Consider the following 55,840-nt stretch of genomic DNA (forward strand, 5'->3'; position numbering starts at 1 on the left):
CTGCGAGTTTCCCGCCAAGAGAGCGGATGTTTGGCCCTTGAATTACTTTCCTAAGGAAAGGTAATGTCGTCCCATGACCCTCGCCGACCAGCCGCCCGCGGCCGCACTCGTCTTCCAGACCCTGCTCCAGCACGGTCCGCTGAGCCGCGCCGAGCTCGGACGGCGGACCGGACTGACGCCGGGCGCCGTCACCAAGGCGGCCGCCTCGCTGATGGCCGACGCCTGGATCACCGAAGGCGGCCGGCCCACCACGGAACGCACGAACGGCCGTCCGGCGACGCTGGTCGAGGTGCGGGCCGGACGCGCGCTGTTCGCCGGCGTGAAGGTCACCGGGGAGGAACTCATCGGTGTCCTGGCCGACCTGACCGCGAGGCCGCTGGCCTCCCACCGGGTGGCGCTGGACTCGCGGGACGTGGGGACGGTGGTGCTGGCCGTCGCCCGCCTTGTGGACCGGCTGCGGGTGGCGGCGGACCTGGCGGGCGAGGACGCCCTGCACGGGATCGGGGTCACCATCTCGGGCGATGTGGACAGCCGGCTGGGGACCGTCCAGTACTCACCCTTCCTGAACTGGCGCCGGGTGCCGCTGGCCCAGCTCGTCGAGGAGGCCACCGGCACCCCCACGGTCATCGAGAACGACGTGCGCGCCCTGACCGTGGCCGAGCAGTGGTACGGCGCCGGTGTCGGCGTGTCGGTCTTCGCGCTGGTCACGGTCGGCGCGGGCATCGGCGCCGGACTCTCCATCGGCGGCCGGGTGGTCTCCGGCGCCCACGGCGTGGCGGGCGAGATCGGCCATCTGCCGGTGACCGGCGTCGAACGGATCTGCACCTGCGGCAACACCGGTTGCGTCGAGGCGGTCGCCTCCACCCACGCCATCGCCGAGCAGGCCCGGCAGGCCACCGGGGACCCGAAGCTGACCATGGACGACGCGGTGCGCCTCGCACACGCCGGGGACCCCACCGTCCGCGCGGTCTTCGCCCGCGCCGGCCACGCCGTGGGTCTGGCCCTTGCCTGCGTCGCCAACCTCATCGGACCGGAACGCATCATCATCTCCGGCGAGGGCGTGGCCTCCTACGACCTGTTCGCGGACCACATCCGGCAGGCGTTCGTGGACCACGCCTTCGGCGCCGCGGTGGACTGCGATCTCCTGGTCCGCCCCCTGCCGTTCGAGGAGTGGGCGCGCGGCGGCGCGGCGGTCGCGGCGCAGCGCGTGTTCGCTCCCACCAGGTAGCCGCGGGTCCGGGCGGACGCGGGTCCGGGTGCCCAGCCCCCCCGGCAGGGCACCCGGACCCGACGGCGTGTCGCGCTCGTCAGTGACGGGCGCCCGGCGTGTCGGCCTCGGTTACGTCGACCGCGGCCCAGGCCTGGTCGACGGTGCGGTACTCGACGCTGCTCTCCCCGTAGAGGTCACCGGCCGCCTTCAGCGTCGCGATGCGCGCGTCGTGGAAGTCGGTCGAGGAGACCATGTACCGGGTCAGGGCCCGGTAGAAGATCGCCGTGGCCCTGGCGCGGCCGATGCCGGTGACCGTGGACCCGTCGTAGGTCGGCGAGTCGTAGGTGGTGGCGCCGATCTTCTTGCGGCCACTGCCCTCGGCGAGCAGGTAGAAGGCGTGCGAGGAGACGCCGGAGCCGGCGTGCACCTCGGCGTTCGCCACCTCGGGCGACCAGTAGTCGACGGTGCCTTCGAGGCGGTCGAGCGAGGGGTGGTCGAGGCGGCGCAGGAACTTCTGGCGCAGGCCCAGCTTCTCGCCCAGCAGGTAGTTCGGCGGGTTCTTCGGGTTGTCGGCGAAGAACTCCACGCCGGAGCCGAAGATGTCGGCCAGCGACTCGTTCAGCGCGCCCGGCTCGCCGAACTGGTTGCCGTCGTTGTCGACGTGGGTCGGTTCGAGCTTGGCGGTGGCGTCTACCACGCCGTGGGTCAGCTCGTGGCCGGTCACGTCGAGGACGACCAGCGGCTTGTTGATCTCGTGGCCGTCCCCGTCGCCGTACAGCATGCAGCCGCAGGTCGAGTCCCAGAAGGCGTTGCCGACCTTCTTGCCCCAGTGGACCATGGCGCGGGCGGGCCTGGAGTTGTTCGCTATGCCCTTGCGGCCGAAGGTCTTGCGGTAGAAGTCCAGGGTCTCGGTGATGCCGTACTGGGCGTCGGCGGCGGCGCTGCCCCTGCTTCTGGTGGTGCCGTCGCCCCAGCTGTCGGTGGTGCTGGTGAACTTGGCGCCCTGGCCGAAGCTCTCGGTCTCCTTGCCCTTGGCGTCCCGGGTCTCGGTGCCGTAGCGGGTGGGGTCCTTGAGCAGGAAGCTCTTGCGGGCGGTCTGCGTGGTGGTGAGCGGGACCTTGCCGACGAAGAGGGACCGGCCGGAGCCGTGGGCGGTCGCCGGATAGCGGGCGGCGGCGGAGACGGACGCGCCGGCCAGGGCCTGGGCCTGCAGGCCGGTGCCGGAGGCCGGGTCGAGGGTCTCGCCGTGGCGGCGGAGGGTGTCCAGCAGCCGGGGCGAGAGGAACTCGTCGCTGTCCGGCGTGTTGCTGCGCACCCTGCCGGTGAGGGCGTCGACGACGACCGTGCTGGAGCCGCTCGCGCCGTCGACGGAGACCTGGTAGGCGAGGGCGGCGGCGCCGTCGCGGGCGTCCACCACGAGCCGGGCGGTGCCGGCGTCGCCGTCGGCGGCCGCGGCGGCCTTCTCCTCGGCCTGGCGGGCGGTCAGCTTCGCCTCGGTGGCGGCGGCCCGGACAGTGTGGTCGGCCGCCCGGGTGACGCCGGTGTAGGCCAACCGGCGGGAAAGATGGACGACGAGGTCGCCGCCGAGCACCGGCATCCCCCGGTGGGTGCGGACGAAGCGGACATGGCGTGCCCCTTCGGGGTCGATCATCACGTCCTGCGGCTGGAGCTCGTCGCCCGCGCCGACACCGGTCGCCGCGGCATGGGCGAAAGCCGCGGTCCGGGCGGCCGCCACCACCTGCGCGGCCGTCGTGGCGGAGGCCGCCGCGGCCGGCTGCCGTTCCCCCGTCGTGGGACCGGCGAAGGCCGTACCGGCCAGGCCCGTGGCGGCCGTCGTCACGGCGACGGCGACCGCCACGCTGCGTATGTGCGTGCTACGCACTGATCAGGGTTCCTTCGTTCGAAGGCGGCCGTGGTCACCAACCGCCTTGCGGCAGGGCGCCGTTGGGCGCCGAGGGGGCTGGTCGGGCCCCGGGCCGCAACCCTTCCGGACGAATCATGTCCATGTAAAGCGCAATTCGTCGCTTTTCTTGCTTTTCGTGGCAATACTTGGCGAACCCGCACCGCACGGTGATCAGTGAGTGACCAACTGTGCGTCGGCTGTGGAGATGTGACGGGATGCGAGAGGGTTCCCCGAGCTGGCTGTGACTCATCTCGCATCGAAGACAGCTCAGAGAGGAACAGGTCCGAATGGTCTCGGCAATGGTGTGCAGAAGTGCGGTGCTGGGGGCGGTGACGCTGTCGCTGCTCGCGGTCCCCGCCCAGGCGGCGCCCCTGAAGACGGCGGCGAAGGCCAGGACGGCCGCCACCCTCCCGGCGCCCGACACCGCGGGGCTTTCCGCGGTGCTCCGCTCGGTGGTCACGAAGGGCGCGCCCGGCGCGATGGCCCGCATCGACGACGGCACCCATGTCTACCGGTCCTCGCAGGGCGTCGCCGACCGCGGGACCCGGCGGGCCCTCACCACCTCCGACCGCTTCCGGGTGGGCAGCGTCACCAAGACGTTCTCGGCGGTGGTCCTGCTGCAGCTGGTGGACGAGGGCAGGCTCGCCCTGGACGCGCCGGTCAACCGCTACCTGCCGGGGCTGCTGCCGGACGACCGCATCACGGTGCGGCACGTGCTGAGCCACCGCAGCGGCCTGTACGACTACACCAACGACATGTTCGCCGACAGCGTGTCCGGCTTCGAGGCCGTGCGCAACAAGGTCTTCACCTACCGCCAGCTGGTGGACCTGTCCCTGAAGAAGGCACGCACCAACGCGCCCGGCGCCGCCTACTCGTACTCCAACACCAACTTCGTGGTCGCCGGCATGCTGATCGAGAAGCTCACCGGGCACAGCGTGCGCACGGAGTACCAGAACCGCATCTTCAAGCCCCTGAAGCTGAACGACACCTTCTACGTCCACCCCGACACGAAGATCCCGGGGCAGCACGCCAGCGGCTACCTCACCGCGGACCGGGCGGGCGCCGCGCCCGTCGACGCCACGGACCAGACGGTCTCCTGGGCGCAGAGCGCGGGCGCCATCATCTCCAGCGCACGCGACCTCGACACCTTCTACTCGGCGCTGGTGCGCGGCAAGCTGACGTCGGCCGCCCGCCTCGCGGAGATGGAGCGCTTCACCCGCGTCAACTCCAACACCTCCTACGGCCTCGGGCTGCGCCGCCGCGACCTGTCCTGCGGGGTCTCGGTGTACGGCCACACGGGTGCCGTGCAGGGCTACTACACGTACGCCTTCACCAGCAAGGACGGCAGGCGCAGCGTCACCGCGCTGGCCAACGCCTCCAACAGCTCCGACGTGCTCAACGCCCTGGCGGCCGCCCTGGAGCCGGCGTTCTGCGGCAAGCAGAGGTCCCCGCGGAGCGCGGCGGTGCCGCTGGAGCACGAGGACGTGGCACCGGCCGTGCCGCGGGAGCAGTAGCGCCACGGCTCCCGGAGGGAACCTCGCGCCCGGGCCGGACGTTCAACCGGCGACTCCCCCACCGGGCGCGACGTTCGGCCCCTGACCGCGTAGAGGCGGCGCGATGAGCGAGCTGGTCCCCGGGGGCAATCTGCCCCTTCCGGGCGGCGCGCTGACGCTGCGGGTGCCCGGCCCCTTCGACGTGTCGGCGCTGATCACCGACGAGAGCGGCAAGGTCGGCGGCGACGCCGACTTCGTCTTCTACAACCAGCCGGACGCGCCCGGCGTCCGGCTGCGCGGTGACACGCTGACCGTCGAGCCGGGCCTGCTGCGGGCCGGCGCGCAGCGCGTCACCCTCACGGTCACCGCCGCCGAGCCCGGCACCCCGCTCGGCCGGCTGCCCGCCGCCACCCTGCACGTGACCGACCGCCTCGGCCGCACGGTGGCCCGCTTCGCGCCGCCACGCCCGCAGACGGAGACCCTGCTGCTGCTCTCCGAGATATACCGCCGGGGCACCGGCTGGAAGCTCCGCGCGATCGGCCAGGGGTACGCGAACGGACTGGCCGGGCTCGCCCGGGACTTCGGGGTCGACGTGGTCGAGGACCGGCAGCCGTCCGCCGGGTTCCGTGCCACGATCCCGGCCCAGCGCACGGCGGCCTCGCCCGCCCGCCCCTCGACGGCCGCGCTCCCCGATCCGGACGGCCTGCTGGGGCTGGTCAACTCCGCGCGCGCCCGGGCCGGCCGCCCGCCGGTGGCCCCCGACGTCCGGCTCACCTCCGCCGCCCTCGCCCACGCCACGGCGATGGCCGACGCGGGACGGCTGGCCGGCGAGAGCAGCGACGGGGTCTCCGTCCACCAGCGGATCGGCGCCACCGGATTCGCCTATGTCACCGTCGGCGAACACCTCGTCTCCGGCCCCCGCACCCCGGCCGAGTTCGTCGACTACTGCCTGCGTACCGAGGACGCCCGGCGCACCCTGCTCGACCCGGCGTTCACCCACGCGGGCCTCGCCCACGCCCGCGGCCCGCGGGACGGGGACACCTACTGGACCGCGCTGTGGGCCAGACCCCTCACCCAGGCCGAACTGACCCGCACCCGCGCCGAGGTCGCCGACCTCACCAACCGGGAGCGCACCCGGGCCGGGCTGCGGCCGCTCGCGGCGGATCCGCAGCTCGCGGCGGCCGCGCAGGCGTACAGCACGGACATGGCGACCCGCGACTTCTACTCGCACACCTCCCCGGAGGGCACCCAGCCCTGGGACCGGGCCGCCGCCGCGGGCTCGCGGCGGCGCACCATCGGGGAGAACATCGCCTGCGGCCAGCGTTCCGCGGCCGAGGTGGTGGAGGGCTGGATGAACAGCCCGGGCCACCGGGCGAACATCCTCAGACCGGACTTCACCCACATAGGCATCGGCTTCGCCGGGGGCGGCCGGGCCGGCACCTACTGGACCCAGCTGTTCGGTGCCTGAACCGGTACCGTCCGTGATCTTGGCGGAACGGGTCCGTCCGGGACACCATGCCCGGCATGAAGGGTGATCTCTTTTCAACTCAGCACATGGTGGCACCGGCGACCGAGCCGGGCATGACGGTCGAGAACGCGAAGTGCCTGCGCTACGCGGTCAACGGCGAGATGTACGCCCGCCAGGGCGCGATGATCGCGCACCGCGGCGGCCTGAAGTTCGAGCGCAAGGGCCAGGGCGTGGGCGGAATGCTCAAGCGCGCGGTCACCGGCGAGGGGCTGCCGTTGATGTCCGTGCAGGGCCAGGGCGAGGCCTGGTTCGCGCACGAGGCGCAGAACTGTTTCATCGTGGAGATGGAGCCGGGCGACCAGTTCACCGTGAACGGCCGCAACGTGCTGTGCTTCGACGCCACGCTGTCGTACGAGATCAGGACGGTGAAGGGGTCCGGCATCGCCGGCGGCGGCCTGTTCAACAGCGTGTTCTCCGGGCACGGCAGGCTCGGCCTGATCTGCGACGGCAACCCGCTGGTGATCCCGGTCTCGCCGCAGGCCCCGGTCTACGTCGACACGGACGCGGTGGTGGGCTGGACCGCGCACCTGCAGACCTCGCTGCACCGCTCGCAGTCCATCGGTTCGATGCTGCGCGGCGGTTCCGGCGAAACGGTGCAGCTGATGCTCCAGGGCGAGGGCCATGTCGTGGTCCGGCCGAGCGAGGCGACCCCGCAGAAGGCGCAGCAGCACTGACGCCCGGGTGCCCTGGTCCGATGGCCCGGCCGTGGCGGCCGGTCAGGGTTGACCGGGGCGGTCCGGCCGGGTGAGGGTGCGAACGGCGCGGACCCTCGCCCCGCGCCGGAAAGGTGAACCGCCTTGAACGGCATCATCGGCATCGCGGACATCGAAGCCGCGGCCCGGCTCGTCGAAGGACACGTCGTACGCACCCCCACCGTGCCGAGCCCGGGCCTGTCGGAGCTGCTCGGCGTCCCGGTCACCGCCAAGCTCGAACTCCTCCAGCGCACCGGCTCCTTCAAGGCGCGCGGTGCCGCGGCGAAGCTGCTCTCCCTGAGCGAGGCCGAGCGGGCGGCCGGCGTGGTGGCGGTCAGCGGCGGCAACCACGGCATCGCCCTCGCGGTGATGGCCGCGGCCCTCGACGTGAAGGCGACCGTGGTGATGCCGCGGACGGCGCCCGCGCGGTCGATCCGGCTGGCCGAGGCCGCCGGGGCGTCGGTGCGGCTCACCGACGGCATGGACTCGGCGTTCGAGCTGGTGCCGCGGCTGCGGGACGAGGGGCTCACCCTGGTCCATCCCTTCGACGACCCGGTGGTGATCGCCGGGCAGGGCACGGTGGGCCTGGAACTCGCCGAGGACGCGGACGACCTGACGGACGTGATCGTCAGCATCGGCGGCGGGGGCCTGATCGCGGGCGTCGCGGCGGCCCTGCGGGCCCGTCGGCCCGGGGTGCGGGTGTGGGGCGTCGAGACGGCGGGCGCGCAGGCGATGTCCGAGGCGCTCGCGGCGGGCGGTCCGCTGCCGGTCGCGGTGTCGTCGATCGTGACGACGCTCAGCGCGCCGTCCGTGTCCCGGCTGACGTACGACCATGCGGCGGCGCTGGTGGAGGAGGTGCTGGTGGTGCCGGACCGGGAGGCGGTGCGGGGCAGCCTGGAGTTCGCGGAGCACGCCAAGGTGTGGACCGAACCGGCCGCCGGCTGTCTGCTGCCCGCCGCCCGGCAGGTGCTCGACCGGGTCGGCGGCGGGGCGCGGATCGGGCTCGTGGTGTGCGGGGGCAATGTGACACACCAGGAGATCGCGGGATGGACGGAGCGCTTCGGGCTGGACTGACCCGCGGATCGCAGCCGGGCTTTTACCGTCGGTTACCCGCAGGTCGAAGCCCGGTCATTCACTGTTTTCCTCAAGTGTCCGGCCGGTGTGGCCACTTGAATAAAAGGCAAGAACGGTGCCCGAGTTGCAGATTCTTTGAACAAACCCGGGCCGGTCGCTCGTACCTCTGGTCAATGACGAGGCAGGGGTTTCAGCGAGGGATGACGATGGTCAAGGCGCATGTCTCCGCACAAGAGTTGGTCGCCGGAAGGTACCGGCTCCTCGAAGTCGCCGACCGCGAGCCGAACCGCGTCAGCTGGTACGCGGAGGACGTGCAGGCCGAGCGACCGCGTCTGGTGACCGAGATCGCGTTTCCCGAAGTGCCCACCGAGGACACCGTCCGCCGGGCCACCGCCCGCATCCTGCGCTCCTCCGAGGTGATGAGCGCGCTGCGGCCGGGCCGGGTCGCCATGGTGATCGACGCCTTCGAGGAGGCGGGCGCGCTGTGGACGGTGACGGAGGTGATCGACGGCACGCCGCTGAGTGAACTGCTCGCCCAGCAGTCGACGTTCAACTACGTGCGGGCCGCGCGCATCGGTCTGGAAGTGCTCGACGTGCTGGAGGCCGCGCACGCCGACGGCTACACCCACGGCGAGCTCAGCCCGGGGCAGATCTTCGTCCGCGACCGGGGCCCGGTGGTCGTCACCGGGTTCGGCCTGGCCGGCGCGACGCTGTCGCCCCGGGTCACCGCGCCGTCGTACGCCTCGCCGGAGCAGGCCCGCGACGAGCGCATCGGCCCCGCCGCCGACCTGTGGGCGCTCGGCGCGATCCTCTACACGATGGTCGAGGGGCGGCCGCCGTTCCGGGACCGGGGCAAGGCGGAGGCCACCCTCAAGGGCGTGGACCGGCTGCCGTTGCGCACCCCGCTGCGGGCCGGCCCGCTGACCCAGGTGGTGCAGGGGCTGCTGCGGAAGAACTCCCGGGAGCGGCTCGGCCGGGCAGTGGTGCGTCAGGCACTGACACGTGTCCTGGAGGAGGACCCCGACACGGTCGCGCAGCCCGCGCCCGTCTCCCGGTTGCGCGGCGCCTATGTGGCGGCCCGGTCCTCCGGGTGGAGCAGGACCACCATGATCGGCGGAACCGCACTGGCCGTGGTCACCGTGTCGGTCGCGGTGCTGGCCGCGACCCAGGGCCTGCCCGGCGCCTCCTCGGCGGGCTCGGCCCCGAGCGCCTCCGCGACGGCCGGCGACCCGGCCAACCGCACGGACGGGAACGCCCCCAGGCCATCCCCCTCGCGGACGGCGTCCGCCTCCGCCACCCCGTCCGCCTCCGCGTCGGCCTCCCCATCCGCCTCGGCCTCGGCCTCGGCGGGTGCTCTGCCGGCCGGTTTCCGGCGCTACACCGCTCCGGAGGGGTTCTCCGTGGCGCTCCCGCAGGGCTGGAAGCGTCTCGACACCGCCCGGGACGACGTCGCCTACCGCGTCACCTTCGGTCCGGGCGGCGACGACCCGCGCACCCTGGCGGTCACCTACAGCACCCAGGCGGGCCCGGACCCGGTCGCGATCTGGCGGGACGACGTGGAGCCGGGACTGGAGAAGCTGACCGGCTACCAGCGGGTCGGCGAGATCGAGGCGACCACCTACCAGGGCCACAGGGCCGCGGACATGGAGTGGCTGTCCGGCACGGGTGCCGGCCGGGTGCACACCTTCGGCCGCGGCTTCCTGCTCGGCGGCGGCCGCAGCTTCTCGCTGCGCTTCACGGCCCCGGCCGCCGCCTGGGACGACGCCCCGGACCGGCTCGCCCTGAAGACCTTCCTGGCGACGTTCCGCATCTCCGCGACCTGAGCCGTTTTCCGGCCGCCCCGCCGGGGACTCGGAAAATATGGTGCAAATCGGATACACGATGATGACCGAGCAGGCCGGTCCACGTGATCTCGTGGACCATCTGGTGGGGGCCGAGGAGGCGGGCTTCGACTTCTCGGTGGCCTCGGACCACTACTTTCCGTGGTTGCGCTCGCAAGGCCACTCGCCGTACGTGTGGAGCGTGCTCGGTGCCGCCGCCCAGGCCACCGAGCGGATCCCGCTGATGACGTACGTGACCTGCCCGACGTTCCGCTACCACCCGGCGGTCGTGGCGCAGAAGGCGGCGACCGTGCAGCTGTTGTCCGGGGGCCGGTTCCGGCTCGGCCTCGGCGCGGGCGAGAACCTCAACGAGCACGTGGTGGGCGGCGGCTGGCCGTCGGTGGACGTACGGCACGAGATGCTGGAAGAGGCGGTGCAGATCATCAGGGCGCTGTTCGCCGGCGGCCATGTCAACCACCGGGGCGCCCACTTCGACGTGGAGTCGGCCCGGCTGTGGGACCTGCCCGACGAGCCGCCGCCGATCGGCATCGCGGTCTCCGGCGAACAGTCCTGCACGCTCGCCGGGCACCTCGCCGACCTGGTCATCGCCACCGAGCCGAAGTCCTCCCTCCTCGACGCCTTCGACCGGCACGGCGGCGCGGGCAAGCCCCGGGTCGGCCAGCTGCCGGTGTGCTGGGACGCCGACCGGGACACGGCGGTCAAGCGCGCGCACGCCCAGTTCCGCTGGTTCGGCAACGGCTGGAAGGTCAACTCCGAACTGCCGCACCCCGATTCCTTCGAGTCCGCGACCCAGTTCGTCACCCAGGACGACGTGGCCGCGTCCATCCCGTGCGGGGACGACCCGGACGACTTCGTCGAGGCCGTACGGCCGTACGCCGAGGCCGGGTTCGGGGAGGTCGCCCTGGTGCAGATCGGCGGCGAGTCGCAGCCGGAGTACCTGGACTGGTCCCGCAGGACGCTGCTGCCGGCGCTGCGCGACGCCCTCGGCTGATCTTCGACGGTCCGGCAAACCCCGGCCAATGGGTCGATATAGGCTGCCTGTCGGTATCCATGCAGTTCGGCAGCCTTCAGGAGTGTCCTCCGTGACCCTAGCGATCGACCCGTCCGAGACGTCCGGTGCGTCCCCGGCCCCCCTCTCCGACCTGGTGGCGCGGGACGCCCGCGAGTTCGGCGCGTACGTGCGCGCCGGCGGCTGGGCGTTCGGGCTGATGGTGGCCCGGAGCGTGCGGCCGGGAGGACAGGGCGCGGACGGGACGCCGAAGGTGTCGGCGAAGGAGTTCGCCGAGCTGGCGGGCTGCTCCGCGGAGCGCGTCATGCGCTACTACAAGGCCTGGGACAAGGCCGCCGACGACGGCCTGGTCCCGCACTTCGAGGCCCTCGCACCGGGTCAGGAGGTGCAACTCCCCGACTCGGACGTCTGGCTGGACTACTACGTCTCCCGCAACAGTGCCGCCTCCGAGCGCGGCACGGCGATCGCGGAGGCCGCCGAGGCCGAGGGCATCCGGCCCACCAAGGCCCTGGAGGTCGCCGAGAACCCCACCGCGCTGCGCGCCGCGATCCTCGCCGACCCGTCCACCGCCCGCGCCGCCCGCTCGGCCCTCCTCGACCGCATCAAGGAGGACCCTGACCTGCAGAGCGTGCTCGCCCGGGACGTGGTCCGCACCGCCGACCTGAAGAAGGCCGTCGCCACCGAGAGCCGCTCGGCCGACCGGATCGGCTACGTCCGGCAGATCGCCGAGTCCGGCCAGATCAAGACCCCGGCCGGCCAGACCGTCGACGCGCCGACGGAGCTGCGCCAGGAGGCCGAGCGCCATCTCTCGCTCCTCGACGAACTCGACGAGGACGAGGACACCGGCGAGTGGGCGACCGAGGCCTACGACACCATGAAGAACCTCGTCGTGGAGGCGGTGGAGGCCGACCCGGAGCTGCGGGTCCAGGAGAAGCGCACCAAGTTCTACAACAGCCTCCAGAAGGCGACCAAGGCGTTCGAGGAGCTGACCTTCGACGACGCCCAGGACTTCTACGAGGACGACATGGTCCAGCGCCTGGAGGACCTCCAGCAGGCCATCGGCTCCTGCCTGGCGGCACTGCGCGGCACGAAGGGCACGCAGGACGTGGAGGGCACAGGGGCCCCGTAGGACCCGGAGGGCAATTCCGCTCCGGATTGAGCGTTTTTCCCGTGAGAGGGGTACTAGAGGGCACCAAGCCGATCGTTCTCGGAGGCCACTCGCGTGAACCCCATCGTGCACAGGACCCTGGTCGTACAGCTCCGGACGGACGGGACGGGCCGCTGTCCCGTCCTCGCCCATCTGTCGTACGACCCCGGTGACCCGTTCGCCGTCACCGCGCTGTTCACCCTGGACGGCCGCGTTCTCGCCCGGTGGCGGCTGGACCGCGAGATGCTGAACGACGGGCTGAGAGAGCCGGTCGGGGTGGGGGACGTCCGGCTGCGTCCCGTACGGCAGGGGCGCTGGAGGGAAGTGCGCATGGATTTCCTCGGCGACCCGCTGTCCGGCGGCAGCCGCCACCACGCGGTGGTGTTCGCGTGGGCGCCCGCGCTGGCCTCCTTCCTGAGCGACACCTACATGGCCGTGCCGCCCGGCCGCGAAGAGGTCCCGGTGGACGACCTCCTGGCGGAGATCCTCGCCACCGGCTGAGCAGGCGTGCGCGGCGCAGGTGCCCGGCTCAGCGCGTCGTGTGGCGGTGCCGGGCCCACAGCGGCAGTCCGTACCAGCACACCAGGTACCAGACGACGACGGCCGCCACCGCCCAGGTCACATGGCTGCCGCCGGTGGCCACCCGGAGGATCAGCACCAGGGAGGCGGTCATGGTGGCCAGCAGCAGGAAGAGGCCGATCGAGGTGAGCCGGGACGCCATCCGCACCGCCTGCGGCTTCACCTTGCGGCCGGCGACCAGCCGGTGCAGCGACACCGGGCCGATGAGGGCGCCCGTGGCGGACGCGCCCAGGACGACGGTCACGATGTAGATCGTCTTGTCCACGTCGGAGAGCTGGGCGTACTTCTGCTGGAAGACCACGGTGAGCAGGAACCCGAAGAGGATCTGCACCCCGGTCTGCGCGACGCGCACCTCCTGGATGAGCTCGCCCCACATCCGGTCGGCCCGCTCCTCCTCCGTCTCGTCGCGCCCGGTCCGCCGCTCCTGGTCAGTCATGGACTACGGTTAACCGCCGGGCCGGTCCCCCAAACGGCACGGACCGGAGGCGACAGGGCGGCCCCTCCCGGCCCGTACCGGGACTACCAGCGGCTCTCCACCTGCTCCTTGATCCGGCGGTCGTACAGCTCGCGGATCGCGGCGGCCGTCTGCGCGGACAGCTGCGGCAGTTCGGCGGCGGCCGCGTTGGCGCGGGCCTGCTCCGGGTTGCGGGCGCCCGGGATCACCGTGGTCACGCCGGGCTGGTCGATGATCCAGCGCAGGGCGAGCTGGGCCGGGGTGTACCCCTCGGGGGCGAGGGCGGCGAACTCGGCGGCGGCCTCGACGCCCGTCGCGTAGTCCACGCCGGAGAAGGTCTCGCCCTGGTCGAAGGCCTCGCCGTGCCGGTTGTAGGTGCGGTGGTCGTCGGCCGCGAAGACGGTGTCCTTGGTGTACTTGCCGGACAGCAGCCCGGAGGCGAGCGGTACCCGCGCGATGATGCCGACGCCGGCCTCCCGGGCGGCCGGGAGCACCTCGTACAGCGGCTTCATGCGGAACGGGTTGAGGATGATCTGCACGCTGGCCACGCCCGGGCGGGCGATCGCGGTGAGGGCCTCCGCGCTGGTCTCGACGCTGACGCCGTAGGCGGCGATGCGCTCCTCCTCGACCAGGGTGTCGAGGGCGTCGTAGACCGCGTCCGAGGAGTAGACCGGGGTCGGCGGGCAGTGCAGCTGCACCAGGTCCAGGCGGTCCACGCCGAGGTTGCGGCGCGACCGGTCGTTCCACACGCGGAAGTTGTCCAGGACGTAGTTCTCCGGGACCTGCTCGGCCCGGCGGCCCATCTTCGTGGCCACCAGCACGTCCAGGTCCGGCCTGCCGCGCAGGAAGGCGGCGATGGTCTGCTCGCTGCGCCCGTCGCCGTACACGTCGGCGGTGTCGAAGAAGGTCACCCCCGACTGGGCCGCCGTCTCCAGAACGGCGAGGGCCTCCTTGTCGTCCACCTCGCCCCAGTCGGCGCCGAGCTGCCATGTGCCGAGGCCGACGACCGATGCCCGCTGCCCCGACCTGCCGATTACGCGTTCGTCCATGGCGCCAGTGTGTCATCCGCCGCCGACAACGGTGTCACGGGCCGGTGCACCCGCGACCACCTGTGAATCCTTCACTCACATGGGTGATTGTCGTGGACGGAAAACGGAGGTGTGTCAACCAGCGCCTAGCGTGACGACATGGTTGACCATTCACCGAACAACTCGCCGTCCACGGACGGCTGGAGCCGTCGGGGCTTCCTGCGGTCCGCCGCCGCGCTCGCCGCCGTTCCGGTACTGCTCGCCGCCGATCCGGCCGTGGCCGCCGCCGAGCTGCCCGGCTTCCCGGCGGAGGTGGTGCCGTACCACTCCGCGTACCGCAACTGGGTCGGCGAGATCACCGCCGACGGGCTGTGGGCCTGCGCCCCGGCCGACGCCGGTCAGGTGCTCGCGGTCGTCGACTGGGCCTGGCGCAACGGGTGGCGGGTACGCGCGCGTGGCTCCTCGCACGGCTGGTCGCCCCTGACGATCACGGAGGGGACCGGTGCCGGCGACCGGGTTCTGCTCGTGGACACCGCGAGCCGTCTCACCGGGCTCTCCCTGGACTCCGACGCGGCGGTCCGGGCGGGTACCGGAGTCACCTTGGAGGCGCTGCTCACCTTCCTGGAAGGCCATGGCCTCGGGCTCACCGCCGCGCCCGCGCCGGGTGATCTGACGCTCGGCGGCGCGCTCGCGATCGACGCGCACGGCACCGCCGTACCGGCCGACGGCGAGGAACCGGTGCCCGGGCACACCTACGGCTCGCTGAGCAACCTGGTGCTGTCGCTGACGGCGGTGGTGTGGGACGGGAGCGCCGGAGCGTACGTCCTGCGGACGTTCCGGCGCGACGAGGCGGACTGCGCGGCGCTGCTGACGCATCTGGGTCGCGCGCTGGTCACGGAGGTCGTGCTGCGGGTGGGCGCGAACAGCAGTCTGCGGTGCGTCAGCCGTACCGACATCCCGGCCGCCGAGCTGTTCGCCGCACCCGGTTCCGGCGGCCGGACCCTGGACGGCTTCCTCCGGCGGTCCGGGCGGGTGGAGGCCATCTGGTTCGCCTTCACCGAGTATCCGTGGCTGAAGGAGTGGAGCGTCGCCCCGGTCAGGCCGCTCACCTCGCGGCACGTCACCTCGCCGTACAACTACCCCTTCTCCGACAACGTGCCGACCGTGGTCGCCGACCTGGTGGGGCGGATGGTGTCCGACGCCGCCTGGTATCTGGCGCCGGTGCTCGGGAACGCGCAACTGGACGTGGCGGCGCTGGGGTTGGCGGCGACGCTGTCCTCGGACATCTGGGGAGCGTCGAAGAACACGCTGCTGTACATCAGGCCGACCACACTGCGGGTCGCCGCGAACGGGTACGCGGTGCTGACGCGGCGGGCCGAGGTGCAGCGGGTGGTGCACGAGTTCACCTCGTTCTACCGGGAACGCCTCACCGCGTACGCCGCGTCGGGGCGCTTCCCGGTCAACGGGTCGGTGGAGATCCGGGTGACGGGGCTGGACGAGGCGTCCGACGCCGGGGTGGCCGGGGCGCAGGTGCCGTCGCTGTCGGCGGTGCGGCCCCGGGAGGGGGCCGACACCGCGGTGTGGCTGGATGTGCTGACCTTGCCGGGGACGCCTCATGCGGAGGCGTTCCTGCGGGAGTTGGAGGGGTTCCTCTTCGAGAGGTTCGAGGGGACGCGGGTCGAGTGGTCGAAGGGGTGGGGTTATACGGAGTCCGGTGTGTGGAGTGACGAAGAGGTACTCGGGACGAGGATTCCGGAGTCGTTCGGGGGTGCGGTGTGGGATGCGGCGGTGGACACGCTTGACCGGCTTGATCCGCACCGGGTTTTCGGTAACGGGTTCTTGGACGGGCTGCTTGTGCGCCGTTGATGTCTGCGGGGCCGTGGGGGCTGGTCGCGCAGTCCCCCGCGCCCCCTACGGGGCGCTGAAGTAGTGCCCCTCCGCCAAGTCCGCGATCAGGCCCGGCTGTTCCGGCTTCCAGCCCAGGAGGTTCCTGGTCCGCTCGCTCGACGTCGCGTTGTCGACGGCCGCCACCGCGCCCAGCCAGCCGAAGTGGGCCTGGGCCTCGTCCGCCGGGATGCTCCGCACCGGGACGTCGAGGCCGCTGCCGATCGCCGCCGCGATGTCCTTGAACGGGATGCCCTCGTCGGCGGCGCCGTGCAGGCCGGTGCCGGCCGGAGCGGACTCCAGGGCCAGGCGGAACAGGCGGGCCGCGTCCAGGCGGTGGACGGCCGGCCAGCGGTTGGTGCCGTCGCCGACGTACGCGGCGACGCCCTTCTCCCGGGCGACGTCGATCAGCCGGGGCACGAAGCCCTGGTCGCCGCGGCCGTGCACCGACGGGGCCAGCCGCACCACCGCGCTGCGCACGCCGCGCCGGGCCAGGGCGAGCGCGGCGAGGTCGGGATCGGCCCGGTAGGTGCCCGCTACCGGGGTGTCCTCCTCCGTCGCCACCCCCTCGGCCGAGGCGAGCATCATGGTTCCGGAGGTGACCACGAAGGGCCGCTCCGAGCCCTCCAGTGCGGTGCCGACCGCCTCGATCACCCGCAGGTCGGCCTCGGCCGCGCGGGTGAGGTCCGGGAAGGCGTCGTGGTTGAAGGCCAGGTGGATCACTCCGTCGGTACCGGCCGCCGCGCGGGCCAGGTCCCCGGGTTCGTCGAGGCTGCCGCGGTGCACTTCGGCGCCCGCCGCCCGCAAGGCCCCGGCCGACTTCTCCGAGCGGGCGAGGGCGAGGACCCGGTGGCCCGCGCCGAGGAGTTCGGGGATGACGGCGGAGCCGATGAAGCCGCTGCCGCCGGTGACGAATACCCGCATGGTGGGTGCTCCTTCGAGAGAGGGGATCGGGTCTCCATGGTTCGGGCGGCGGGCGTCGGGCGTCCAAGGCCTCTTCGGCAAGGCGCAATGCGTTTCAGGCATGAGTGCAGGTCACCAGTCGTACTCTGGAGGCATGGCTGATCCCGCATCCGTCCCCGACCTCGATCTGCGGCTCGTCCGGTACTTCACCGTCGTCGCCGGGCAGCGGCACTTCGGGCGGGCGGCGGGCGCCCTGCACGTCACGCAGCCGGCGCTGAGCAGGCAGATCCAGCGGCTGGAGCGGGTGCTGGGGGCGCGGCTCTTCGACCGCACCCCGCAGGGGGCCCGGCTCACCGAGGCCGGCGAGGTGTTCCTGCCGCGCGCCGAGGGGCTGCTGCGGGCCGCGGGCGAGGCGGCCGCCGTCACCCGGGCCGCCGCCGAACCGAGCCGGATCACCGTCGGGTACATCAACGGGATCTTCGTCACCCCGGCCGTGCGGGACCTGCGCCGCCGTTTCCCGGACGCCGACGTGCGGACCCTGCACCTCGACTGGGGCGAGACGCGCGAGGCCTTGCTGACGGGGCGCGTGGACGCGGCCGTGACCCGGCTGCCACTGGCCACGGAGGGCTTGCGGGTGACGGTGCTCCACGACGAGCCGCGGGTCCTGGTCGTCCCGCTGGACCACCGGCTGGCGGGGAAGGAGTCGGTCACGCTCGACGACATCGCCGACGAGCCGCTGCCCCGGAGTAAGGATCCGCTCTGGAACGCGTTCTGGCGCGTCGATCCCCGGCCGGACGGCAGCCCGGCGCCCGACGGTCCGCTGATCGGCGCGGTGGAGGACAAGTTCGAGCACGTCGCCGCCGGGCAGGCCGTGGCGATCGTGCCCCTGGTGCCCGGCGCGGCCATCCGCCCCGACCTGACCACGGTCCCGCTGCACGGCGTCGAGCCGAGCCATGTGGTCCTGGCGACCCGCGCCGGGGACGGCCACCGGCTGACGGCTGCCTTCCGCAGGTCGGCCGAGGCGCTGTTGAACAGGCCTGGTGGCAGCGCCCCATAGGGGCCCGAGGAACGGCGCGACCAGCCACGACGGCGGCGCGGCCGCACGACGACACCTCGCGGCGCTTCCGGCTGAGCGCGGCTACGGCGTCAACTGGGCCTGGACGGCCGGACCGTAGCGGTCGGCGATGTCGCCGGCGTCGGCGGCCGCGCAGTCGCGCAGCCGCGGGCCGCGGGCGATGCCGTACATCACGCCCAGGCCGATGAGCTGGGCGACGGCGAGTTCGGCGCGCAGGTGCGGGTCGGGTCCGGTGAGCCGGTCGGCGAGAGCGTCGACGACGTGGGCGCGGAAGTTGGCGCGCAGCACCTCTCCGTGGTCGCCGTGCAGGGGTGCGAAGACGATGCGCAGCAGCGGATCGGCCCCACGGTCGCGCTGGCTCTCCAGGACGTGCCGGACCATGTGCCGGCCGAGGTCCTCCAGGGGTGCGTCCAGCAGGGCGGCCGCGTCGGTGTCGAAGGACATGACGCGGGCGAACAGGCTGTCCTTGTTACCGAAGTACTTGAGGATCAGCGGTGCGCTGACCCCGGCGCGTTCGGCGACGTCCTTGAGGGTGATGTCGGCGTGCGCGTGCCGGGCCAGGAGGTACCGGGCGGCTCTGAGGATGTGGGCCTTGGTGGCCTCGGCGTCCCGGCGGGCGGGGGCGGGCGCGGGCGCGGCGGAGGTACCGGGGCGGGTGTTCACGGCACTCATGCTCCCTCCAGCGCGTCGTCCCTGGCACTCTCGGTCCGGCTCCCGGCCCGCGGCGTGTCGCCGGGCGCCCTGTCGCCGGGGATGGACAGGGCGGCGCCACCGGCCACGAGGGCGACGACGCCGGCCATCGCGAAGGCCAGCAGGTAGCCGTGGAGCGTGGCGACTGGGGCGCCGCCGACGAGGCTGGTGTGGTGGGTGAGGACGGCGGCCACGGCGGCGCTGGAGGTGGCCTGGCCGATGGTGCGCATGAGGACGTTGACGCCGTTGGCGGAGGCGGTCTGGTTCGCCGGGACGGCCCGCAGGATCAGTGTGGGCAGTGCGGAGTAGGCGAGGGTGGTGCCGGTGGCGACGACGGTGGCGCCCAGGATGATCATCCACAGGTCACGGCTGTCGGCGATGCGGACCACGTATCCGCAGGCGATGACCGCGGCGCCGAGGGCCAGGGTGATGCGCGGGCCGCGGGCGGCGGAGATCCGGGCGGAGAGCGGCGAGAACAGCAGCATGGTCACGCCGCCGGGCAGCAGGCACAGACCGGTGGCCACGATCGACAGGCCGAGACCGTATCCGGTGGCCTTCGGCGCCTGCACCAGCTGGGCGGTGACGAGGGAGTTGGCGTAGAAGGCGAACCCGGTGAGCAGGGCGGCGACGTGCGAGAGGCCGACCCGCGGCCGGGTCACGAGGTGCAGGTCGACCAGGGGCTGCTCGGTCCGCAGCTGCTGCCACCACCACAGGGCCAGCACCAGGACGGCGGCACCGAAGAGCCCGAGGACGCGCGGGCTGCCCCAGCCCCACGCGCCGCCCTGCGAGACACCGAGCAGCAGGCAGGTCAGCCCGGCGGCCAGCCCCAGCGCCCCGAGGACGTCGAACCGGCCGCTCTCGCGCAGCGGCGACTCCCTGACCGCCCACCAGACGCCCGCGACGCCCACCGCGCCGAGAAGGCCGGTCAGCCAGAACATGGTGTGCCAGTCGTAGTACTGCACGACCAGCGCGGCCAGCGGCAGGCCCAGGGCGGCACCGATACCGACGGTGGAGCTCATCAGCGCCACCGCCGATCCCCGCCGCTCGGGCGGGAGTTCGTCGCGCAGGATGCTGATCGAGAGCGGTACGACGGAGGCGGCGGCGCCCTGCAGGGCGCGGGCGACGATGAGCACGGTGATGTCCGACGACAGGGCGCACATCACGGAGCCCACGGTCATCAGCGCGAGCGCCCCGGTGAGCACCCGGCGCTTGCCGTACATGTCACCGGCCCGGCCGAGCACCGGGGTGAGGACGGCCCCGGCGAGCAGGGTCGCGGTGACCGTCCAGGAGACGGTGCCGGCCGAGGAGTGGGTGAGCCGCGGCAGGTCCGGCAGGAGGGGGACGACGACCGTCTGCATGACGGCCATGAGGATCCCGCCGAAGGCCAGCACCGGGATGGTCAGCCGCTGCCGCAGCGGGGGCGGGGCGGCGGGCGGTCCCGGGTTGCCGGCTATCGGGGCGGGCTGGTCCATCGACACTCCTGTGGGCGACCCGGAGAAAGAGGTGAATACTCATTCACCCTATCTGGTGAATGAGTATTCACTCAAACCGTTCCCCGTCGCCGTACGGCGTCTAGGACCGGGCGTGCAGGGCGCGCGCCGCCCGCGGCCCGAGCCACCGCTTGAACCTGCGCAGCACCTCCAGCCGCCCGGCGGCCTTGTCCAGGCCGTAGTAGAGCTGCGGGGGGACGTACGGCAGCAGGGGCGAGTGCCGCTGGCCGAGCAGGGCGAACATGCGGTGCGGAGGCAGGCCGATGTAGCGGGGCAGGTTCTCGTACCACTGGGCGCTGAGGCGGGCGGCGCTCTGGGCGGAGACCAGTTCGGCCCTGCGCCGCCGTTCGTAGGCGGCGAGGGCCTCGGGCAGGAGCGTGTGCTCGCGCAGGGCGTGCGCCAGGCACATCGCGTCCTCCAGGGCGAGGGTGGTGCCGGCGCCGATGGAGTAGTGGGTGGTGTGGGCGGCGTCGCCGAGCAGGACGAGGTTGCCGTGGTGCCAGGTGCGGTTGGTGAGGGTACGAAAGGCCGGCCAGGCCGCGGAGGAGCCGCCGACCAGCGGGTGGCCGTCGAGGATGCCGGCGAACAGCTTCTCCAGCAGGGCCCGTTGGCCGGCCTCGTCCATCGCGTCGAGGCCGAGGCCGGTGAGGGTGTCCGGGGCGCACTCGATGACGCAGGTGCTGTGCCCGTCGTCGTACGGGTAGCCGTAGCACCACACCCAGCCGTGTTCGGTCTCGGCGAAGGCGAAGGTGAAGGAGTCGAAGACCCGGGTGGTGCCCAGCCACACGTAGTGGTTGCGGCCCTCGGTGGCCTCGGTGCCGAAGTGGCCGGCGTGCTGGGTGCGCAGGGCGCTGTGGATGCCGTCGGCGGCGACGACCAGGTCGGCGTCGGGGAGGTCCCCGGGAGTGATCTCGTCCTCGAACTCCAGCCGGACGCCGAGCCCCCGGGCGCGTTCGGCGAGGATCTCCAGGAGGCGGTGGCGGCCGATGCCGTGGCCGGCGTCGCCGGGCTGCCGGGCCACCTGGCCGCGGACGTGGGCGACGCCCTGGGTCCAGCGCACCGAGCTCGCCTCGATGGCGCGGGCCGACTCGGGGTCGCAGGCGTGCAGCCGGTCGAGCAGGGCGCGCCAGTAGGTGACGCCCCAGCCGTAGGTGGAGCCCTCGGGGTTGCGTTCGTGGACGGCGATGTCGTGGGACGGGTTCTGCCGCTTGAGCAGGATGGCGAGGTACAGGCCGGCTGGCCCGCCTCCGACGCAGACGACCTTCACGCACACACCCCTAAGTTTCACCGCACGTGGTCAATTGGCACCGGAGAGTAGCAGCGCGGAGGCACCCGGCCGGGTTTTCGAATCGCGCCAGATTGACGCCGTGAGCCACACCACCCGGACGGCGGACCAGGGCGAAAGATCACCGGCAAGCCGCGCACCCGCGCAAGGAATTACCCGTTCCGGGTCCGGCGGAGCCATCGCCACAGCAAGATCATCTTTGTTCAATCTTGTATGACATGTGACTAATTGTCCTGATCGTAGCCAACCCGATCCGGGCGATTTCTCCCGCTCCGGAGTCGGCGGATAGGCATACGGAGTCATCACCCGCACCCGTCACAGGAGCACCCGTATGCCCGAACTCACCCGCCGTCGCGCCCTCACCGCGGCGGCCGCCCTCGCCGCGGCGGCCGGCACCCAGACCCTCCGCGCGCCCGGCGCGTCGGCCGCCGGCCACTCGCACGAGGGAGCGCTCGAACCCTTCGACGAGGTCTACAAAGGCCGCCGAATACAGGGCCGGCCGACCGGCATGGATGGCATGGGCGGCACGGGCGGCGGTCACCACCACGGACACGGCACCGGTTACGCGGTGTTCGTGGACGGCGTCGAACTGCACGTGATGCGCAACGCCGACGGCAGCTGGATCAGCGTGGTCAGCCACTACGCCCCGGTCGCCGGCCCGCGCGCCGCCGCCCGCGCCGCGGTCGACGAGCTGCAGGGCGCCGCGCTCCTGCCGTTCCCCGCCAACTGACCGTCCGTACAAGGAGTTTCCCCGCACATGACCGTTCGCAAGAACCAGGCCGCCCTGACCGCCGACGAGAAGCGGCGGTTCGTCGCCGCCGTCATCGAGCTGAAGCGCAGCGGGCGTTACGACGACTTCGTGCGCACGCACAACGCCTTCATCATGTCCGACACCGACGACTCGGAGCGCACCGGCCACCGTTCGCCGTCGTTCCTGCCCTGGCACCGCAGATTCCTGCTCGACTTCGAGCAGGCCCTGCAGTCCGTGGACGCCTCCGTCGCGCTCCCCTACTGGGACTGGAGCACCGACCGGACCGTCCGCGCCTCGCTGTGGGCACCGGACTTCCTCGGCGGTACCGGGCGCAGCTCGGACGGGCGCGTGACGGACGGGCCGTTCGCCGCCGGCGGCGGGAACTGGCCGGTCAACGTCCGCGTGGACGGCCGTACTTATCTGCGCAGGTCGCTCGGGACGGGCGTGCGCGAGCTGCCGACCCGGGCCGAGGTCGACTCGGTCCTGTCCATGGCGACGTACGACATGGCGCCCTGGAACAGCGCCTCGGACGGCTTCCGGAACCATCTGGAGGGCTGGCGCGGGGTCAACCTGCACAACAGGGTCCACGTCTGGGTCGGCGGGCAGATGGCAACCGGGGTCTCCCCCAACGACCCTGTGTTCTGGCTGCACCACGCCTTCATAGACAAGCTCTGGGCCCGCTGGCAGCGCCGCCACCCGGAGGCGGCCTACGTGCCGGGCGGCGGCACGCCGGACGTGGTGGACCTGGACGAGACGATGAAGCCGTGGAACGACGTGCGGCCGGCGGACCTGCTCGACCACACGAGGTTCTACACGTTCGACACCCTGGAGGCCTGACCGGTTCGCCGCATCAGGGCGCTGGGCGGGCCCGCCGTGTCAGGCCTCGGTGGCCGTGCGGCACTCCGGGTGGCCCCAGCCCTGTGCGTTCTTGGCGATCGGCTCGCCGGCCGCGTAGGAGCGGCCGCACAGGCAGCGGCCGGGGAACTTCGCCTTGATGGTCCGGGACGAGGAGCCGCCGCCCGCCGAGCTCTTGCGGGGCGCCGCCTTGCGGCGCGGCGCCGCGGCGGCGGGCGCCTGGGACGGCGGCGGTACCGGGGAGCCGAGGGCGCTGCCCGCGGCCTCCTGGACCGTGGCCGCCTGGCTGGCCGCGCGGTCGGCGAAGTCGTTCAGCGGGTCGCCGTCGACCTGGTGGGCGGGGACGTAGCGGAAGTCGACCGTGCGGCCGTCGAGGAGTTCGTCGATGCGGACGACCAGCTCCTGGTTGGCGACCGGCTTGCCCCCGGAGGTCTTCCAGCCGTTGCGCTTCCAGCCGGGCAGCCAGGTGGTGACGGCCTTCATCGCGTACTGCGAGTCCATCCGCACTTCCAGCGGCACGTCCGGGTCGGTGGCCGCGAGCAGCTGTTCCAGGGCGGTCAGTTCGGCCACGTTGTTGGTGGCCCTGCCGAGCGGCCCGGCCTCCCAGCGGGCGGGAGTCGCCGCGTCGTCGGACACCACCCAGGCCCAGCCGGCCGGTCCGGGGTTTCCCTTAGAAGCCCCGTCGCACGCGGCCACCACTCGTTCACGCATGGCCCCGATCATGCCACGGCCGGCCGGGGCGCCCGGCCGGGGCCCGGGATCCGCCCTGGTCAGACCTCCGTGCTCGACGGCATCTCGCCTTCGGTGGTCGTGACGTCGATCACCGAGAAGTTCGCGCCCTGCGGGTCGGTGAGCGCCGCCATGCGCCCGAAGGGGCTGGTCATCGGCCCGAAGCGGAGGGTGGCGCCGAGCTTGGTCGCCCTGGCGACCGCCTCGTCGCAGTCGGCGACGGTGAAGTAGACGTTCACGTACGAGGGCACCTCGGGCGGGAAGTCGCCGGTCATCCGCATCCGGCCGAGGACGGGCTGCTCGCGGAGGTTGAACGTGCGGAAGTCGACGTTGCCGTCCTCGATCTGCCGGACCGTGTACGGGAACACGGCCGCGAGGAAGGGGTCGGCCTTCTCGGGCTCACGGGTGAAGACCTCCGCCCAGCAGTAGGCACCGGGCACGGCCGTGGCCTCGAACCCCTCGTGGAGGCCGGCCTGCCAGATCCCGAACACCGCGCCGCTGGGCTCACGGGCCAGGCACATGGTGCCGAACTCGCCGACCTGCATGGGCTCCATCAGCACCTCGCCGCCGTTCTCCCGGATCCGGACGGCGGCGGCCGCGGCGTCCGGCGAGGCGAGGTACAGGCACCACTGCGAGTGCCCCTCCTGACCTGACATGGGCGGTACGACGGCGGCGACGGCCTTGCCGTCCACGTAGGCCTGCGTGTAGTTGCCGTACTCCGGGGACGACTCTCCGAACGTCCAGCCGAGCACCTCGCCGTAGAAGCTCTTGGCCCCCTCCAGATCGCCGAACATCGCGTCGGCCCAGCAGGGGGTTCCTTCAGGTTGTACCGCCATCGCCGCGGCCCTTCCGATCGAGCGGGTTCTCCCGGTTCCTCACGCTAGCCACCGGGCCGACCGCCCGCGCGCCGAACGCCGGACTCCGGCGGACACTGGGAAGGGAGTCGGCGGCCTTCGGCGGACGGGGCGCGGTATGGCGGACGTGATGCGGGCGTGGTCGGTGGAGCGGCCCGGGCCGGTCGAGGCGGATCCGCTGCGGCTGGCCGAGCGGCCGGTACCGGTGCCGGGGGCGGACGAGCTGCTGGTGCGGGTGCGGGCCTGCGGGGTGTGCCGCACCGACCTGCATGTCACCGAGGGCGATCTGCCGGTGCACCGGACCGGGGTGACTCCGGGGCACGAGGTGGTCGGCACGGTCGCGGGCACGGGTGCCGGGGTGGCGGACTTCGCGGTCGGCGACCGGGTCGGCGTGGCCTGGTTGCGGCGCACGGACGGGGAGTGCGCGTACTGCCTGCGGGGCGCCGAGAACCTGTGCCCGCACTCGGAGTACACCGGCTGGGACGCCGACGGAGGCTATGCGGAGTACACGACCGTGCCGGCCGCCTTCGCCTACCGGCTGCCCGGTCACCTCGACGACGTGGCGCTCGCACCGCTGCTGTGCGCCGGGATCATCGGCTACCGCGCGCTGCGCCGGGCGTCGCTCCCGGCGGGCGGGCGGCTCGGTCTGTACGGCTTCGGGGGCAGCGCCCACCTGTGCGCGCAGGTGGCGCTCGCCGAGGGGGCGCGGGTGCACGTGCTCACCCGGGGTGCCGAGGCGCGGCGGCTGGCCGTGGAGCTGGGCGCAACCTCGGCGCGGGACGCCTACGAGGCGCCGCCCGAGCCGCTGGACAGCGCGGTCCTGTTCGCGCCGGTCGGCGACCTGGTGCCGGTCGCGCTGCGCGCCCTGGACCGGGGCGGGGTGCTGGCGGTCGCGGGCATCCACCTCAGCGACGTGCCGTCGCTGAACTACGAGCGCGAGCTGTTCTACGAGCGGGAGCTGCGCAGCGTCACCTCCAACACCCGTGCCGACGGGCGGGAGTTCCTCGCTCTGGCCGAGCGGCACGGCGTGCGCGCGACCACCCACCCGTACCCGCTCTCGGAGGCGCCGCGGGCGCTGCGGGACCTGAAGGCCGGCCGGTTCGACGGGGCCGCGGTGCTGGTGAACGACCTTTCCTGAGCCCAACCCCCCGGGTGCCCCGGGCACGAGAGCGGGCGACCGGCGCGCGATCAAGAAACACCACCCTTTCCACCCCGAACACCGGGTTTGCGCAACTAAGGCATGCAACCGCCCCTTTCGCGCCGTACCCGTAGATCACCAGGGCTGTTTGGCTTGTCCTTGCGCACCACCACCTCGCACACCACCGACCCTCCGGGTCACCGTTGTTCACCTCTCTGCTGGAGGGAATGTGTCCACACCGGACAGCGTCATCGGCTCCGCCGTCGACGAGCCCGAGCCGGATCCGACCACCGACGGGCAGCTCACCAGCCTGAGCACCCGGGCGGCACGCCAGCTCGCCACGACCACCAAGTCCGAACCGCAGATGCAGGCCATCACCTCCCGGTGGCTGCTGAGGACACTGCCGTGGGTGGACGTCAAGGGCGGCGTCTACCGGGTCAACCGGCGCCTCCAACTGCGCACCGGGCGGGGCCGGGTGAGCTTCGAGCACAACGGCGGGGACGACATCCGGGTCATCCCGCAGACCCTCACCGAGCTGCCGATCCTGCGCGGTTACGACGACCCGGACGCGCTGACCCAGCTCGCGGACCGGTTCCAGCCCCGCGAGGTGCGCGCCGGGCAGGTGCTGTTCGAGGCCGGGCAGCCGGTGACCGAGACCTACCTGGTGGTGCACGGCCGGTTCATCCGGTACGCGGCCGGCAAGTACGGCGAGGAGGAGGTCGTCGGGGTCGTCACCGACGGCGACCAGATGGGCGACGAGGCGGTGGGCCAGACCGATCCGCTCTGGCTCACCTCGGTGCGGGCCGAGACGGCGGGCGTGGTCCTGGCACTGCCCTGGGCGGTGGCCGAGGAGATCATGGACCGGGTGCCGTCGCTCGGCGCCCATCTGCAGGCCTATGTCGACCGGCAGCGGCTGCCGATGAACCGCAAGGGCGAGGCCGAGGTGCCGGTGCAGGCCGGCCACACCGGCGAGCCGACCCTCCAGGGCGGCTTCGTGGACTACGAACTCGCGCCGCGCGAGTACGAGTTGTCGCTCACCCAGACCGTGCTGCGGGTGCACTCGCGGGTCGCCGACCTCTACAACCACCCGATGGACCAGACCCAGCAGCAGTTGCGGCTCACGGTCGAGGAGATCCGCGAGCGCCAGGAGTGGGAGCTGGTCAACAACCGGGAGTTCGGGCTCCTGCACAACATCGACTACGGGCAGCGGATCAGCTCGTTCACCGGTCCGCCGACCCCGGACGACATGGACGAGCTGATCTCCATGCGCCGCAAGACCAAGGTCATCCTGGCGCACCCGAAAGCGATCGCGGCCTTCTTCCGGCAGTGCAACCGGCGCGGCCTCGTACCCCCGTCCGTCAATGTCGACGGGCACGAGATCCCGGCCTGGCGCGGGGTCCCGATCTACCCGTGCAGCAAGATCCCGATCAGCGACGACCACACCAGCAGCATCATCGCGCTGCGCACCGGCGAGGCCGACCAGGGGGTCATCGGCCTCTACCAGACCGGTATCCCCGAGGAGTTCCAGCCCGGCCTGAACGTCCGCTTCATGGGCGTCAACGAGCAGGCCGTCATCAACTACCTGGTCACCGCCTACTACTCGCTCGCCGTCCTGGTCCCCGACGCGGCCGGGGTCCTGGAGAACGTCCAGCTCGGCCGCACCGCCGACTGACGGCCTGGAGCCCATCCATGAGCACACCCACCACCGCCTACGCCCTGCCGGGGCCGCCGAACATCGCGGAGCGGCTGCGCCCGGCCAAGCGCACCGGGGCGGTCCCCGGACTGCACTACCGGCCGGCCGTGCCCGCCGACCCGGAGAAGGCCGCCGAACTCGACCGCCGGCTGGAGGCCTGGGCCCGCGAGCTCGACCTGTTCCCCGCGGCCTGGAAGGGGGATTTCTCCGACTTCCAGTTCGGCCGGGCCGTCGCCCTCCAGCACCCGGGCGGCCTCGACCTGGACCGGCTCACCGCGGCCGGCAAGCTGCTGCTCGCTGAGAACATCGTGGACTCCTGCTACTGCGAGGAGGACGAGGGGCGGGGCGGTTCCCGGCGGGGCCTCGGCGGCCCGCTGATCATCGCCCAGTCGGCGCTCGACCCCTTCCACGGCATCCCGGAGCTGGAGGAGGAGTGGCGCGAGGGCGTCCGGGCCACCGGGCCCCTGCGGTCGTACCACTTCGCCCTCACGGACTTCGCGGCCTTCGCCACGCCCAGCCAGACCGACCGGTTCGTCCACGACATCGCCCGGCTGCACCTCGGCTACCTCGGCGAGGCCGCGTGGATGGAGACGGGGTACGTACCGCGGGTCTGGGAGTACCTGGTGATGCGGCAGTTCAACAACTTCCGGCCCTGCTTGTCGATCGTCGACGCGGTGGACGGCTACGAACTGCCGGAGCAGCTCTACGCCCGCCCGGAGATCCAGCGGATCACGGCCCTGGCCTGCAATGCCACCACCATCGTCAACGACCTGTACTCCTTCACGAAGGAGCTGGCGAGCGACCCGGACCACCTGAACCTGCCCCAGGTGGTGGCCGCCAACGACCGGCGCGGGCTGAAGGCGGCCTATCTGAAGTCCGTCGACATCCACAACCGGGTCATGGACGCCTTCGAGGAGGAGTCGGCCGCCCTGTCCGCCACTTCGCCGCTGGTCGCACGCTACGCCGAGGGACTCGCCGCCTGGGTGGCCGGCAACCACGAGTGGCACGCCACCAACACCAGCCGCTACCACCTGCCCGACTACTGGTAGCCATCGAGCCACATCCGAAACACCGTCAGAAACACTTCGAGGAGCAACTGTTGACGACCGCCCCTGTCGCTCGGAAGACCACCACGTCAGCCCCGGTGCCGACCCAGTCCAGGTACCAGAACAGCGTCGCGGAGTACTGGAACGCCGAGGAGAACCCGGTCAACCTCGAACTCGGAAAGATCGACGACCTCTACCACCACCACTACGGGATCGGTGAGGCCGACTGGTCGGTGCTCGACGAGACCGACCCCGCCCTGCGCAAGGAACGCGTCACCGCCGAGCTGCACCGCCTGGAGCACGCCCAGGCCGAGCTGCTCGCCTCGCACCTCGGCGCCCTCACGCCGGCCGACCGGGTCTTCGACGCGGGCTGCGGCCGTGGCGGCGGCAGCATCGTGGCGAACCTGCGCTACGGCTGCCACTCCGACGGCGTGACCATCTCCGCCAAGCAGGCCGACTTCGCCAACGAGATGGCCCGCAAGCGGGAGGTCGGCGACAAGGTCCGCTACCACCACCGGAACATGCTGGACACCGGCTTCGAGACGGGCGCCTACGCGGCCTCGTGGAACAACGAGTCCACGATGTACGTCGAGCTGGAGCTGCTGTTCGCCGAGCACGCCCGGCTGCTGCGCCGCGGCGGCCGCTACGTGACGATCACCGGCTGCTACAACAACGCCTACGGGCAGGCGTCCCGCGAGGTGTCCCTGATCAACGCGCATTACATCTGCGACATCCACCCACGGTCGGAGTACTTCCGGGCGATGGCCGCCAACCGGCTGGTGCCGGTCCATGTGGAGGACCTCACCGCGGCCACGATCCCGTACTGGGAACTGCGCAAGCAGGCCGACCATCTGGTGACGGGGATCGAGGACGCGTTCCTCACCGCGTACAAGAACGGCAGCTTCCAGTACCTGCTGATCGTGGCCGACCGGGTCTGACCCGGCGGCGGGTCCACGCGGGGGCGGTGTCCGCGGACACCGCCCCCGTCCCGGTACCGCTCACTCCCCCGTGTACGCCTTCCGCAGCGCGGCGATGTCCAGCTTGCCCATCGCGTACATGGCCCGGGTGGTGCGCGCGGCCTTCTCCGGGTCGGCGTCGCCGATCATCTCGATCAGCCCGTCCGGGATCACCTGCCAGGACACGCCGTACCTGTCCTTCAGCCAGCCACACGGGCCGGGCTCGCCGCCGTTCTCGGTGAGCTTGGCCCAGTAGTGGTCGACCTCCTCCTGGCCGTCGCAGTAGATCTGGAAGGAGATCGCCTCGGTGAACCTGAACTGCGGGCCGCCGTTGATGGCGACGAACTTCTGCCCGTTGGCCGTGAAGTCGACGGCCAGCACCGACCCCGCCTCCCCCGGCCCGGCCTCGTTGTACCGGCCGACCTTTCCGATGCTGGAGTTCTTGAAGATCGACACGTAGTAGTGGGCGGCTTCCTCGGCCTGCCCGTCGAACCAGAGACACGTGGTGAATCCGTCGGCGGTCATGGGCACCTCCTGGGAGCGGGGAACGCGGTCATGTGTACCGACCGGTGCTCCGAGGAAAACTCATCGGTCATCGCGCCCCTCAGGGGCGCGGGGCTGTATTGCATATGCGGCTCCGCCACGTGGGCGCGGCCGGCCCCCACCGACCCGCAGACGGCCGACGACCTCTTGCACCTAGCATCCCCACCATGACCTCTTCGTCGCCGGACATCACTCCGTTCCGCATCGCGATCCCGCAGAGCGACCTCGACGACCTCCACGCCCGCCTCGACCGCACCCGCTGGCCCGCCGAACTGCCCGGCGCGGGCTGGGCCTACGGCGTCCCCACCCCCTACTTGAAAGAGCTGGCCCGGTACTGGCGGCACGAGTACGACTGGCGTGCGGCCGAGGCGGAGCTCAACGCGTGGCCGCAGTTCACCACCACGGTCGACGGCACGAACGTGCACTTCGCCCACATCCGCTCCCCCGAGCCGGACGCCACCCCGCTGGTCGTCACCCACGGCTGGCCGGGCTCGATCGTGGAGTTCCTCGACGTGGTCGGTCCGCTCACCGACCCGGCGGCGCACGGCGGGGACCCGGCCGACGCCTTCCACGTGGTGCTGCCGAGCATTCCGGGGTTCGGGTTCTCCGGGCCGACCACGGAGCCCGGCTGGGAGGCGGGGCGGGTCGCGGACGCCTGGGCCGGGCTGATGCGCCGGCTGGGCTACGAGCGGTTCGGCGCGCAGGGCGGCGACTGGGGCGCGGCCATCTCCCGGGAGCTGGGCCGTGCCCATCCCGGCCGGGTGATCGGCGTCCACCTCAACCTGCTGCCGGGTGCCCAGCAGGCGACCGAACCCACCGATGCGGAGCTGGCCGGGCTGGACGCCGCGGAACGGGCCGAAACACTGGACTCCTGGCGCCGTTGGTCCGCCTGGACCAAGGAGAGCACCGGGTACGCGATCCTGCAGAGCACCCGCCCGCACACGCCCGGATACGCGCTCACGGACTCGCCGGTCGGGCAGCTCGCCTGGATCGTCGAGAAGTTCCGCGAGTGGACGGACTCCGCGGAGCTGCCCGAGGAGGCGGTGGACCGGGACCGGCTGCTGACCAACGTGATGCTGTACTGGCTCACCGGGACGGCCGCCTCCTCCGCCCGCATCTACTACGAGCGGGCTCACGCCACCGGGCCCCGGGCCACCGCCCCCGCCGAACCGTCCACGGCGCCGACCGCCCTCGCCCTGTTCCCTGCCGAGCCCCAGCGTCCGTTGCGGCACAAGGCGGAGCGGACGGAGCGCATCGTCCGGTGGACGGAGTTCGACCGCGGCGGGCACTTCGCCGCGATGGAGGAGCCGGATCTGCTGGTGGGCGACGTCCGGGCGTTCTTCCGGCAGCTGCGGGAGCAGGGCGAGAGCTGAGGCCGCCGAAAGGCGCCGGCCCGACGTCGCCGTGCAGGGCCACGCCCAGGAGATCACGTACACCCCCGACGGTACTGGGGCGGGCTGGTCACGGCCGTGCGCGTCGGGCCGTAGCCACCTCGTCCGGATCCCGCCACCGGCGGTTTTCCGCCAGGGCGGAAACGGGGCGCATGCGCCGCGTCACCCGGGGTACCCGAGGTGCGAGGCACGCATAAGGCGTCCGGTTCCGGGTACCCGGCCCTGGGCACCACCTGGACAGGGCCGGGACGACCGGCCGAAGAGGGCAGCCGCCGCAACGTGAGTGACCTGGGAGAGGACATGAACACCGCCGGGATCCGGTCGGAAGCAGTGAACACCGCTCACCCCGTCGAGGCGTGGACGACGGAGGGGGCACTGCCAGGAATCGAGGACCCGAAGACCGTAGCCCCGCGCGACGCGCGCGAGCTGTCCCGCCAGTTCTTCCAGCGGATCGCGGAGCTGGAGGAGGGCACGCACGAGTACCAGTACGCCCGTAACACGCTGATCGAGATGAACATGTCGCTGGTCCGGTTCGCGGCCGGACGGTTCCGCAACCGCGGCGACGACATGGAGGACATCGTCCAGACCGGGATGATCGGCCTGATCAAGGCCATCGACCGGTTCGAGCTGTCGCGCGAGGTCGAGTTCACCTCCTTCGCGCTGCCGTACATCGTGGGCGAGATCAAGCGGTTCTTCCGGGACACCACCTGGGCGGTGCACGTGCCGCGCCGGCTCCAGGAGCTGCGGGTGGAGCTGGCCAAGGCACGCGAGGAGCTCTCCAGCCGCCTGGACCGGGAACCGACGGTCGCCGAGCTGGCCACGCTCATGAACCTGTCCGAGAACGAGGTGGTCGAGGGCCAGCTGGCCGCCAACGGCTACAACTCCTCCTCCCTGGACGCCGCGCTGACCGGCGACGGCCCGGAGGACGGCGAGGCGGTGCTGGCCGACTTCATCGGGGTCGAGGAGGAAGGCCTGCGGCTCGTGGAGGACTTCCAGTCGCTGGCCCCGCTCATGGCCGAGCTGAGCGAACGGGACCGGGAGATCATCCATCTGCGGTTCGTGGAGGAGGCCACCCAGGCCGAGATCGGCGAGCGGCTCGGCTGCTCCCAGATGCACGTCTCCCGCCTGATCAAGCGGATCATCACGCGGCTGCGTCAGGGGATGCTGGGCGAGCTCGGCTGCGCCTGACGGCGAGATCCACGGGCGCTGCCCCGCACCGGCGCGTGGGGCGGCGCCCGTGGTGACGATCACCCGACGATCACACGGGGAAGCGCACCAGCGCGCGTACCCGCTTGCCGACCGGCACCCGTTCGGCGACCACCTCCGCGGCCAGGGCATGGACGATCTCCAGTCCGTGCCGGCCGACCCGCTCGGGGTCCCTGGGGAAGCGCCGGGGCAGGGCGGCGCTGCTGTCGTAGACGGAGACCAGGACCGCGCTGTCCGTGCCCTCAAGTTCGAGGATGTACGGGCCGTTGCTGTGCCGGTCCGCGTTGGTCACCAGCTCGCTCACCACGAGCAGCAGCTCACCGTCGGCCCGGGGGTCGATCGCCGCGCACCATTCCGTCCTGAGCTGCTCCAGGAAGCCGGCCGCGAAGTCCCTCGCCTCGGCGATGCAGCCGGGCTCGCCGGTGTAGTGCGCCGCGCGTCGCAGCGGCTCCACGGGGACGTCGAAGCCAGTCGGTATCACTGCCCCGCCCAGGTTTTCGATCATGCGTGTCTCTCCAGGAGGCCGGCCCGGCCCGTCGCTGTTGCATCCATCCTCGTACCCCGAGTCCGCGCCGGCAGTCCCCCGGGATGTTCGCCTACCGCGCACATCTCACGTCGCGCTGGTCACAGTCCCGGTGAACCGGGGGCGGCCGAGCCGGGCGGTACCCGCCGGGCCGACGACGCCGGGGCGGCGGACGACACGGCGGCCCCGGGGCCGTGCGACGCCGGCGACGCCGTGGACTGCGCGGACTGCGCGGACTGCGCGGACTGCGGGGCGAGCGGCTGCGCGGAGGACGGCGGCTCGGACGCCGGTCCCTGCGACTTCGGCGGCTGCGACGCCGGCGACTCGGCCTTCGGGGACTCAGTCTTCGGGGACTCGGTGCTCGGGGACTCGTTCTGGGTCTGCGGGGACTCCGTACGGGGCGACTCGGTCTTCGGCGACTCGCTCTTCGGAGGCGCCGACGAGGGCGGTGGTGAGGACGGCGGCTTCGAGGACGGCGGTGAGGACGAGGGCGGCTTCGATGCCGGTGACTGCGGGGACGAAGAGTTCGGGGACGAAGAGTTCGCCGACGGGGACCCGGAGCCGTTCCCCGGGCTCGTGGGCGTCGACGGGCGGGACGAGGCCGGCGGGCACGGGGTGGTGCCGGCCGATCCGGGTCTGCCGGACGCGGGCGGGCAGCCGTGGTGGGGCGGCGGGTTCATGGGGTCCGGGTCGGCCGGGGGCCTGGCCGGGCGGTCGTCGTGCCCGGTGTGGTCGCCGCGGTGGCGGCCGAACCAGTCGTGGTGCTCGTGGTCGAAGACGACGAACACCTTGACGATCTGCGCTGCGGGTGCGACGACGACCACGTTCGCGGGCCGGTAGGCGGCCCAGGCGGTGCCGACGGTCCTCGGGGTGGTCCGCTGCGCGACCGGCGGGGCGAGCGGGTTGCCGCAGGCGCACCGCAGCCGGGGCACGCCGTGCCCGTCGACGAGGACGGCGGTGCCCGTCTGGAGGACGGACTGGTAGGTGGTCGCCTTGCCGTCGCGGTAGCCGTGGGCGGTGACCCGGGTGTCCGCGCGCAGCTGTACGGGGGTGAGGGAGCGCAGGTAGGCGGGGACGCCGGCGGGCTTGACGCCGACCTGGGAGGCGAACGCCCCGTTGCGGGACGGCGCGGCCTGGAGGTACCTGATCTGCTGTTCGACGTCGCAGCTGGTGCTGTTCTTCGTGCCGCTGTAGAGGCCGGGCGCCCCGCCGCTCACCCCGCGCACCTCGTTCGCCGACGCGCCGGACCCGACCGGGGCGGCGGACACCTGCGCGGCGGTGCTCTTCTTTGCGGTCGACTCGGTGAACGGGTCCTGGCCGGAGCTGTCGGCGGCCTGCAGGAAGACCTCGCCGCGTCGGCCGGAGCTGTCGCCCGAACGGGTGAGGACCACGGCCAGGGCCGCGGCGACCACCACGGCGGTGGTGAGTGTCGCGACCCGGGGCGCCGACCTCCACCACGGCCGGTGCGGCTCGCCGTCCTGCCCGTCACCGCCACCGGGCGGCGGCTGCGAGGGGGGTCGGGGAGGTGGCCCGGGGGGTCCGGACAGGGGGCCGGAGGGGGGTCCTGTGGGGCGGCCGGACGACGGCGGTTCGACGCTCACGCGCTCATCTCCCCGGTACGGTAAACGGCGTTCGTGAAAAATGCCTCATTTGGGGCATGTCCAGGCCAATGTGCGCCGGTCCGGCACGGTCCGCAAGCCGACGCGGACGGCCCACCCGGCGGGCGGCCGGTGACGGCGTTGCCTAGCGTGACAGCGTGCGCCCTCCCATCGCCTCCGAGCTGCCGGTGGCCGCGCAGCCCGGCCGGCCCGTGCCCCGGCACGGCTGGGCGCAGGCCCTGGGCGTGGTGCTGGCCGCGTCGATCGCGATGCTCGTGGTGGCCGCGGTGGGGCTGTGGGCGGCGGGCGCGACGGGTCTGCCGAAGGGCGCGTACCTGCCGGTGGTTCTCGCGACCGTGGTGACGGCGGTCGGCGGTGCCGTCGAGTTGTCGGGGAACGCGGGCGAACTGGCGCGTACGAACGCCGGGCTCACGGTCGTTCCGCTGTCGGTGACGCTGGTCGGGGCGCTGGTCGCCGCCGGGGGATTCCTGCGGCCGCTGCGGCACCGGGCGGTGGCCGGGGCCGCGGAACTGGCCGGGTGGGCGGCGCGGATCGCGGCGCTGTGGCTGCTCGCGCTGGTCGGGCTCGCGGCCGGGGCCCGGCACACCTTCGCGGTGGACGTGGGCAGCGGCACCCTCAGTGATCTCACCGGTGCGCTCGGCGCAGCGCCGGAGGCGGGCTTCACCACCGATGTGCCGCAGACGGCCGGGTTCGGGCTGCTCTGGCTGGCAGGCGTCCTGCTGCTGGCGCTGCTGGTCTCGCGCGGGGCGCCGCTGCCGGGGCGCCTGCTGCGCTTCCAGGCCTCGGTGCGCCCGGCGGCCCACGCGATGGTCGTGCTCCTGCTGGCGTACGTCGTGCTGGCCCTGCTGATCGCCCTGGCCACGATGGTGACCCGCGGGCATGCCAGGGAGACCCTCGCGGTGATCCTGCTCGGGCTGCCCAACCTGGCCTGGCCGGCCTTCACGCTCGGTCTGGGCGCCACCTGGAAGGGCAGGGTCGACGGGCCGTTCGGGCTGCCGGTGCCGACGGTGCTCGCCGAGGTGCTGCGCACGCCGGACGTCTCGACGCTGAACCTGCGCACGGTCACCGCCCACGACGGCCGCTGGTGGTGGCTGGCCGGGGTGGCCGCGCTGCTGCTGCTGGCAGCCGCGTTCCTGATGGCGGTCCGCTCCCCGGCCCGGATCCGGGCCTGGCAGCACGCCCTGCACCTGGCGGTCGCCCTCGCGCTGACCATGCTCACGCTGTGCCTGACCGGCCGGATCTCCGCCCACTACGGCCTCTCCCTGCTCGGCATCGGCGATCTGGGCGGCAACCTGTCCGGTGAACTGCTGCTGGCGCCCGTGCTCTGGCCGGCGGTGGGCCTCGGCGCTCTGTGGGGTCTGCTCGCCGGGTTCCTGGGCGCGCTGCTGGCCCGGCCGGTGCAGCGGCGCGGCGAGGTGGCGCCCTGAACCAAGCCCGCCGTCAGCGGTCGCCGTCGGGGGCGACCACCCGGGTCGGAGTGCGGCCGGGACCGGCCCGCCCCGGGTCGGCGCGGTCGGTGACGTACGTGGACAGCCGCCGCCCGTCGCCGTACAGCCAGCGTCCCTCGGCGGGGTCGTACAGCCACATCGACTCCCCGTCGACCACCACGCCGATGCGCAGCCCGTGGGTACGGCTCCGGAAGGACTCCCCGTCGAGGCCGCCGACGGCCAGTTCCTCGACGGCGGCCCGGTAGCCGGTGAGCGCCTCGGCGGCGCGGGCAAGGAGGGGGCGCGGGTCGGTCGCCTCGGTGGGCGGGCCGCCGGTGACCGGCGGGTCCTGGGGCACGGCGACGAGGTAGCGGCCGTCGACCCAGGCGGACCAGCCGTTGGCGCAGCCGATGTGCGCCCAGTCGCCGTGCCGTTCGACGAGCTGGACCGGCAGCAGCGGGTCGAGAGGCACGGTGGGCCGGGCCGGGTCGGGGGCCTCCCAGGCGGGCATGCCGTCGCCGGGGACGACATGGGTGGGCCGGAATCCTGGCGTCGTCGTCATTGGTCGCCTACTTCCGCATCACCGCCGGTTCGTGCCGGCGCAGCAGCCGGGACAGCACACAGCCGAAGACCACCGACAGCACCACCAGCATGACCATGTTCCGCAGCCAGACGCCCGCCGAGTGCCGGAAGAAGGGGTCTGCGGTGAGGGTGCCGGGCACGATCCGGTGCAGTTCGACGGTGCCGGCCATCGCGCCGAGCGCCCAGCGCGAGGGCACCAGCCAGGCGACCTGTTCGAGTCCGGGCACGCCGTTCAGCTTCAGCAGGGTCCCGCAGAAGACGACCTGGACGACGGTGAGCAGCACAAGGAGCGGCATCGTCACCTCCTCCTTGCGGACCAGCGCGGAGATCAGCAGGCCGAGCATCATCGCGGTGAAGGAGAGCACGGCCACGGCGACGGTGATCTCCAGCAGGGGCGGCATCAGCACCCCCTCGCCGCCGGGCGCGTTGAGGTCGACGCCGGCCAGGCCGACCTGGGTGAGCACGATCGCCTGGAGCACGGTGACGGTGCCGAGGACGACGACCTTCGACATCACGTACGCCGATCTGGACAGGCCGACGGCTCTCTCGCGCTGGTAGATGACGCGTTCCTTGACCAGTTCGCGCACCGCGTTGGCCGAGCCGGCCAGCACTCCGCCCACGCACAGGAGGAGCAGCACGTCGGTCGCGGTGTCGACGGTGAGCTTGTGGCCGGCGACGGCCCGGACCATCGCGCCCATGACGAAAGGCAGCGCGATCATGATGGCGAGGAAGGTCCGGTCGGCGGCGAGCGCGGCCGTGTAGCGGCGCACCAGCGTCGAGAACTGGGCGCCCCAGCTGCGCGGCCTGGGCGGCGGGGCGGCGGCCACCGGCCCGGAGCGCGGCAGCACCGGCTGCGCGCTGGAGTTCACGATGTACTTGCGGTGGTACGACGAAGCGCGGTACTCCCCCGCCCAGTCCCGGCCGGTGTCCCGCTCGAACGCCTCGAAGGCCTCGGGCCACTCGTCGAACCCGAAGAAGCCGAGGGCGTCGCCGGGCGGCCCGAAGTAGGCGGTCCGGCCGCCCGGCGCGAGGACGAGCAGGCGGTCGCAGACGTCGAGGCTGAGCACGCTGTGGGTGACGACGATGACGGTACGGCCGTCGTCGGCGAGGCCGCGCAGCATGTTCATCACCGAGCGGTCCATCCCGGGGTCGAGTCCGGAGGTCGGCTCGTCCAGGAAGAGCAGGGACGGTTTCGTGAGCAGTTCCAGGGCGACGCTGACCCGCTTGCGCTGTCCGCCGGAGAGGCTGTGCACGGGCTGCTCGGCACGCTGTTCGAGGCCCAGTTCCCGGATGACCTCGTCCACCCGCTGCCGGCGCTCGGCCTTCGCGGTGTCCTCGGGGAAGCGCAGTTCGGCGGCGTAGGTGAGGGCGCTGCGCACGGTCAGCTGAACGTGCAGGATGTCGTCCTGGGGGACCAGTCCGATGCGCTGGCGCAGCTCGGCGTAGTCGCGGTAGAGGTCGCGGCCGTCGTAGAGGACGGTGCCGTGCTCGGCGGGACGCTGGCCGGTGAGGGCGCCGAGCAGGGTGGACTTGCCGGCGCCGCTCGGTCCGACCACCGCCAGCAGGCACTTCTCGCCGACCGGGAAGGAGACGCGGTCCAGCAGGATCTTGCGGCCGTGGTCGACGGCGACGGTCAGTTCCTGGACGTCGAGGGAGACCTCGCCGGTGTCGACGTACTCCTGCAGCTCGCCGTCGACCAGGCAGAACGCGGAGTGGCCGATGCCGACGACGTCACGGGGGCCGAGCAGGGCGCGGGTGACGGCACGGCCGTTGAGGTAGGTGCCGTTGTGGCTGTCGAGGTCGACGATCTCGTGGCTGCCGTCGGGGTCGCTGCGCAGTTCGGCGTGGTGGCGGGAGACGATCAGGTCGTCGACGACGATGTCGTTGTCGAGGGCGCGGCCGATGCGGACCGTGCGGGCGGGGAGCCGCATCACCGAGGAGGGCTGCCGGAAAGTGCCGGTCCGGGCGGGCATGGAGACGACGGAGGGACGGTCCGCGGCCGGTGCCGGGCGGCCGCTCAGGACGGCGGACGGCCCGTCGGCGGGGCTCCCGAAGCGGATCACCGTGCCCGGTCCGACCTCCCACTCCCGGATGCGGCGGCCGTCGGCGTAGGTGCCGTTGGTGCTCTGCTCGTCCTCCAGCGTCCAGTGGCCGTCGTCGGGCCGCAGCACCGCGTGGTGCCACGAGACCCGGGCGTCGTCGATGACGATGTCGCTCAACGGGTCCCGCCCGACGTGGTAGTCGCGGCCCGGGCTCATCACCGTGGATCCCGTCTCCGTCTCCAGGACGAGTTCGGGTGCCGTGGAGGCGACCGGCCACTCCGCCATGGCCAGAATTCTACCGATCGGTCCTCTTCTGTGCCTGGTCAGGGCCGCTCGGGCGACCGGCGTTCACGGGTCAGGCGACGGGGACGACAAGGGCCGGGATGGTCCGCTGCATCCGGAGGGCGTCGATGGACTCGGCGAGCAGTTCGTACTCCGTGGTGTCGTCCTGGAGCGCGATCCGCACCAGCCGCCCGTCGGCCAGCTCGTCGGCGACCAGTTCCTGCCGGGCCGCGTCGGCGCACCAGGCGCGCAGCAGCCCGGGTACGTCGGAGACGGTCTCGGCGACCGGGACCAGTGACCCGTGCGGGAATCTCGGGTTCTCGGGTAAGGGGTCGAGGCGTTCCGCGATCCAGGAGGCCCGGTCCCGTAACCACCACAGCGCCAGGGCCAGGGTCGGCGCACGGTAGGTGCCGAGCGGAACGCCGATGCGTTGCCCGCCGCACATGCCGTATGCCGTGACATGGCACAGGAATTCGTCGTGCACGATCACTCCCCCGTAGCTCGCCGGTGTGCCGTCGCGGCCGGGTTTCCGTGCGGCTCCTGTGCGGTGAAGTGCTCCTGACATTCGAGTATGTTCACTTTCGAAACACTGTCACCACATCTTTCCGGCCAGTCTCTTGGCATATTCCCCCTGCGAATTGGCCGAAATGCGCGAGCTGCACCGCCCGGCCTTCATTACCCGAGGGGTAATCGACCCGCCACGCGGACCGGGGCATGGTGGTGCCAACGGATCGCCGCGCACCGCGATCCATTCCCTGACCAGCAGTGATGACCTCGATGGAGGCTGATTCACCATGTCCGTGAACACCGACCGTTACGAGACCGCCGCCGCCCGCTACTTCGAGGCCTGGAACGCCACCGAGCCGGAGGCGCTGGGCAAGGCGGTCGCCGAGGCCTGGGCGCCGGAGGGCGGTTACACCGACCCGCTCGCGGACGTCTCCGGACATGCGCAGATCACGGCCGTGATCGCGGCGGCGCACCAGCAGTTCCCCGGTTTCGTCTTCCGTCCGCTCGGGGCCGTCGACGGCCACCACGACACGGCCCGCTTCGGCTGGGAGCTGGTGAACGAGGCGGACGGCTCGGCTCCGGTGGCCGGTTTTGACGTGGTCACGCTCAGTGAGGACGGCCGGATCCTCCGGGTACTGGGCTTCCTGGACCGGGTTCCGGCCGGGGCATGAGCCGGCGCCCGCGCTGACCGGCTGACGGGGATGCCGGTCGCCGGGCGCCGATTCGGGTCGGCCGCCCGGCGACGGATCAGCTCGGCCGCCGGGCGACGATTCGGGTCGACCACCCGGCGGCCACCGGCCTGCTCACCGGTTGATGATCGCGTCGATCCGCACCAGCTCCTCCGCGTCGAAGTCGAGGTTCCCGATGGCGCCGACGCAGTCCTCGACCTGCTGCGGGCTGCTCGCGCCGATCAGCGCGGAGGTCACCCGGCCGCCGCGCAGCACCCAGGACAGGGCGAGCTGGGCCAGGGTCTGGCCGCGGCCCTTGGCCACGTCGTCGAGGTCGCGCAGCTGGCCGACCAGGTCCGCGGTGACCGCGTCCGAGTTCAGGAACGGGCTGTCGCTCGCGGCTCGCGACCCCTCCGGGATGCCGTCGAGGTAGCGGCCGGTGAGCAGGCCCTGCTCGAGCGGGGAGAAGACGATGGAGCCGACCTGGAGCTCGTCCAGGGCGTCCAGCAGGCCCTCGGTCTCCGGGCGGCGGTCGAGCATCGAGTAGCGCGGCTGGTGGATGAGGAGCGGCGTGCCGAGCTCCCCGAGGATCCGGGCGGCCTCGCGGGTCTGCTCCGCCGAGTAGTTGGAGATGCCGACGTAGAGCGCCTTGCCCTGCTGGACCGCGGAGTGCAGGGCGCCCATCGTCTCCTCCAGGGGAGTGGCCGGGTCCGGGCGGTGCGAGTAGAAGATGTCGACGTAGTCCAGGCCCATCCGGGTCAGGGACTGGTCCAGCGAGGACAGCAGGTACTTCCGCGAACCCCACTCGCCGTACGGCCCGGGCCACATCAGGTAACCGGCCTTGGTGGAGATGACCAGCTCGTCGCGGTAGGCCGCGAAGTCCGCCCTGAGGGCCTCGCCGAACGCCGACTCGGCGGCGCCGGGCGGCGGGCCGTAGTTGTTGGCGAGGTCGAAGTGGGTGACGCCGAGGTCGAAGGCGCGGCGCAGGATGGCGCGCTGGGTCGTCACGGGCCGGTCGGGCCCGAAGTTGTGCCACAGGCCGAGCGACAGCGCGGGGAGCTTCAGGCCGCTGCGGCCGCTGCGGCGGTACGGCATGTCGGCGTAGCGGTCGGGGTGTGCGGTGTACAACGCGACTCCAGGGGGATTGCCACAGGATCTACCGCTGCCACTCTTTCCCGAGCCGCGGGCAGTGGTCCAACAGGAGAATCCGATGGAATTGTGCGGCTAGGCTGCTCAATCATGGAACTGCGCCACCTCCAGCACTTCGTCGCCGTCGCCGAGGACCAGCACTTCACCCGGGCCGCCGAGCGGCTCATGGTGTCCCAGTCCGGTCTGTCGGCCTCCATCCGTGCCCTGGAGCGGGAGCTGCGGGCCCCGCTGTTCGTGCGCACGACCCGCCGGGTGACGCTGACCGAGGCGGGCCGTGCGCTGCTCGGCGAGGCGGAACGGATCCTCGCGCAGGTGCGCTCCGCGCACGAGGCGGTGGCCGCGGTGCAGGGGGTGCTGCGCGGGACGCTGGCGCTGGGCACCGAGCAGTGCATCGCCGGGGTGCACGTGGCGGGGCTGCTCGCCGCGTTCCGGCGCCGCCACCCCGACGTGGAGATCCGGCTGCGGCAGGCCGGCTCGGGCGCGCTCGCCGAGGAGGTGGCGGCGGGCCGGCTCGACCTGGCCTTCGCCTACCGCACCCAGGACGACACCGACCAGCTGCGCTCGGTGTCCCTGACCGCCGAGCCGATGACCGTGCTGTGCCATCCCAGCCACCGGCTGGCGACGGCGGGCGCGGCCGTGACCCCTCAGGACCTCGGCCAGGCGGTGTTCGTCGACTTCCACCCGGACTGGGGCCCGCGCCGCTCGACCGACGCGGCCTTCGCCGAGGCGGGCGTGCGGCGCACGGTCGCCCTCGAGGTGAACGACGTGCACAGCCTCCTCGACCTGGTCGACGAGAACCTCGGCATCGCCGTCGTACCCCGGCACTTCCGCCACAAGCGCCCCACGCTGACCGCCCTCGCGCTCAAGGACACGGACGAGACCGTGTACGAGACGGTCGCCCTGCTGCCGCCGGAGTCGGCCACCAGTCCGGCGGCCCGGGCGCTGATCACCCTCCTCGAAACAGGGGGCCTGGCAACACCCCCGGACGGGCCCTGCCCCTCCTGACCCGGCCTGCCCGTCGCCGCAGACTCGTGGATGTCCACGACGACGACGCGACGGGGAGTACGGAGATGGCGGAACACACACGGCGTACGGTGCTGCGCGGGGCGGCGGGCCTGGCGGTGGCGGGCGCGCTGACGGGAGCGGGGGTCCGTCCGGCGGCGGCGGCACCGGATTCGGCGGATCGGCGGTATCCGTTTCTCGAGGGCGCGTTCGCCCCGGTCACCGAGGAGCTCACGGCCTTCGACCTGCCGGTCACCGGCCGCATCCCGAGCGACCTGAACGGCCGTTACCTGCGCAACGGCCCGAACGTGCTCGGCCTGGAGGATCCGCGCGCCCACCACTGGATGCTGGGCGCGGGCATGGTGCACGGGGTACGGCTGCGCGGCGGCCGCGCCGAGTGGTACCGCAACCGCTGGGTGCGGTCCTCCCAGGTGTCGGCGGAGCTCGGCGAGACGTATCCCGGTCCGGTCCCGCCGGACGACTTCGCCTGCAACACCCACGTCGTCCCCTACCGGGGGCGGATCCTCGCACTCCAGGAGAGCGGACCGCTGCCGTACGAACTCGACGGCGAACTCGGCACGGTGGGTAGCTACGACTTCGGCGGCTCCCTGGAGGGCGCGTTCACGGCGCACACCAAGTACGACGCGCACGCGGACGAGTTGCACGCGATCGCCTACTACCCGACCTGGGACCACGTCCGGCACCTGGTCGTGGGCCCGGCCGGCCGGGTCGCCCGCACCACCCGGATCCCGGTCGCGGACGCGCCGATGATGCACGACTTCGCGCTCACCGAGAAGTACGTGGTCGTCTTCGACATCCCGGTCACCTTCGACGCGGCGGCGGCCGGGGCGGGCGCGCCGGTGCCGTACGTCTGGAACCGTGAGCACCCGGCGCGGGTGGGCGTGCTGCCCCGGTCCGGGGGCGCCGTCCGCTGGTTCGGTGTCGACCCGGTCTTCTACTCGCACACCCTCAACGCGTACGACGAGGGCGGGTCCGTGGTGATCGACCTGACGACCTATCCGGCGCCCTTCGACGTCGCGAGCGCCACCACCGACGGACCGCACGCGGTGGGCACCGCCAGGCTGGAGCGCTGGACCGTCGACCTGCGCCGCGGGCGGGTCCGCAGGCGCACCCTCGACGACCTGCCGCAGGAATTCCCGCGCGTCAACGAGGAGTTGGTGTCCCGCCGGCACCGTTACGGCTACTCGGCGGCGGCCGCCGAGATGTCCGTCGCCTATCTGGCCGGCGACGGCAATCCACCGGACCGCGCCTTCTCCAACGCCCTCTTCAAGCACGACCTCGCGCGCGGCACCGCCGAGGTGCACCGGCTGCCGAGGGGCGCGGCGGCGGGCGAGGCGGTGTTCGTGCCGGGCGAACACGGGCGCCGGGAGGACGACGGGTACGCGATCGCCTACGTCCACAACCCGGACCGCGGCGCCGCCGACCTGCTGATCCTCGCCGCGCAGGACTTCACCGGCGAGCCCCTGGCCCGGGTGCACCTGCCGGGCCGGGTGCCGCTGGGTTTCCACGGAAGCTGGATTCCGGACGCATGACGACCGGCGATGCGCGATCGTGGTCGTATGCATGCAAGGGACATCCTCATCGACGGCTTCGGCCGCATTCAGGAAGAAGTCCATGCCGCCCTCGACGGCGCCGACCCCGATCTGCTCAACAGGCTCCCCGCCCCCGACGCCAACTCCATCACCTGGCTGGTCTGGCACCTCACCCGGATCCAGGACGACCACATCGCCGACGCCTTCGACCTCGACCAGGTGTGGCTGACCCAGGGCTGGGAGAAGCGTTTCGGCCTCGGTCTGCCGCCCCGTGACCACGGGTACGGCCATACGCCCGCCGAGGTCGCGAAGGTCAGGGTGGACTCCGGCGACCTGCTGACCGGCTATCACGACGCGGTCCACGAGCAGACCCTGGCGGTGCTGCGCGAGCTCCCGGCCAAGGACCTGGAACGGATCGTGGACACCCGCTTCGATCCGCCGGTCACGCTCGGCGTGCGGCTGGTCAGCGTCCTGTCCGACGACCTTCAGCACGTCGGACAGGCCGCCTACCTGCGGGGGCTGCTTCAGAGCACGGAGGCGTAACCCGGCAGGACGACGTCCTCGATGAGGGCCCTGCGCTCGTCGAACGGGATGAACGCGCTCTTCAGGGCGTTCACCGTGACCGTGCGCAGGTCCTCGACGCTCCAGCCCGCCTCCTCGACCAGCAGGGACATCTCCCGGGTCATCGTCGTCCCCGAGACCAGCCGGTTGTCGGTGTTGAGGGTGACCCGGAAGCCCAGCTCCTTCAGCGCGGTGATCGGGTGCTCGGCGATGGAGGCGGCGCAGCCGGTCTGGAGGTTCGAGGTGGGGCACATCTCCAGGGCGATGCGGCGGTCGCGCACCCAGCCGGCGAGGCGGCCGAGCTTGCCGTCCACGATGTCCTCGGTGATGCGGACGCCGTGCCCGATGCGCTGGGCGCCGCACGCCTGGACCGCCTGGTGGATGCTGGGCAGGCCGAACGCCTCGCCGGCGTGGATGGTGAAGGGCACGCTCTCGTCGCGCAGGTACCGGAAGGCGTCCAGGTGGTCGGCGGCGGGGAAGCCGGCCTCGGCCCCGGCGATGTCGAAGCCGACGACGCCGGCGTCCCGGTAGGCGACGGCCGCTTCGGCGGCCTCGCGGACCCGGTCGAACATCCGCATCCCGCACAGCAGGGTGCCGACGCGGACGGGCGTGCCGGCGGCGGCGGCCTTCGCCATGCCGGCGGCGAGCCCCTCCTGCACGCTCTCCACGACCTCGTTCAGCGTGAGCCCGCCCTTGACGTTCAGCTCCGGCGCGTAGCGCACCTCGCCGTAGACGACACCGTCGGCGGCCAGGTCGAGGACGTACTCCTCGGCGACCCGCCGCAGCCCCTCCTTGGACTGCATGACGGCGAGGGTGTGCTCGAAGGTGGCTATGTAACGCACCAGGTCGCCGGAGTTGGCGGCCTCGAAGAACCAGGCGGCCAGCTCGTCGGGGTCGGTGGTGGGCAGGGTGTGACCTACCTCGGCCGCGAGCTCGACCAGGGTGGCGGGGCGCAGGCCGCCGTCGAGGTGGTCGTGCAGGACGGCCTTGGGGAGGCGACGGATCACGTCTGCGTCTACGCGCGTAGCAGTCATGGTGGAGCTGTCCTCGGCAGGTGGTTCGGAGTGGTCGGTCAGGCGGCGGGCTGGAGCAGGTCCCAGCGGTTTCCGTAGAGGTCCTGGAAGACGGCGACGCTGCCGTACGGCTCGTGCCGCGGCTCCTCCAGGAAGGTCACGCCGGCGGCGGTCATCCGGGCGTGGTCGCGGGCGAAGTCGTCGGTGTGCAGGAAGAACCCGACACGCCCGCCCGTCTGATCGCCGACGCGGGCACGCTGGTCCTCGTCCTTGGCACGGGCCAGCAGCAGTCCGGTTCCGTGCCCCTCGCCGCCGGGCTCCACGACGACCCAGCGGGAGCCGTCGGGCCGCGGCGTGTCCTCGACGAGCCGGAAGCCGAGAGCCTCGGTGTAGAAGCGGATCGCCTCGTCGTAGTCGCCGACGACAAGGGTGACCAGGGCGACGCGTCGCATGGGGGCGGCCTTTCGGTGGTGCGGTTAGCGGGAGAGGTTATACGTAAAACCGAAGCGGTGCCAGTCGCCGGTCATACCCCTTCCCGAGGGCGACTTCTCGGGAGCAACCGCTGGAGCGTCCCTCCAGGACGCTGGGTACCCCCGGCCGAAGGCTGCGGGAGGAACTGCGCGACCAGGCACAACGCACCCGCATCCGACGAACGGCCGCTCCCTACCGCTCCGCTTCCCCCTGCGCGACCTCCACCCGATGATGGAAATCGACCACCCCGGTCGCGGAGGCGACACACGACACTGCGGCGCAGGCCACCAGTACCACCGCGACCCACCCCCCGGCCCGCCGCCGCCCCCGCGGCGCCAGCAGCGCCTCGACCCGCTGCGGCACCGGCCCGGACGCGGCGCCCGACACGAACGCCGGCCGCTCGGCGACGCCACCCTGCCCCGCCAGCGCGGCCCTGGCGATCGCGCGGGCCGTCAGCCGGCGGTCCCCCACCGCGCGCGCCGCGGCCTCGTCGGCGGCCCGCTCCACTGCCAGCCGGACGACGTCCCGGACCCGCCGCAGTGCCGGGTGGCAGTGCGCGGCGAGCTCCGCCGCGGCGAGGAAGAAGTGGTGGCCGCCCGTGTTGTGTGCGCGTTCGTGCGCGAACAGCGCCTCCCGCTCGGCTCCGTCGAGGCTGCGCAGCATTCCGGTGGTGACGACGATCCGGTGCGGACGTCCGGGCAGCGCGTACGCGTCCGGGCACGGCGAGTCGACCACGCACAGGTCGCCCGCGGCAGGCCGGCGCCCCGCTTCCGTGCGGGCCGCGCGGAAGGCGCGGGTCTGCCGGAGCACCGACCGCGCGAGCGTCCAGGCGCACCCGGCGAGGCCGCCGACCGAGAGGGCGGCGAGCGGCAGCACGAACCGGTCGGAGGCGGTGTGCAGGGGCTGGACCAGCTCACCGAGCGCGGCGAAGTACGGCAGCCTGAGGAGCCCGGCGAGGAAGAACGCGCCGAGCGCGGCCAGGGAACAGCCTGCGAGGGCAGCGGCCGAGGAGGTGATCACCCAGAGCGCGGTGCCCGGCGCCAGCCGGTCGAGGGCCAGCCGGGACAGCGCCGGCAGCGCGAACGGCACCAGCAGGGGCAGGAGCAGCAGCGCGGTCATGACGGACCGGGTTGTTCGCCGGGTTCGAGGAGGGTCCGCAGCACCCGTTCGTCGTCGGGACTGAGCTGGGCGACGAACCGGGCGAGCACGGTCTCCCGGTCGCTGTCCCGGTCGAGTTCGGTGTGCATCCGCTTCGCGGTGAGGCCCTGTGCGTCCTGGACGGGGACGTAGGCGTAGCCGCGCCCCTGGCGGTGCCGCCCGACCACACCCTTGTCGTGCAGCCTGGTCAGGATCGTGGTCACCGTCGTGCGGGCCAGGTCGGTGGCGAGGCTCCGCTGCACCTGTCCGGGGGTCTGGGGCGCACCCGCGGCCCAGAGAGCCGCCATGACGCTCGCCTCCAGTTCGCCGGCGGGCCGGCGTTCGTCCTTCCCGTCGGCCATGGAAGGTTCCTCACCCCTCACTTCGTCCGCGGCCAGCAGACCGTCTACGGCAGTGTAGTCAGCCCGGTGACGGCCGGCACCCGTGAACCCATTATGCGAAGCCCCTTCCGGGAGAGGTTCCGTCGCCGGCCGGGGAATCGCCCAGGAGCCCGGGTAGCGGCGCCCCGGGACGCCGGCCGGGCCGCTGCCGTTCGACGGCGAGGTGGCCGTCCGCTCCCCGGCCGGCGTGCCGGAGTCGGCTGCCGGGGCGCCGCGGGCGGAGACGGACTGGAACCCGCGCGGAGGCAGCCCGTCATACGCGCTCTTCCGGACCCGGCCGTGCGCGGCGCAGGCGTGGCCCGGGAGCACGGGTTCCGCGGCCGGCATCCGATGCGGGACGTGGTGCGGGCTGTCCGGGCCGGAGGGTCAGCCGGCCTTGGCGTGGAGGGCGTTCAGCCGGGTCAGCTCGTCCTCGGTGAGCCGGATGGCACCGGCCGCCACGTTCTCGGCCAGGTGGTCCGGGTTTCCGGTGCCGGGGATGGCGAGGACGTGCGGGCCCCGGTGCAGGGTCCAGGCGAGGCGGATCTGGGCGGGGGTGGCGCCGTGGGCGCGGGCGACGGCGAGGACCTCGTCGTCGTGGCTCGCGGTGGCGCCGAGCGCCCCTGCGTCGCCCGCGACGGCGAAGAACGGCACGAAGGCGATGCCGCGCTCACCGCAGATGCGCACGACCTCGTCGGTGGCCGGGTTCGCCGCGTCGAGTCCCCAGCGGTTCTGCACGCACACCACGGGTGCGATGGCCAGCGCCTCGTCGAGATGGCGCGGTTCGACGTCGGAGACGCCGAGGTGCCGGATCAGCCCGGCCTCGCGCAGTTCGGCGAGGGCGCCGAAGTGCTCGGCGATCGACTCCTGGCGCATCCGGCGCAGGTTGACGACGTCGAGGTGGTCGCGGCCGAGCTGGCGCAGGTTCTCCTCGACGTGCCCGCGCAGCTGGTCGGGGCGGGCGGAGGTGGCCCATTCCCCCGAGTAGTCGCGGTGGGGGCCGACCTTGGTGACGATGACCAGGTCGTCGGGGTACGGGGAGAGAGCGGTGTTGATGAGTTCGTTGGCCGAGCGCAGGGCGGAGAAGTAGAAGGCCGCCGTGTCGATGTGGTTCACGCCGAGCTCGACGGCCTTGCGCAGGACGGCGACCGAGCGGGCGCGGTCGCTCGGGGTGCCGTGGTGGAAGGCGGCGCTGCCCGTCAGCCGCATCGCGCCGAAGCCGAGGCGGTGGACGGGCAGGTCGCCGAGTCGCCAGGTGCCGGAGGCGTCCGCGGTGATCGTTTCGGAGGTCATCGACGGAGTCTGGCACACGGTCCTGACGAGGGTCCTGACGGCGGGGTCAGCAGGAGAGGTTGCCGCCGGCCGGGACACCGAGGATCTGCGTGAACCTCTGGTAGGCGCTGACCCGGCTCTGCACCTGCGCCGGGTTCTTGCCGTCGCACTCCAGGGAGCCGTTGATGGAGCGGATGGTCTGGCCGAAGCCGGCACCGTTGACCATGGCGTTGTGGCCGGTCATGGTGCCGGGGCCCTTCTGGGTGTTCCAGTACCACAGGCCGGTCTTCCAGGCCACGGCAGAATTATTCTGGACCTGCCAGGGGTTGTTGAGGAGGTCGATGCCGAGCGCGTCGCCCGCGGCCTTGTAGTTGAAGTTCCAGCTGAGCTGGATGGGGCCGCGCCCGTAGTAGGCGGACTGGCCCGCGGGACAGCCGTAGGACTGGCTCCGGTCGCAGTAGTGCGCGTAGTTGGCGGTGTTCTGCTCGACGATGTAGACCAGTCCGCCGGTCTCGTGGCTGACGTTGGCGAGGAAGGCGGCCGCCTCCTGCTTCCTGACGGTGTCACTGCCGGAGTTGGCGAAGGCCGGGTAGGCGCTCAGAGCGGCGGTGAGGCCGCTGTAGCTGTAGAACGAATTCCGGCTCGGGAACATCTGGTTGAACTGGGCCTCGCTGACGACGAAGCCGGCGGCGGAAGCCGAGGGGGCCGCCTGGAGCACCAGGACGGAGCCGCCTATGGCCAGCGAGGTCAGGAGTGCGGCGATACGTCGCCTCAACACGGATCAACTCCTCTGCGGAGCACGGCCGCGCCCCTCGAAGGGGGTGCGGCCGCGGTGGGGGGTGTGAGGCACACTCAACTGCCTTGGTCTGTACCAGTCAAGGGTGTAGACCAGTCAACCGGCGCTGTCGGTCCCCGGGTTACGGCAGCGGACGGGCCGGGCCGCTGCGGTACACCTGGTCAGCCGGTGAGTTCGTCCCGCCGCCGTGCGAGGTGTGCCCGTTCGGGCAGGCTGCCGGTGAGCGCGACGGCCGCGTCGTACTCCGCCGCCGCCTCGCGGTCCCGGCCGAGCCGGCGCAGCAGGTCGGCGCGGACGGCGTGCAGCACGTGGTATCCGGGCAGGTCGAGGGCGTCGACCAGCTCCAGAGCCGCATCCGGCCCCTGGACCTCGGCGACCGCGACCGCCCGGTTCAAAGCCACCACCGGACTCGGGGCGGCCGACATGAGCTGGTCGTACAGGGCCAGGATCTGACCCCAGTCGGTGGCGTCCGCGCTCGGTGCGTCGCTGTGCACGGCGTTGATCGCGGCCTGGATCTGGTACGGGCCGGGCCGGTTGCGCCGCAGGCAGCGCCGGACGAGGTCCTGCCCCTCGGCGATCAGCTGCCGGTCCCAGCGCCCGCGGTCCTGTTCCGGCAGCGGCACCAGTTCGCCGTCCGCCGGTTCCCGGGCGGGCCGCCGGGCCTCCACGAGCAGCATGAGCCCGAGAAGCCCGGCCACCTCCGGCTCGTCCGGCATCAGTTCGTACAGCAGCCGGCCCAGGCGTACGGCTTCGGCGCACAGCGCGGGATCGCCGCCGTAGCCCTCGTTGAAGACGAGGTAGACGACGGCCAGCACCCCGTTCAGCCGGTCGGGGAGGTCGGCGTCCTTCGGCACCCGGTAGGGGATGCCCGCGTCGCGGATCTTGGCCTTGGCGCGTACCAGGCGCTGGGCGAGGGTGGGCTCGGGAACCAGGAAGGCCCGGGCGATCCGGGCCGTGCTGAGCCCGCAGAGCAGGCGCAGGGTCAGGGCCACCCGGGACCGGAGGGCGAGGGCGGGGTGGCAGCAGGTGAAGATCAGCCGGAGCCGTTCGTCGCGCACGGGGCCCTCCTCGGCCGGTGCGTCGGGCGCGTACAGCCGCGCGGCCTCGGCGTGCCGGGCGGCCCTGGTGGACTCGCGGCGCAGCCGGTCGACCGCGCGGTTGCGCGCGGTGGTGATGATCCAGCCGGCCGGGCTCGGCGGCACCCCGGTGCGCGGCCAGCTGTCCAGCGCGGTGGTGAAGGCGTCCTGGACCGCCTCCTCGGCGAGGTCGATGTCGCCGAGGAAGCGGACGAGGACCGAGACCGCGCGCCCGTACTCGGCACGGAAGGCGGCCTCGACGTCGGCGGGCTCCGCCATCAGTGCTGGTCCACGAAGGGCCGTACCTCGATGGGGAGGGTGGTGGCGAGAGCAGCCTTGCGGCCCCATTCCAGGGCGGCGTCGAGATCCTCGGCGCGGATCAGGCAGAGCCCGCCCAGGTACTCCTTGCCCTCGGCGTACGGACCGTCGGTGATCAGTACGTCCCCGCCCTCGGGCCGCAGCACCGTGGCCGTCTCCGGACCGTGCAGTCCGCCCGCGAAGACCCAGGCGCCGGCCGCGCGCAGTTCGTCGTTGAAGGCCTCGACGTCGCGCATGATCGTGGCGAGCGCGTCGGGCGCGGGCGGGGTGGCGTCCGCCGGCTGGACCACGCTGAGCAGGTAGTGCTTCATGAGGTTCTCCTCGGTCGTCGTGATGTGTGCGTCGTGAGGTGTGCGCCGCGACGGTGTGCGTCGCGGGGGTGTGCGTCGCGGGCGTGTTCTCGCCTTCTACACGAACGGCAGGCCCCCGGATCGACACCTCGCACCGCGGAACCGGAAGAATCTTCTCCATGACCATCGCCGCGCATACGCTCGTCGCCCGCGCCCGGGAACTCGCCGACGGCCTCCTCTCCCCCGCCGCCGAGCGTGTCGACCAGGAGGGCGTGCCCGCGAGCCACATCGAGGCGGTCAAACGGTCGGGCCTGCTGGGACTGAACGCCCCGGTGGCGTACGGGGGCTCGGCGGCGCCCGCGGCCGTGGTGCGGGAGACGGCGGAGATCCTGGCCGGGGCGTGCTGCTCGACCTGGTTCGTGCAGACGCAGCACCACACACCGGTGCTGACCCTGGCCGGGTCCGGTCTGCCGGTGCGGGAGCGCCTGCTGGGTCCGCTGGCGCGGGGTGAGCTGCTGTCGGGGGTTGCGTACGCGCATCTGCGGTCGTACCCGCGGGTCCCCGTGCGGGTCCGGCGGGAGGCGGGCGGATGGCTGTTCTCCGGCACCGTGCCCTGGTACACCGGCTGGGGCCTGAACGACGTGCTGCTGCTGGCCGGGGTGACCGAGGACGACGAGGTGCTGTTCGCGTTCACCGAGGCACGGGAGCAGCCGGGCCTGCGGCCGTCGGAGCCGATGCGCCTGGCCGCGCTCACCGCGGCCCGGACGGTGTCCCTGGACCTGGACGGTCTGCGGGTCCCTGACGAGGCGGTCGCGCTGCGGACGCCGTTCGAGGAGTGGGCGGCGACGGACCGCCCGCGGCCCCGCAACGCCAGTCCGGCGGTCTTCGGGATCGCGGAGGCGGCGCTGGCACTGGTGGCGGAGGAGTACGCGGCCGGCCTGCGGGGCAGCCTGGCCGAGATCCGCAGCCGCGCCTACGCGCTGGCGGACCATCCGGTGCCGCACGAACACGCGGAGGAGCGGCTGGCGCTGCGGGCGGAGGCGTTCACGCTGATGCGGGCGGCCACGACGGCGGCCGTGGTGGCGGGCGGCGGCCGGGCGATGTCGTTGGACCACCGTGCCCAACGGCTGGCCAGGGAGGGCCTGTTCCTGCTGGTCCAGGGCCAGACGAGCGAGTCGCGCACGGCGCATCTCACAGCACTCGTGGAGCGGCACGGCGCCGGCGGCCGGTGACGGGACCAGCCCGCACGGTTGTTGCACATCGTAGAGAGCGGTGCGCCGAATAGAACGCGACCCCTTGACCCGTCACCCCCCTTGGCTGGACGATGTTGCGTATCACTCACGTCGTTGCGCGATGCGCACCAGGAGGGTGTCATGTCTCCTCGACCGCAGCCCGGCCGCGAGTTCGTCCTCACCCTGTCCTGTCCCGACCGGGCCGGTCTGGTCCACGCCGTCACCGGGTTCCTGGTCTGCCACGGCGGCAACATCCTGGAGAGCCAGCAGTTCGACGACCGGCTCCAGGACCGCTTCTTCATGCGGGTGCACTTCGCCGTCCCGGACGACGCCGCCGCCCTGGAGGAACTGCGCACCGGTTTCGTCCCGGTCGCCGAAGAGCACCGCATCACCTGGCGGCTGACCGACGCGTCGACCCCGACCCGCACCCTCATCATGGTGTCGAAGTTCGGTCACTGCCTGAACGACCTGCTGTTCCGCAGGTCCACGGGCGCGCTCAACATCGAGATCCCGGCGATCGTCTCCAACCACCGCGACTTCGAGCCGCTGGCGCGGACGTACGGCATCCCCTTCCACCACATCCCGGTGACACCCGACACCAAGGCGGAGGCGGAGGCCCGGCTGCTGCGGCTCGTCGCCGAGCTGGACGTCGACCTGGTGGTGCTCGCCCGCTACATGCAGATCCTCTCCGACGACCTGTGCAAGCAACTCGACGGCCGGGCCATCAACATCCACCACTCGTTCCTGCCGAGCTTCAAGGGGGCCAGGCCCTACGTCCAGGCGCACCGGCGGGGCGTCAAGCTGGTGGGTGCCACCGCGCACTATGTGACGCCCGACCTGGACGAGGGCCCGATCATCGAGCAGGACGTCGTCCGGGTGAGCCATGCGCACGCCCCGGACGAGCTGGTCGCGCTGGGCCGTGACGTGGAGGCCCAGGTGCTCGCCCGCGCCGTGCGCTGGCACAGCGAGAGCCGGGTCCTGGTCAACGGCCGCTGCACGGTGGTCTTCCGCTGACACCGGCCACCAGGAGCGGGCCGCCACCTCTTCGGTGGCGGCCCGCTCTCAGTGGTGCCTCACGCGTGTTCCGCGGCCGCGTCCAGCAGCCAGTCCGCCAGGTACCCGGCGAAGGAGGAACGCACCAGGACCCAGAAGCCTGCCCTGGTCTCCTCGCGCGCGACCAGGACGACCTGGGTGCGGGCCAGCATGGTCTGGGCGCAGCGGCCGGGGCCGAAGGCGCGGGGGTGCAGGTCCAGGGCGCAGCCGTGGGCGAGCAGGTCGCGGGCGCGCGGGCCGCCGACGAGGAGGGTGGTGCGCTGGGCGGAGACGTCCGTGACGGCGACGGCGCCCGGTGCGTCCCCGGCGGCCGTGCGGATCCGGCTCTCCAGCTCCCGCTCGGTGCCCGGCCGGCCCACCACCAGCCATTCGTCGGGGCCGAGCCAGACCGCGGTCACCTCCCCCGCGTGCACCACGGTGTCGGGTTCCAGGGGCAGTTGGAGTCCCAGGGTCGGTCCGACGGCGTCCGCCGCCGGGCTCTTGGCGTCGAGGCGGACGTTCACCTGGGCCAAGAAGGGGAGTTCGGCCAGGCGGAGCGCGCCCCGGGAGGAACGGGTCACCGCGGCCAGGCGGGGCGCGGCGTCGGCCAGGGGGCTGCGCCGGCATGCGGTGGGGGCGGTGTCAGCCATCGCGGCGGGCTCCCTCGGGGTCGTAGAGGACGGGGCTTGCGACGGTCACCGGCAGGAGCTGCTCGCCGACGGGGGCGTAGAGGCGTTCACCGATGCGGTCCCGGCCGCCCTTGACCAGGGCGAGCGCGAAGGTCCGGCCGAGCGCGGCGCTGCGGTAGCTGGAGGTGACGTGGCCGAGCATCGGCACGGGCGGGGCGGGCAGTTCGCCGTCGGCGACCAGCTGCGTGCCCTCGGGGAGGAGGGCGGCGGGGTCGTCGGTGAGCAGGGCGACGAGATGCTTGCGGTCGGGGCGCACGGTGTCGGCCCGCGCGTAGGAGCGCTTGCCGATGAAGTCGGGCTTCTTCTTCGAGACCGCCCAGCCCATGCCGAGGTCCTGCGGGGTGACGGTGCCGTCGGTGTCCTGGCCGACGATCGGGTAACCCTTCTCGGCGCGCAGCACGTGCATGGTCTCGGTGCCGTACGGGGTGATGCCGTACGGGGCGCCCGCCTCGTACAGCGCGTCCCAGAGCGTCACCGCGTGCCACGGCGACACGTTGATCTCGTAGGCGAGTTCGCCGGAGAAGCTGATCCGGCACACGCGGGCGTCGAGGCCCGCGACGGTGGTGTCCCGCCAGGCCATGAACGGGAAGTCGTCGTTGGACACGGCCAGTCCGGGCGCGAGCGAGCCGAGGACCGCGCGGGAGGCGGGGCCGACCAGGGCGACGGTCGCCCACTGCTCGGTGACCGAGGTGCAGTGCACCCGCAGGTCGGGCCACTCGGTCTGCAGCCACTCCTCCATCCAGTCCAGGACGGCGGCCGCGTTGCCGGTCGTGGTGGTGACCAGGAACCGGTCGGGGGCGAGCCGGATGACCGTGCCGTCGTCGAACACCATCCCGTCCGGGCGGCACATCACGCCGTAGCGGATCATGCCGACCTTCAGGGTGCTCATCATGTTCGTGTAGAGCAGGTCCAGGAAGTGTGCGGCGTCCGAGCCCTGGACGTCGATCTTGCCGAGGGTGGAGGCGTCCATGAAGGCCACGCCCTCGCGGGCGGCGCGGCACTCGCGGAGCACGGCGGTCGTCATGTCCTCGCCGTCCCGCGGGTAGTACCAGGGCCGCTTCCACTGCCCGACGTTCTCGAACAGCGCGCCGTGCCCGACGTGCCGGCCGTGCAGGGCGGTGGTGCGGACCGGGTCGTGCAGAGCGCCCCGGTTGCGCCCGGCGAGGGCGGCGAAGGAGACGGGGGTGTACGGCGGCCGGAAGGTGGGCAGGCCGAGCGCCGAGATGTCCACGCCGAGGAGTTCGGCGACGACGCCGCTCGCCAGGAGGCCGCCGGTCTTGCCCTGGTCGTTGGCGGTGCCGGCGGTGGTGTACCGCTTGGTGTGCTCCACCGAACGCAGGCCCGCGCCGGTCGCGCGGGTCAGGTCGGCCACGGTGACGTCGCGTTGGAGGTCGACGAAGCGGGGGGCCGCGCCGGGGACGGTGAAGACCGGCATGGGCGGGGTGTACGGCTGTGCGGCGACGGCGGGGAGGGCGGGGGGCTCGGCGGTGTGGCCTTCCGCCGCCACCGCGCGGGTGCCGGCCGCCGCGCCCTGGGCGAGGGCCGTGGCGAGGTCGGACGTCCCGTTCGCGGCGCCCGCCGCCGTCACCGTCTGGCGGCAGCCGTCGGGCACGAACGTGCCGAGCACCTCGTCGAAGCGGAGCCTGCCGCCCGCCTGGCTGAACAGGTGCGCGACCGGGTTCCAGCCGCCGGAGACGAGGAGGAGGTCGGCGGCGAACTCGCGTCCGGGGGCCGTGCCTTCACAGGGGGCGACCGTCACAGCGGTGACACGC

51 protein-coding genes and 1 pseudogene (1 of these 52 running past the window's edge) are annotated in these 55,840 nt (G+C 72.5%); 26 read left to right on the plus strand and 26 right to left on the minus strand.

The annotated features are described in order from the left end of the window. Positions 1-73 precede the first annotated feature (73 nt). On the plus strand, positions 74-1,228 hold the full coding sequence (locus ACFY0K_RS41075) for an ROK family protein (RefSeq protein WP_390644163.1): 1,155 nt from the start codon (positions 74-76) through the stop codon (positions 1,226-1,228). Between the two features lie 79 nt (positions 1,229-1,307). On the opposite strand, the gene ACFY0K_RS41080 is transcribed toward ACFY0K_RS41075, so the two are convergent. After that, the gene (locus ACFY0K_RS41080) at positions 1,308-3,092 is read right to left on the minus strand and encodes a M4 family metallopeptidase (RefSeq protein WP_390644164.1); all 1,785 of its coding nucleotides are present in this window, start codon (positions 3,090-3,092) and stop codon (positions 1,308-1,310) included. A 308-nt stretch (positions 3,093-3,400) separates the two neighbouring features. On the opposite strand from ACFY0K_RS41080, the gene ACFY0K_RS41085 reads away from it, so the two are divergent. From ACFY0K_RS41085 to ACFY0K_RS41120, 8 genes are all read left to right on the plus strand, one after another. Further along, positions 3,401-4,627, plus strand: coding sequence for a serine hydrolase domain-containing protein (locus tag ACFY0K_RS41085; protein WP_390644165.1), 1,227 nt, complete (start codon positions 3,401-3,403; stop codon positions 4,625-4,627). A gap of 103 nt (positions 4,628-4,730) precedes the next feature. Beyond that, positions 4,731-6,074: a CAP domain-containing protein gene (locus ACFY0K_RS41090; RefSeq protein ID WP_390644166.1), complete on the plus strand. Its 1,344-nt coding sequence runs from the start codon at positions 4,731-4,733 to the stop codon at positions 6,072-6,074. Positions 6,075-6,130: 56 nt separating this feature from the next. Beyond that, positions 6,131-6,808 (plus strand): AIM24 family protein, encoded by a 678-nt coding sequence (locus ACFY0K_RS41095; RefSeq protein WP_390644167.1) that lies wholly within the window; start codon positions 6,131-6,133, stop codon positions 6,806-6,808. A 132-nt stretch (positions 6,809-6,940) separates the two neighbouring features. Beyond that, on the plus strand, positions 6,941-7,900 hold the full coding sequence (locus ACFY0K_RS41100; RefSeq protein WP_382724662.1) for a threonine/serine dehydratase: 960 nt from the start codon (positions 6,941-6,943) through the stop codon (positions 7,898-7,900). A gap of 200 nt (positions 7,901-8,100) precedes the next feature. Continuing rightward, on the plus strand, positions 8,101-9,723 hold the full coding sequence (locus ACFY0K_RS41105; RefSeq protein ID WP_390644168.1) for a serine/threonine protein kinase: 1,623 nt from the start codon (positions 8,101-8,103) through the stop codon (positions 9,721-9,723). Positions 9,724-9,760: 37 nt separating this feature from the next. Next, positions 9,761-10,732, plus strand: a complete 972-nt coding sequence (locus ACFY0K_RS41110; protein WP_390644169.1) for an LLM class F420-dependent oxidoreductase — start codon at positions 9,761-9,763, stop codon at positions 10,730-10,732. A 91-nt stretch (positions 10,733-10,823) separates the two neighbouring features. Next, positions 10,824-11,879, plus strand: coding sequence for a hypothetical protein (locus ACFY0K_RS41115; RefSeq protein WP_390644170.1), 1,056 nt, complete (start codon positions 10,824-10,826; stop codon positions 11,877-11,879). A gap of 93 nt (positions 11,880-11,972) precedes the next feature. Further along, on the plus strand, positions 11,973-12,398 hold the full coding sequence (locus ACFY0K_RS41120) for an SsgA family sporulation/cell division regulator (protein WP_382724601.1): 426 nt from the start codon (positions 11,973-11,975) through the stop codon (positions 12,396-12,398). A gap of 28 nt (positions 12,399-12,426) precedes the next feature. Here the strand turns inward: ACFY0K_RS41120 and ACFY0K_RS41125 are convergent, their stop codons facing one another. Together ACFY0K_RS41125 and ACFY0K_RS41130 are read right to left on the minus strand one after the other, a co-directional pair. Beyond that, positions 12,427-12,912, minus strand: a complete 486-nt coding sequence (locus ACFY0K_RS41125) for a DUF6328 family protein (protein ID WP_388597579.1) — start codon at positions 12,910-12,912, stop codon at positions 12,427-12,429. A gap of 83 nt (positions 12,913-12,995) precedes the next feature. Continuing rightward, complete coding sequence (locus tag ACFY0K_RS41130; RefSeq protein WP_390644171.1) at positions 12,996-13,979, minus strand: aldo/keto reductase; 984 nt, start codon at positions 13,977-13,979, stop codon at positions 12,996-12,998. A 138-nt stretch (positions 13,980-14,117) separates the two neighbouring features. Between ACFY0K_RS41130 and ACFY0K_RS41135 the strand changes: the two genes are divergently transcribed. Continuing rightward, positions 14,118-15,824 (plus strand): cholesterol oxidase substrate-binding domain-containing protein, encoded by a 1,707-nt coding sequence (locus ACFY0K_RS41135; protein ID WP_390644172.1) that lies wholly within the window; start codon positions 14,118-14,120, stop codon positions 15,822-15,824. Between the two features lie 45 nt (positions 15,825-15,869). Here the strand turns inward: ACFY0K_RS41135 and ACFY0K_RS41140 are convergent, their stop codons facing one another. Next, positions 15,870-16,766, minus strand: coding sequence for an SDR family oxidoreductase (locus tag ACFY0K_RS41140; RefSeq protein WP_390644173.1), 897 nt, complete (start codon positions 16,764-16,766; stop codon positions 15,870-15,872). Between the two features lie 133 nt (positions 16,767-16,899). Between ACFY0K_RS41140 and ACFY0K_RS41145 the strand changes: the two genes are divergently transcribed. After that, entirely contained in the window at positions 16,900-17,802 is a 903-nt protein-coding gene (locus ACFY0K_RS41145) for a LysR family transcriptional regulator (RefSeq protein ID WP_390644174.1), read from the plus strand. An 81-nt stretch (positions 17,803-17,883) separates the two neighbouring features. On the opposite strand, the gene ACFY0K_RS41150 is transcribed toward ACFY0K_RS41145, so the two are convergent. The 3 genes from ACFY0K_RS41150 to ACFY0K_RS41160 form a co-directional block, all read right to left on the minus strand. Beyond that, positions 17,884-18,492: a TetR family transcriptional regulator gene (locus ACFY0K_RS41150; protein ID WP_390644175.1), complete on the minus strand. Its 609-nt coding sequence runs from the start codon at positions 18,490-18,492 to the stop codon at positions 17,884-17,886. Continuing rightward, entirely contained in the window at positions 18,489-19,982 is a 1,494-nt protein-coding gene (locus ACFY0K_RS41155; protein WP_390644176.1) for an MFS transporter, read from the minus strand. The genes ACFY0K_RS41150 and ACFY0K_RS41155 overlap by 4 nt, the downstream gene beginning before the upstream one ends. 100 nt (positions 19,983-20,082) lie before the next feature. Then, on the minus strand, positions 20,083-21,273 hold the full coding sequence (locus tag ACFY0K_RS41160) for an FAD-dependent monooxygenase (RefSeq protein ID WP_390644177.1): 1,191 nt from the start codon (positions 21,271-21,273) through the stop codon (positions 20,083-20,085). 343 nt (positions 21,274-21,616) lie between these two features. Between ACFY0K_RS41160 and ACFY0K_RS41165 the strand changes: the two genes are divergently transcribed. Then, a complete protein-coding gene (locus ACFY0K_RS41165) occupies positions 21,617-22,015 on the plus strand; it encodes a tyrosinase cofactor (protein WP_390644178.1) in 399 nt (132 codons plus the stop codon). A 27-nt stretch (positions 22,016-22,042) separates the two neighbouring features. After that, on the plus strand, positions 22,043-22,873 hold the full coding sequence (locus tag ACFY0K_RS41170; RefSeq protein WP_390644179.1) for a tyrosinase family protein: 831 nt from the start codon (positions 22,043-22,045) through the stop codon (positions 22,871-22,873). Positions 22,874-22,912: 39 nt separating this feature from the next. Here the strand turns inward: ACFY0K_RS41170 and ACFY0K_RS41175 are convergent, their stop codons facing one another. Further along, positions 22,913-23,614, minus strand: coding sequence for a ribonuclease H (locus tag ACFY0K_RS41175; RefSeq protein ID WP_390644180.1), 702 nt, complete (start codon positions 23,612-23,614; stop codon positions 22,913-22,915). 47 nt (positions 23,615-23,661) lie between these two features. After that, positions 23,662-24,456: a VOC family protein gene (locus ACFY0K_RS41180; RefSeq protein ID WP_390644181.1), complete on the minus strand. Its 795-nt coding sequence runs from the start codon at positions 24,454-24,456 to the stop codon at positions 23,662-23,664. Between the two features lie 148 nt (positions 24,457-24,604). Here ACFY0K_RS41180 and ACFY0K_RS41185 point away from each other — a divergent pair, with 148 nt between their 5' ends. From ACFY0K_RS41185 to ACFY0K_RS41200, 4 genes are all read left to right on the plus strand, one after another. After that, positions 24,605-25,612 (plus strand): zinc-binding alcohol dehydrogenase family protein, encoded by a 1,008-nt coding sequence (locus ACFY0K_RS41185; protein ID WP_390644322.1) that lies wholly within the window; start codon positions 24,605-24,607, stop codon positions 25,610-25,612. Positions 25,613-25,841: 229 nt separating this feature from the next. Further along, a complete protein-coding gene (locus ACFY0K_RS41190; protein ID WP_390644182.1) occupies positions 25,842-27,284 on the plus strand; it encodes a family 2B encapsulin nanocompartment shell protein in 1,443 nt (480 codons plus the stop codon). A 17-nt stretch (positions 27,285-27,301) separates the two neighbouring features. Continuing rightward, entirely contained in the window at positions 27,302-28,354 is a 1,053-nt protein-coding gene (locus ACFY0K_RS41195) for a family 2 encapsulin nanocompartment cargo protein terpene cyclase (protein WP_390644183.1), read from the plus strand. Positions 28,355-28,404: 50 nt separating this feature from the next. Continuing rightward, on the plus strand, positions 28,405-29,289 hold the full coding sequence (locus ACFY0K_RS41200; RefSeq protein WP_351961049.1) for a geranyl diphosphate 2-C-methyltransferase: 885 nt from the start codon (positions 28,405-28,407) through the stop codon (positions 29,287-29,289). Between the two features lie 60 nt (positions 29,290-29,349). On the opposite strand, the gene ACFY0K_RS41205 is transcribed toward ACFY0K_RS41200, so the two are convergent. Next, entirely contained in the window at positions 29,350-29,832 is a 483-nt protein-coding gene (locus ACFY0K_RS41205) for a VOC family protein (protein ID WP_390644184.1), read from the minus strand. A gap of 185 nt (positions 29,833-30,017) precedes the next feature. Between ACFY0K_RS41205 and ACFY0K_RS41210 the strand changes: the two genes are divergently transcribed. Together ACFY0K_RS41210 and ACFY0K_RS41215 are read left to right on the plus strand one after the other, a co-directional pair. Next, entirely contained in the window at positions 30,018-31,223 is a 1,206-nt protein-coding gene (locus ACFY0K_RS41210; protein WP_390644185.1) for an epoxide hydrolase family protein, read from the plus strand. Between the two features lie 318 nt (positions 31,224-31,541). Beyond that, entirely contained in the window at positions 31,542-32,429 is an 888-nt protein-coding gene (locus ACFY0K_RS41215; protein ID WP_390644186.1) for an RNA polymerase sigma factor SigF, read from the plus strand. 70 nt (positions 32,430-32,499) lie between these two features. Here the strand turns inward: ACFY0K_RS41215 and ACFY0K_RS41220 are convergent, their stop codons facing one another. Further along, positions 32,500-32,952: an ATP-binding protein gene (locus ACFY0K_RS41220; RefSeq protein ID WP_390644187.1), complete on the minus strand. Its 453-nt coding sequence runs from the start codon at positions 32,950-32,952 to the stop codon at positions 32,500-32,502. Between the two features lie 350 nt (positions 32,953-33,302). Then, positions 33,303-34,571 (minus strand): annotated as a pseudogene (locus tag ACFY0K_RS41225) (DUF6777 domain-containing protein); the annotation flags it as partial. A gap of 155 nt (positions 34,572-34,726) precedes the next feature. On the opposite strand from ACFY0K_RS41225, the gene ACFY0K_RS41230 reads away from it, so the two are divergent. Further along, a complete protein-coding gene (locus ACFY0K_RS41230) occupies positions 34,727-36,016 on the plus strand; it encodes a streptophobe family protein (protein ID WP_390644188.1) in 1,290 nt (429 codons plus the stop codon). Positions 36,017-36,029: 13 nt separating this feature from the next. Here ACFY0K_RS41230 and ACFY0K_RS41235 read toward each other — a convergent pair whose 3' ends face one another. The 3 genes from ACFY0K_RS41235 to ACFY0K_RS41245 form a co-directional block, all read right to left on the minus strand. Continuing rightward, positions 36,030-36,578 carry a hypothetical protein gene (locus ACFY0K_RS41235; protein WP_390644189.1) on the minus strand — a complete coding sequence of 183 codons (549 nt, stop codon included), beginning with the start codon at positions 36,576-36,578 and terminating at the stop codon, positions 36,030-36,032. 7 nt (positions 36,579-36,585) lie between these two features. After that, the gene (locus ACFY0K_RS41240; RefSeq protein ID WP_390644190.1) at positions 36,586-38,925 is read right to left on the minus strand and encodes an FHA domain-containing protein; all 2,340 of its coding nucleotides are present in this window, start codon (positions 38,923-38,925) and stop codon (positions 36,586-36,588) included. Between the two features lie 70 nt (positions 38,926-38,995). Continuing rightward, on the minus strand, positions 38,996-39,406 hold the full coding sequence (locus ACFY0K_RS41245) for a hypothetical protein (RefSeq protein ID WP_390644191.1): 411 nt from the start codon (positions 39,404-39,406) through the stop codon (positions 38,996-38,998). 310 nt (positions 39,407-39,716) lie between these two features. On the opposite strand from ACFY0K_RS41245, the gene ACFY0K_RS41250 reads away from it, so the two are divergent. Continuing rightward, positions 39,717-40,100 carry a nuclear transport factor 2 family protein gene (locus ACFY0K_RS41250; RefSeq protein WP_390644192.1) on the plus strand — a complete coding sequence of 128 codons (384 nt, stop codon included), beginning with the start codon at positions 39,717-39,719 and terminating at the stop codon, positions 40,098-40,100. Positions 40,101-40,232: 132 nt separating this feature from the next. On the opposite strand, the gene mgrA is transcribed toward ACFY0K_RS41250, so the two are convergent. Beyond that, complete coding sequence (gene mgrA / locus ACFY0K_RS41255) at positions 40,233-41,225, minus strand: L-glyceraldehyde 3-phosphate reductase (RefSeq protein ID WP_390644193.1); 993 nt, start codon at positions 41,223-41,225, stop codon at positions 40,233-40,235. 111 nt (positions 41,226-41,336) lie between these two features. On the opposite strand from mgrA, the gene ACFY0K_RS41260 reads away from it, so the two are divergent. From ACFY0K_RS41260 to ACFY0K_RS41270, 3 genes are all read left to right on the plus strand, one after another. Further along, entirely contained in the window at positions 41,337-42,251 is a 915-nt protein-coding gene (locus tag ACFY0K_RS41260; protein ID WP_390644194.1) for a LysR family transcriptional regulator, read from the plus strand. 65 nt (positions 42,252-42,316) lie between these two features. Then, on the plus strand, positions 42,317-43,801 hold the full coding sequence (locus tag ACFY0K_RS41265; protein ID WP_390644195.1) for a carotenoid oxygenase family protein: 1,485 nt from the start codon (positions 42,317-42,319) through the stop codon (positions 43,799-43,801). A gap of 27 nt (positions 43,802-43,828) precedes the next feature. Further along, positions 43,829-44,344 carry a DinB family protein gene (locus ACFY0K_RS41270; RefSeq protein WP_390644196.1) on the plus strand — a complete coding sequence of 172 codons (516 nt, stop codon included), beginning with the start codon at positions 43,829-43,831 and terminating at the stop codon, positions 44,342-44,344. Here ACFY0K_RS41270 and ACFY0K_RS41275 read toward each other — a convergent pair. The 8 genes from ACFY0K_RS41275 to ACFY0K_RS41310 form a co-directional block, all read right to left on the minus strand. After that, entirely contained in the window at positions 44,326-45,396 is a 1,071-nt protein-coding gene (locus tag ACFY0K_RS41275; protein ID WP_390644197.1) for an adenosine deaminase, read from the minus strand. The two genes, ACFY0K_RS41270 and ACFY0K_RS41275, sit on opposite strands and share 19 nt — an antisense overlap. A 38-nt stretch (positions 45,397-45,434) precedes the next feature. Further along, positions 45,435-45,827 (minus strand): VOC family protein, encoded by a 393-nt coding sequence (locus tag ACFY0K_RS41280; RefSeq protein ID WP_388597610.1) that lies wholly within the window; start codon positions 45,825-45,827, stop codon positions 45,435-45,437. Between the two features lie 211 nt (positions 45,828-46,038). Continuing rightward, positions 46,039-46,965, minus strand: a complete 927-nt coding sequence (locus tag ACFY0K_RS41285) for a M48 family metalloprotease (protein WP_390644198.1) — start codon at positions 46,963-46,965, stop codon at positions 46,039-46,041. Further along, entirely contained in the window at positions 46,962-47,345 is a 384-nt protein-coding gene (locus ACFY0K_RS41290; protein WP_351961033.1) for a BlaI/MecI/CopY family transcriptional regulator, read from the minus strand. Before ACFY0K_RS41290 ends, ACFY0K_RS41285 begins: the two co-directional genes overlap by 4 nt. A 405-nt stretch (positions 47,346-47,750) precedes the next feature. Further along, positions 47,751-48,656, minus strand: coding sequence for an oxidoreductase (locus tag ACFY0K_RS41295; protein ID WP_390644199.1), 906 nt, complete (start codon positions 48,654-48,656; stop codon positions 47,751-47,753). Between the two features lie 46 nt (positions 48,657-48,702). Further along, positions 48,703-49,413, minus strand: coding sequence for a chitinase (locus ACFY0K_RS41300; protein ID WP_390644200.1), 711 nt, complete (start codon positions 49,411-49,413; stop codon positions 48,703-48,705). Between the two features lie 179 nt (positions 49,414-49,592). Next, positions 49,593-50,786 carry an RNA polymerase sigma factor gene (locus ACFY0K_RS41305; protein ID WP_390644201.1) on the minus strand — a complete coding sequence of 398 codons (1,194 nt, stop codon included), beginning with the start codon at positions 50,784-50,786 and terminating at the stop codon, positions 49,593-49,595. Then, positions 50,786-51,136, minus strand: coding sequence for a YciI family protein (locus ACFY0K_RS41310; RefSeq protein ID WP_390644202.1), 351 nt, complete (start codon positions 51,134-51,136; stop codon positions 50,786-50,788). The genes ACFY0K_RS41305 and ACFY0K_RS41310 overlap by 1 nt, the downstream gene beginning before the upstream one ends. A 158-nt stretch (positions 51,137-51,294) precedes the next feature. Between ACFY0K_RS41310 and ACFY0K_RS41315 the strand changes: the two genes are divergently transcribed. Together ACFY0K_RS41315 and purU are read left to right on the plus strand one after the other, a co-directional pair. After that, positions 51,295-52,347, plus strand: coding sequence for an acyl-CoA dehydrogenase family protein (locus ACFY0K_RS41315; RefSeq protein WP_390644203.1), 1,053 nt, complete (start codon positions 51,295-51,297; stop codon positions 52,345-52,347). A gap of 141 nt (positions 52,348-52,488) precedes the next feature. After that, positions 52,489-53,361: a formyltetrahydrofolate deformylase gene (purU, locus tag ACFY0K_RS41320; RefSeq protein ID WP_390644204.1), complete on the plus strand. Its 873-nt coding sequence runs from the start codon at positions 52,489-52,491 to the stop codon at positions 53,359-53,361. A gap of 59 nt (positions 53,362-53,420) precedes the next feature. On the opposite strand, the gene ACFY0K_RS41325 is transcribed toward purU, so the two are convergent. Further along, positions 53,421-54,029 (minus strand): sarcosine oxidase subunit gamma, encoded by a 609-nt coding sequence (locus ACFY0K_RS41325; protein WP_390644205.1) that lies wholly within the window; start codon positions 54,027-54,029, stop codon positions 53,421-53,423. Then, on the minus strand, positions 54,022-55,840 hold the 3' portion of the coding sequence (locus ACFY0K_RS41330) for a sarcosine oxidase subunit delta family protein (protein ID WP_390644206.1). Its footprint extends 1,454 nt past the window's final position; the window shows 1,819 of its 3,273 coding nt (coding positions 1,455-3,273); the start codon falls outside the window, past its right edge; its stop codon occupies positions 54,022-54,024. Before ACFY0K_RS41330 ends, ACFY0K_RS41325 begins: the two co-directional genes overlap by 8 nt.

The organism is Streptomyces sp. NPDC001507, assembly GCF_042894765.1.
In the GTDB taxonomy this organism is placed as follows: domain Bacteria; phylum Actinomycetota; class Actinomycetes; order Streptomycetales; family Streptomycetaceae; genus Streptomyces.

Bases quoted from the DNA above. Each gene is read 5' to 3' on its own strand.
- ACFY0K_RS41235 (WP_390644189.1), bottom strand. From the start codon at position 36,578: ATGACGACGACGCCAGGATTCCGGCCCACCCATGTCGTCCCCGGCGAC.
- ACFY0K_RS41125 (WP_388597579.1), bottom strand. From the start codon at position 12,912: ATGACTGACCAGGAGCGGCGGACCGGGCGCGACGAGACGGAGGAGGAG.
- ACFY0K_RS41075 (WP_390644163.1), top strand. From the start codon at position 74: ATGACCCTCGCCGACCAGCCGCCCGCGGCCGCACTCGTCTTCCAGACC.
- ACFY0K_RS41095 (WP_390644167.1), top strand. From the start codon at position 6,131: ATGAAGGGTGATCTCTTTTCAACTCAGCACATGGTGGCACCGGCGACC.
- ACFY0K_RS41260 (WP_390644194.1), top strand. From the start codon at position 41,337: ATGGAACTGCGCCACCTCCAGCACTTCGTCGCCGTCGCCGAGGACCAG.
- ACFY0K_RS41170 (WP_390644179.1), top strand. From the start codon at position 22,043: ATGACCGTTCGCAAGAACCAGGCCGCCCTGACCGCCGACGAGAAGCGG.
- ACFY0K_RS41175 (WP_390644180.1), bottom strand. From the start codon at position 23,614: ATGATCGGGGCCATGCGTGAACGAGTGGTGGCCGCGTGCGACGGGGCT.
- ACFY0K_RS41110 (WP_390644169.1), top strand. From the start codon at position 9,761: ATGGTGCAAATCGGATACACGATGATGACCGAGCAGGCCGGTCCACGT.
- ACFY0K_RS41295 (WP_390644199.1), bottom strand. From the start codon at position 48,656: ATGACCTCCGAAACGATCACCGCGGACGCCTCCGGCACCTGGCGACTC.
- ACFY0K_RS41275 (WP_390644197.1), bottom strand. From the start codon at position 45,396: ATGACTGCTACGCGCGTAGACGCAGACGTGATCCGTCGCCTCCCCAAG.
- ACFY0K_RS41085 (WP_390644165.1), top strand. From the start codon at position 3,401: ATGGTCTCGGCAATGGTGTGCAGAAGTGCGGTGCTGGGGGCGGTGACG.
- ACFY0K_RS41205 (WP_390644184.1), bottom strand. From the start codon at position 29,832: ATGACCGCCGACGGATTCACCACGTGTCTCTGGTTCGACGGGCAGGCC.
- ACFY0K_RS41195 (WP_390644183.1), top strand. From the start codon at position 27,302: ATGAGCACACCCACCACCGCCTACGCCCTGCCGGGGCCGCCGAACATC.
- ACFY0K_RS41090 (WP_390644166.1), top strand. From the start codon at position 4,731: ATGAGCGAGCTGGTCCCCGGGGGCAATCTGCCCCTTCCGGGCGGCGCG.
- ACFY0K_RS41310 (WP_390644202.1), bottom strand. From the start codon at position 51,136: ATGAAGCACTACCTGCTCAGCGTGGTCCAGCCGGCGGACGCCACCCCG.
- ACFY0K_RS41315 (WP_390644203.1), top strand. From the start codon at position 51,295: ATGACCATCGCCGCGCATACGCTCGTCGCCCGCGCCCGGGAACTCGCC.
- ACFY0K_RS41140 (WP_390644173.1), bottom strand. From the start codon at position 16,766: ATGCGGGTATTCGTCACCGGCGGCAGCGGCTTCATCGGCTCCGCCGTC.
- ACFY0K_RS41155 (WP_390644176.1), bottom strand. From the start codon at position 19,982: ATGGACCAGCCCGCCCCGATAGCCGGCAACCCGGGACCGCCCGCCGCC.
- ACFY0K_RS41130 (WP_390644171.1), bottom strand. From the start codon at position 13,979: ATGGACGAACGCGTAATCGGCAGGTCGGGGCAGCGGGCATCGGTCGTC.
- ACFY0K_RS41265 (WP_390644195.1), top strand. From the start codon at position 42,317: ATGGCGGAACACACACGGCGTACGGTGCTGCGCGGGGCGGCGGGCCTG.
- ACFY0K_RS41165 (WP_390644178.1), top strand. From the start codon at position 21,617: ATGCCCGAACTCACCCGCCGTCGCGCCCTCACCGCGGCGGCCGCCCTC.
- ACFY0K_RS41280 (WP_388597610.1), bottom strand. From the start codon at position 45,827: ATGCGACGCGTCGCCCTGGTCACCCTTGTCGTCGGCGACTACGACGAG.
- ACFY0K_RS41240 (WP_390644190.1), bottom strand. From the start codon at position 38,925: ATGGCGGAGTGGCCGGTCGCCTCCACGGCACCCGAACTCGTCCTGGAG.
- ACFY0K_RS41105 (WP_390644168.1), top strand. From the start codon at position 8,101: ATGACGATGGTCAAGGCGCATGTCTCCGCACAAGAGTTGGTCGCCGGA.
- ACFY0K_RS41150 (WP_390644175.1), bottom strand. From the start codon at position 18,492: ATGAGTGCCGTGAACACCCGCCCCGGTACCTCCGCCGCGCCCGCGCCC.
- ACFY0K_RS41215 (WP_390644186.1), top strand. From the start codon at position 31,542: ATGAACACCGCCGGGATCCGGTCGGAAGCAGTGAACACCGCTCACCCC.
- ACFY0K_RS41285 (WP_390644198.1), bottom strand. From the start codon at position 46,965: ATGACCGCGCTGCTGCTCCTGCCCCTGCTGGTGCCGTTCGCGCTGCCG.
- ACFY0K_RS41135 (WP_390644172.1), top strand. From the start codon at position 14,118: ATGGTTGACCATTCACCGAACAACTCGCCGTCCACGGACGGCTGGAGC.
- ACFY0K_RS41250 (WP_390644192.1), top strand. From the start codon at position 39,717: ATGTCCGTGAACACCGACCGTTACGAGACCGCCGCCGCCCGCTACTTC.
- ACFY0K_RS41180 (WP_390644181.1), bottom strand. From the start codon at position 24,456: ATGGCGGTACAACCTGAAGGAACCCCCTGCTGGGCCGACGCGATGTTC.
- ACFY0K_RS41325 (WP_390644205.1), bottom strand. From the start codon at position 54,029: ATGGCTGACACCGCCCCCACCGCATGCCGGCGCAGCCCCCTGGCCGAC.
- ACFY0K_RS41210 (WP_390644185.1), top strand. From the start codon at position 30,018: ATGACCTCTTCGTCGCCGGACATCACTCCGTTCCGCATCGCGATCCCG.
- ACFY0K_RS41145 (WP_390644174.1), top strand. From the start codon at position 16,900: ATGGCTGATCCCGCATCCGTCCCCGACCTCGATCTGCGGCTCGTCCGG.
- ACFY0K_RS41220 (WP_390644187.1), bottom strand. From the start codon at position 32,952: ATGATCGAAAACCTGGGCGGGGCAGTGATACCGACTGGCTTCGACGTC.
- ACFY0K_RS41305 (WP_390644201.1), bottom strand. From the start codon at position 50,786: ATGGCGGAGCCCGCCGACGTCGAGGCCGCCTTCCGTGCCGAGTACGGG.
- ACFY0K_RS41185 (WP_390644322.1), top strand. From the start codon at position 24,605: ATGCGGGCGTGGTCGGTGGAGCGGCCCGGGCCGGTCGAGGCGGATCCG.
- purU (WP_390644204.1), top strand. From the start codon at position 52,489: ATGTCTCCTCGACCGCAGCCCGGCCGCGAGTTCGTCCTCACCCTGTCC.
- ACFY0K_RS41270 (WP_390644196.1), top strand. From the start codon at position 43,829: ATGCATGCAAGGGACATCCTCATCGACGGCTTCGGCCGCATTCAGGAA.
- ACFY0K_RS41290 (WP_351961033.1), bottom strand. From the start codon at position 47,345: ATGGCCGACGGGAAGGACGAACGCCGGCCCGCCGGCGAACTGGAGGCG.